The organism is Nocardia sp. 852002-20019_SCH5090214 (assembly GCF_001665865.1).
GTDB classification, from domain to species: Bacteria; Actinomycetota; Actinomycetes; order Mycobacteriales; family Mycobacteriaceae; genus Nocardia; species Nocardia nova.
The window spans coordinates 1-57,475 of record NZ_LZMK01000009.1; the positions used below are offsets into that span (position 1 = coordinate 1).

At 68.2% G+C, this 57,475-nt stretch carries 52 protein-coding genes and 1 tRNA gene (1 of these 53 cut by a window edge); 19 read left to right on the forward strand and 34 right to left on the reverse strand.

The features are described 5' to 3' along the window. Positions 1 to 92: 92 nt before the first annotated feature. The 6 genes from A5780_RS00725 to A5780_RS00750 all read right to left on the reverse strand — a co-directional run bounded on the left by A5780_RS00725 (position 93) and on the right by A5780_RS00750 (position 7,003). On the reverse strand, positions 93 to 875 hold the full coding sequence (locus A5780_RS00725; protein ID WP_063016081.1) for an alpha/beta hydrolase: 783 nt from the start codon (positions 873 to 875) through the stop codon (positions 93 to 95). Positions 876 to 925: 50 nt separating this feature from the next. Further along, on the reverse strand, positions 926 to 1,270 hold the full coding sequence (locus A5780_RS00730) for a type II toxin-antitoxin system PemK/MazF family toxin (RefSeq protein WP_063016080.1): 345 nt from the start codon (positions 1,268 to 1,270) through the stop codon (positions 926 to 928). Continuing rightward, positions 1,270 to 1,482, reverse strand: a complete 213-nt coding sequence (locus A5780_RS00735) for a ribbon-helix-helix protein, CopG family (protein ID WP_063016079.1) — start codon at positions 1,480 to 1,482, stop codon at positions 1,270 to 1,272. The genes A5780_RS00730 and A5780_RS00735 overlap by 1 nt, the downstream gene beginning before the upstream one ends. A gap of 36 nt (positions 1,483 to 1,518) precedes the next feature. Further along, on the reverse strand, positions 1,519 to 4,020 hold the full coding sequence (pheT, locus tag A5780_RS00740; RefSeq protein ID WP_064907474.1) for a phenylalanine--tRNA ligase subunit beta: 2,502 nt from the start codon (positions 4,018 to 4,020) through the stop codon (positions 1,519 to 1,521). Positions 4,021 to 4,075: 55 nt separating this feature from the next. Next, positions 4,076 to 5,149 (reverse strand): phenylalanine--tRNA ligase subunit alpha, encoded by a 1,074-nt coding sequence (pheS, locus tag A5780_RS00745; RefSeq protein WP_063013067.1) that lies wholly within the window; start codon positions 5,147 to 5,149, stop codon positions 4,076 to 4,078. A gap of 375 nt (positions 5,150 to 5,524) precedes the next feature. Beyond that, positions 5,525 to 7,003 (reverse strand): MFS transporter, encoded by a 1,479-nt coding sequence (locus A5780_RS00750; protein WP_064907475.1) that lies wholly within the window; start codon positions 7,001 to 7,003, stop codon positions 5,525 to 5,527. A gap of 144 nt (positions 7,004 to 7,147) precedes the next feature. Here A5780_RS00750 and A5780_RS00755 point away from each other — a divergent pair, with 144 nt between their 5' ends. Next, entirely contained in the window at positions 7,148 to 7,720 is a 573-nt protein-coding gene (locus tag A5780_RS00755; RefSeq protein ID WP_064907476.1) for a TetR/AcrR family transcriptional regulator, read from the forward strand. Positions 7,721 to 7,905: 185 nt separating this feature from the next. Next, complete coding sequence (locus A5780_RS00760) at positions 7,906 to 10,320, forward strand: MFS transporter (protein ID WP_197521637.1); 2,415 nt, start codon at positions 7,906 to 7,908, stop codon at positions 10,318 to 10,320. A 64-nt stretch (positions 10,321 to 10,384) separates the two neighbouring features. On the opposite strand, the gene A5780_RS00765 is transcribed toward A5780_RS00760, so the two are convergent. From A5780_RS00765 to infC, 4 genes are all read right to left on the reverse strand, one after another. Further along, entirely contained in the window at positions 10,385 to 11,236 is an 852-nt protein-coding gene (locus A5780_RS00765) for an RNA methyltransferase (protein ID WP_064907488.1), read from the reverse strand. 71 nt (positions 11,237 to 11,307) lie between these two features. After that, the gene (rplT, locus tag A5780_RS00770; protein ID WP_064904613.1) at positions 11,308 to 11,688 is read right to left on the reverse strand and encodes a 50S ribosomal protein L20; all 381 of its coding nucleotides are present in this window, start codon (positions 11,686 to 11,688) and stop codon (positions 11,308 to 11,310) included. A 73-nt stretch (positions 11,689 to 11,761) separates the two neighbouring features. Then, positions 11,762 to 11,956 (reverse strand): 50S ribosomal protein L35, encoded by a 195-nt coding sequence (rpmI, locus tag A5780_RS00775; RefSeq protein ID WP_030518931.1) that lies wholly within the window; start codon positions 11,954 to 11,956, stop codon positions 11,762 to 11,764. 66 nt (positions 11,957 to 12,022) lie between these two features. Further along, entirely contained in the window at positions 12,023 to 12,703 is a 681-nt protein-coding gene (gene infC, locus A5780_RS00780; RefSeq protein WP_030518932.1) for a translation initiation factor IF-3, read from the reverse strand. Between the two features lie 377 nt (positions 12,704 to 13,080). Between infC and A5780_RS00785 the strand changes: the two genes are divergently transcribed. Next, a complete protein-coding gene (locus A5780_RS00785) occupies positions 13,081 to 13,455 on the forward strand; it encodes a DUF1844 domain-containing protein (protein ID WP_030518933.1) in 375 nt (124 codons plus the stop codon). Between the two features lie 22 nt (positions 13,456 to 13,477). Here the strand turns inward: A5780_RS00785 and A5780_RS00790 are convergent, their stop codons facing one another. From A5780_RS00790 to A5780_RS00800, 3 genes are all read right to left on the reverse strand, one after another. Beyond that, positions 13,478 to 14,092, reverse strand: a complete 615-nt coding sequence (locus A5780_RS00790; RefSeq protein ID WP_064907478.1) for a TetR/AcrR family transcriptional regulator — start codon at positions 14,090 to 14,092, stop codon at positions 13,478 to 13,480. Positions 14,093 to 14,097: 5 nt separating this feature from the next. Further along, positions 14,098 to 14,925: a class I SAM-dependent methyltransferase gene (locus A5780_RS00795; protein WP_064907479.1), complete on the reverse strand. Its 828-nt coding sequence runs from the start codon at positions 14,923 to 14,925 to the stop codon at positions 14,098 to 14,100. A 133-nt stretch (positions 14,926 to 15,058) separates the two neighbouring features. After that, complete coding sequence (locus A5780_RS00800) at positions 15,059 to 16,027, reverse strand: nitronate monooxygenase family protein (RefSeq protein ID WP_064907489.1); 969 nt, start codon at positions 16,025 to 16,027, stop codon at positions 15,059 to 15,061. A 211-nt stretch (positions 16,028 to 16,238) separates the two neighbouring features. Here A5780_RS00800 and A5780_RS00805 point away from each other — a divergent pair, with 211 nt between their 5' ends. Next, positions 16,239 to 16,460: a hypothetical protein gene (locus A5780_RS00805; protein WP_030514590.1), complete on the forward strand. Its 222-nt coding sequence runs from the start codon at positions 16,239 to 16,241 to the stop codon at positions 16,458 to 16,460. Further along, on the forward strand, positions 16,460 to 17,758 hold the full coding sequence (locus tag A5780_RS00810; RefSeq protein ID WP_064907480.1) for a hypothetical protein: 1,299 nt from the start codon (positions 16,460 to 16,462) through the stop codon (positions 17,756 to 17,758). Before A5780_RS00805 ends, A5780_RS00810 begins: the two co-directional genes overlap by 1 nt. Before the next feature lie 88 nt (positions 17,759 to 17,846). Here A5780_RS00810 and uvrA read toward each other — a convergent pair whose 3' ends face one another. Together uvrA and A5780_RS00820 are read right to left on the reverse strand one after the other, a co-directional pair. Then, entirely contained in the window at positions 17,847 to 20,801 is a 2,955-nt protein-coding gene (uvrA, locus tag A5780_RS00815; RefSeq protein WP_063013057.1) for an excinuclease ABC subunit UvrA, read from the reverse strand. Between the two features lie 129 nt (positions 20,802 to 20,930). Continuing rightward, positions 20,931 to 22,073, reverse strand: coding sequence for a beta-ketoacyl synthase N-terminal-like domain-containing protein (locus A5780_RS00820; RefSeq protein ID WP_063013055.1), 1,143 nt, complete (start codon positions 22,071 to 22,073; stop codon positions 20,931 to 20,933). Positions 22,074 to 22,379: 306 nt separating this feature from the next. Here A5780_RS00820 and A5780_RS00825 point away from each other — a divergent pair, with 306 nt between their 5' ends. Together A5780_RS00825 and A5780_RS00830 are read left to right on the forward strand one after the other, a co-directional pair. Then, a complete protein-coding gene (locus A5780_RS00825; protein ID WP_308248195.1) occupies positions 22,380 to 23,720 on the forward strand; it encodes a diguanylate cyclase domain-containing protein in 1,341 nt (446 codons plus the stop codon). A 225-nt stretch (positions 23,721 to 23,945) separates the two neighbouring features. Continuing rightward, entirely contained in the window at positions 23,946 to 26,324 is a 2,379-nt protein-coding gene (locus A5780_RS00830; RefSeq protein WP_064907481.1) for an ATP-binding domain-containing protein, read from the forward strand. 27 nt (positions 26,325 to 26,351) lie between these two features. Here the strand turns inward: A5780_RS00830 and A5780_RS00835 are convergent, their stop codons facing one another. The 3 genes from A5780_RS00835 to A5780_RS00845 all read right to left on the reverse strand — a co-directional run bounded on the left by A5780_RS00835 (position 26,352) and on the right by A5780_RS00845 (position 28,601). After that, positions 26,352 to 26,804, reverse strand: coding sequence for a universal stress protein (locus tag A5780_RS00835; RefSeq protein WP_030514596.1), 453 nt, complete (start codon positions 26,802 to 26,804; stop codon positions 26,352 to 26,354). A gap of 436 nt (positions 26,805 to 27,240) precedes the next feature. Beyond that, positions 27,241 to 27,657, reverse strand: a complete 417-nt coding sequence (locus tag A5780_RS00840) for a DoxX family protein (RefSeq protein WP_063013048.1) — start codon at positions 27,655 to 27,657, stop codon at positions 27,241 to 27,243. A gap of 104 nt (positions 27,658 to 27,761) precedes the next feature. Beyond that, positions 27,762 to 28,601, reverse strand: a complete 840-nt coding sequence (locus tag A5780_RS00845; RefSeq protein WP_231982774.1) for a helix-turn-helix domain-containing protein — start codon at positions 28,599 to 28,601, stop codon at positions 27,762 to 27,764. Positions 28,602 to 28,743: 142 nt separating this feature from the next. Here A5780_RS00845 and A5780_RS00850 point away from each other — a divergent pair, with 142 nt between their 5' ends. Next, positions 28,744 to 29,214 (forward strand): VOC family protein, encoded by a 471-nt coding sequence (locus A5780_RS00850; RefSeq protein ID WP_030514599.1) that lies wholly within the window; start codon positions 28,744 to 28,746, stop codon positions 29,212 to 29,214. 71 nt (positions 29,215 to 29,285) lie between these two features. Here the strand turns inward: A5780_RS00850 and uvrB are convergent, their stop codons facing one another. Then, positions 29,286 to 31,469 carry an excinuclease ABC subunit UvrB gene (uvrB, locus tag A5780_RS00855; RefSeq protein WP_063013091.1) on the reverse strand — a complete coding sequence of 728 codons (2,184 nt, stop codon included), beginning with the start codon at positions 31,467 to 31,469 and terminating at the stop codon, positions 29,286 to 29,288. A gap of 865 nt (positions 31,470 to 32,334) precedes the next feature. Here uvrB and A5780_RS00860 point away from each other — a divergent pair. The 3 genes from A5780_RS00860 to A5780_RS00870 all read left to right on the forward strand — a co-directional run bounded on the left by A5780_RS00860 (position 32,335) and on the right by A5780_RS00870 (position 34,514). Continuing rightward, positions 32,335 to 32,898, forward strand: a complete 564-nt coding sequence (locus A5780_RS00860) for a hypothetical protein (RefSeq protein ID WP_082856930.1) — start codon at positions 32,335 to 32,337, stop codon at positions 32,896 to 32,898. 86 nt (positions 32,899 to 32,984) lie between these two features. Further along, on the forward strand, positions 32,985 to 33,509 hold the full coding sequence (locus tag A5780_RS00865; RefSeq protein WP_063013043.1) for a DUF402 domain-containing protein: 525 nt from the start codon (positions 32,985 to 32,987) through the stop codon (positions 33,507 to 33,509). Between the two features lie 42 nt (positions 33,510 to 33,551). Further along, positions 33,552 to 34,514, forward strand: a complete 963-nt coding sequence (locus A5780_RS00870; RefSeq protein ID WP_064907482.1) for an aldo/keto reductase — start codon at positions 33,552 to 33,554, stop codon at positions 34,512 to 34,514. Positions 34,515 to 34,537: 23 nt separating this feature from the next. Here the strand turns inward: A5780_RS00870 and coaE are convergent, their stop codons facing one another. Then, positions 34,538 to 35,734, reverse strand: a complete 1,197-nt coding sequence (coaE, locus tag A5780_RS00875) for a dephospho-CoA kinase (RefSeq protein ID WP_064907490.1) — start codon at positions 35,732 to 35,734, stop codon at positions 34,538 to 34,540. 291 nt (positions 35,735 to 36,025) lie between these two features. On the opposite strand from coaE, the gene A5780_RS39700 reads away from it, so the two are divergent. Beyond that, positions 36,026 to 36,232 (forward strand): hypothetical protein, encoded by a 207-nt coding sequence (locus tag A5780_RS39700; protein WP_146098606.1) that lies wholly within the window; start codon positions 36,026 to 36,028, stop codon positions 36,230 to 36,232. Positions 36,233 to 36,286: 54 nt separating this feature from the next. Here the strand turns inward: A5780_RS39700 and A5780_RS00880 are convergent, their stop codons facing one another. Next, a complete protein-coding gene (locus tag A5780_RS00880) occupies positions 36,287 to 37,816 on the reverse strand; it encodes a phospholipase C (protein ID WP_064904694.1) in 1,530 nt (509 codons plus the stop codon). Between the two features lie 221 nt (positions 37,817 to 38,037). After that, positions 38,038 to 39,510: a 30S ribosomal protein S1 gene (gene rpsA, locus A5780_RS00885; RefSeq protein ID WP_063013039.1), complete on the reverse strand. Its 1,473-nt coding sequence runs from the start codon at positions 39,508 to 39,510 to the stop codon at positions 38,038 to 38,040. A gap of 473 nt (positions 39,511 to 39,983) precedes the next feature. Here rpsA and A5780_RS00890 point away from each other — a divergent pair, with 473 nt between their 5' ends. Continuing rightward, positions 39,984 to 40,865, forward strand: a complete 882-nt coding sequence (locus tag A5780_RS00890; protein WP_064907483.1) for a class I SAM-dependent methyltransferase — start codon at positions 39,984 to 39,986, stop codon at positions 40,863 to 40,865. Here the strand turns inward: A5780_RS00890 and A5780_RS00895 are convergent. From A5780_RS00895 to A5780_RS00910, 4 genes are all read right to left on the reverse strand, one after another. Further along, positions 40,840 to 41,670, reverse strand: a complete 831-nt coding sequence (locus A5780_RS00895; protein WP_064907484.1) for a hypothetical protein — start codon at positions 41,668 to 41,670, stop codon at positions 40,840 to 40,842. The two genes, A5780_RS00890 and A5780_RS00895, sit on opposite strands and share 26 nt — an antisense overlap. Positions 41,671 to 41,779: 109 nt before the next feature. Continuing rightward, a complete protein-coding gene (locus A5780_RS00900; RefSeq protein ID WP_030514608.1) occupies positions 41,780 to 41,959 on the reverse strand; it encodes a hypothetical protein in 180 nt (59 codons plus the stop codon). Beyond that, on the reverse strand, positions 41,959 to 42,897 hold the full coding sequence (locus tag A5780_RS00905; protein ID WP_064904635.1) for an SPFH domain-containing protein: 939 nt from the start codon (positions 42,895 to 42,897) through the stop codon (positions 41,959 to 41,961). The genes A5780_RS00900 and A5780_RS00905 overlap by 1 nt, the downstream gene beginning before the upstream one ends. Positions 42,898 to 42,980: 83 nt before the next feature. After that, entirely contained in the window at positions 42,981 to 44,345 is a 1,365-nt protein-coding gene (locus A5780_RS00910; RefSeq protein WP_064907485.1) for an FAD-binding oxidoreductase, read from the reverse strand. A 71-nt stretch (positions 44,346 to 44,416) separates the two neighbouring features. Here A5780_RS00910 and A5780_RS00915 point away from each other — a divergent pair, with 71 nt between their 5' ends. Further along, positions 44,417 to 45,328, forward strand: coding sequence for a LysR family transcriptional regulator (locus A5780_RS00915; protein WP_064904639.1), 912 nt, complete (start codon positions 44,417 to 44,419; stop codon positions 45,326 to 45,328). A gap of 179 nt (positions 45,329 to 45,507) precedes the next feature. Continuing rightward, entirely contained in the window at positions 45,508 to 46,350 is an 843-nt protein-coding gene (locus A5780_RS00920; protein ID WP_064904641.1) for an oxidoreductase, read from the forward strand. A 14-nt stretch (positions 46,351 to 46,364) separates the two neighbouring features. Here A5780_RS00920 and A5780_RS00925 read toward each other — a convergent pair whose 3' ends face one another. From A5780_RS00925 to A5780_RS00940, 4 genes are all read right to left on the reverse strand, one after another. Beyond that, complete coding sequence (locus A5780_RS00925; RefSeq protein ID WP_063013023.1) at positions 46,365 to 47,153, reverse strand: amino acid ABC transporter ATP-binding protein; 789 nt, start codon at positions 47,151 to 47,153, stop codon at positions 46,365 to 46,367. Next, positions 47,150 to 48,100 (reverse strand): amino acid ABC transporter permease, encoded by a 951-nt coding sequence (locus A5780_RS00930; RefSeq protein ID WP_063013085.1) that lies wholly within the window; start codon positions 48,098 to 48,100, stop codon positions 47,150 to 47,152. Before A5780_RS00930 ends, A5780_RS00925 begins: the two co-directional genes overlap by 4 nt. A gap of 6 nt (positions 48,101 to 48,106) precedes the next feature. Further along, the gene (locus A5780_RS00935) at positions 48,107 to 49,015 is read right to left on the reverse strand and encodes an ABC transporter substrate-binding protein (RefSeq protein WP_227463180.1); all 909 of its coding nucleotides are present in this window, start codon (positions 49,013 to 49,015) and stop codon (positions 48,107 to 48,109) included. A gap of 152 nt (positions 49,016 to 49,167) precedes the next feature. After that, positions 49,168 to 50,250, reverse strand: a complete 1,083-nt coding sequence (locus A5780_RS00940; protein ID WP_064904700.1) for an isocitrate/isopropylmalate dehydrogenase family protein — start codon at positions 50,248 to 50,250, stop codon at positions 49,168 to 49,170. 182 nt (positions 50,251 to 50,432) lie between these two features. Between A5780_RS00940 and A5780_RS00945 the strand changes: the two genes are divergently transcribed. Both A5780_RS00945 and trxA read left to right on the forward strand, forming a co-directional pair. Continuing rightward, positions 50,433 to 50,942: a 2'-5' RNA ligase family protein gene (locus tag A5780_RS00945; RefSeq protein WP_227463179.1), complete on the forward strand. Its 510-nt coding sequence runs from the start codon at positions 50,433 to 50,435 to the stop codon at positions 50,940 to 50,942. Positions 50,943 to 51,018: 76 nt separating this feature from the next. Further along, positions 51,019 to 51,384 (forward strand): thioredoxin, encoded by a 366-nt coding sequence (gene trxA / locus A5780_RS00950; RefSeq protein WP_030514619.1) that lies wholly within the window; start codon positions 51,019 to 51,021, stop codon positions 51,382 to 51,384. A gap of 89 nt (positions 51,385 to 51,473) precedes the next feature. Here the strand turns inward: trxA and A5780_RS00955 are convergent, their stop codons facing one another. From A5780_RS00955 to A5780_RS00970, 4 genes are all read right to left on the reverse strand, one after another. After that, positions 51,474 to 51,902: an alpha-isopropylmalate synthase regulatory domain-containing protein gene (locus tag A5780_RS00955; protein ID WP_063013019.1), complete on the reverse strand. Its 429-nt coding sequence runs from the start codon at positions 51,900 to 51,902 to the stop codon at positions 51,474 to 51,476. 405 nt (positions 51,903 to 52,307) lie between these two features. Continuing rightward, positions 52,308 to 52,952 (reverse strand): bifunctional 2-polyprenyl-6-hydroxyphenol methylase/3-demethylubiquinol 3-O-methyltransferase UbiG, encoded by a 645-nt coding sequence (locus A5780_RS00960; protein WP_064907486.1) that lies wholly within the window; start codon positions 52,950 to 52,952, stop codon positions 52,308 to 52,310. Positions 52,953 to 53,090: 138 nt separating this feature from the next. After that, entirely contained in the window at positions 53,091 to 55,871 is a 2,781-nt protein-coding gene (gene polA / locus A5780_RS00965) for a DNA polymerase I (RefSeq protein ID WP_369829500.1), read from the reverse strand. Positions 55,872 to 56,173: 302 nt separating this feature from the next. After that, positions 56,174 to 56,800: an ANTAR domain-containing response regulator gene (locus A5780_RS00970; RefSeq protein WP_030514623.1), complete on the reverse strand. Its 627-nt coding sequence runs from the start codon at positions 56,798 to 56,800 to the stop codon at positions 56,174 to 56,176. A gap of 196 nt (positions 56,801 to 56,996) precedes the next feature. Here A5780_RS00970 and A5780_RS00975 point away from each other — a divergent pair. Further along, positions 56,997 to 57,083, forward strand: a tRNA-Leu gene (locus A5780_RS00975). Between the two features lie 113 nt (positions 57,084 to 57,196). Further along, positions 57,197 to 57,475, forward strand: partial view of a phenylacetaldoxime dehydratase family protein gene (locus A5780_RS00980; RefSeq protein WP_063013012.1) — the beginning only. 303 nt of this gene lie beyond the right edge of the window; the window shows 279 of its 582 coding nt (coding positions 1-279); it begins with the start codon at positions 57,197 to 57,199; its stop codon lies beyond the right edge, outside the window.

Below are 57,475 nucleotides of genomic sequence, written 5' to 3' on the forward strand. Positions count from 1 at the left end.
CCGAAACCGGTGATATGGCGGCCCTGCTCGCCGCGATGCAGGATGAGGATCTGCTCGAGGTCGTGGTCACCGCGACCGCGGTCCGACCGATTTCACTCGCCGGTCACCGACTCCACGCCCGCGAGAACGTCGCGAACCCACGCCGATACGGTTCCCGACCACCCGGGAATCGAGACCAGGGTGTTGTGACCGGCGTTGGGGTAGATCAGCAGCCGCTTGGGGTCGGCCGCCGCCGCGTGCAGCGTCCGGCCCATCTCGACCGGGAGCAGTTCGTCGGCGTCGCCGTGCATGACGAACGTCGGCACGCGCAGGGTGCGGAGTCGCTGCAGCGTCGGAAACGCGTTCGGCACCAAGGCTTTCGGAATGAAGGGGTAGACCGCGCGGGCCGCGTCGCGCAGGCCGGTGAAGGTGGACATCAGAATCATCGCGGCGGGCGGATATTCGGTCGCCAGTTCGGTGACCACCGCGCCGCCGAGCGATTTACCGAGATAGACAACGCGTTTCGGTTCCACGCCGGACTGTTCCAGCAGCGCCCGGCGGGCGGCGCGGGCGTCCAGATACAGCCCGCGTTCGCTCGGCCGGCCCGGACTGCGACCGTAACCGCGATAGTCGAAGGTCAGCACGTTCAAGCCGGCCGCGGCCAGCAATGCCAGGATCGGCGAGCGATCACCGATATTGCCGCCGTTGCCGTGGGCGTACAGCACGTGGGCGATCGGCTTCTCGGCGCGCACGAACCAGGCATTGATCCGGGCTCCGTCGCCCGCGGTGAGCCAGAGCTCCTCGTGGTCGAAGCCGAACTGCTCGGGCGTCATCGTGATCCGACGTTCGGGATGGAACGTCAGCGCGTTGAGCACGCCCTCGGCCGGATGTCGCATAGCCCCTTCTTAGCGCCGACTACCACCAAGTCTCCACTCGGCCGCTGAATTCACAGGTTCAGATGCAGGCGTAGCGCCCGGTCCAGGTCCTTGACCAGCGCGGGTGGCAAGGTGCCGAGCACCCGCCCTATCCGTTCCACAGATACCGAACGAACCTGTTCGGCCTGCGCTTTCGACGCCACTCGCAACCCTGGGACATCCTCCAACAGCACCTGGAACGGAAAGATTCTATCCGTGTTGCTCGTCACCGGCACCACGGTGACAACACCGCGTCCGAGCTGTACAGCACGCCGGTTGGCGCCGTCGTTGCTGACGACGACGGCGGGACGAGTCTTCGCCACCTCGTTTCCTCGAACCGGGTCGAGGTCGACCAGCACGACGTCCCCGCGCCGCACTACAGGTCACCGGTCGCGACCGACCAGGCAGCTTCCTCGCCCGCTTCTTCCCACTCTTCCCACGCCTGTTCATAGGCATCTTCCAGTGCGCGGGCACGCAGCAGCTCGATGGCTTTGTGCACAGCGGCGGACCGACCAGGCAAATCCGACCGACGCACTTCCTCGTCGATCGTCGCCAGGTCGTCGTCCGACAGACTCACACTCAGCTTCATACCCATGATGCTACCAGGGTAGGAATATGGTTCGCACTATCCACGCAGAACCGCGCCTACGGCGTCGGCCGCCGCCGCGACCGCGGAATCACGGGCCGCGCTCGCCTCGTCCTCGGTGAGGGTGCGGTCACTCGCGCGGAAGCGCAGGGCGTAGGTGAGGGATTTGCGGCCCTCGCCCGCCTGGGCGCCCTCGTAGACGTCGAACAGCGCGATGTCCTCGAGCAACTCGCCCGCACCGGTGCGCAGCGCCGATTCGACCTGGGCCGCGCCCACGGTCTTCTCGACACTCACCGACACGTCCTGCAGAACCGCCGGGAAGGCGGAAACCACGGGGGCGGGACGGGATTCGCGCAGCGGCAGCGCGTCCAGATCCAGTTCCAGCGCACAGGTGCGCGGCGGCAGACCGCTGCGCTCCAGCACGGCCGGATGCAGTTCACCGGCGTGGCCCACGACCGTGCCGTCGACGAGCAGTTCCGCGCAGCGGCCCGGATGGAACGGCAAGTAGGCGGCGGCGCGGCGCTCGATGGTGACGCCGGCGGCATCGGCCACGGCGTCGGCGAGCGCGAAGGCGTCGGCCGCCTCGGCGACCCGGCCGGGCCCCCACGGGCCGCGCGGCTCGCGCCGGCCGGTCAGGACCGCGGCGACGTGCACCGGCTGGGCGGGCAGCGACTCGATCAGCTCGCGAATCTGCTCGTCGGTGGGCCGGCGGTCGACCGGCAGTTCGGCCACCCCGCGGGTGTTCGGACCGGGCAGGACGACCTGGGCGATGCCGTAGATCGACAGATCGCGCTCACCCCGGGAGATGTTGCGGGCGGCCACCTCGAGCAGGGCGGGCAGCAGCGTGGTCGCCAGTTCCGCCTTCTCCACGTCGAGCGGGTTCAGCACGCGCATCGTGTCGCGGCGCGGATCGTCGGCGTCCAGACCCCAGGTGTCGAAGACCCCGGCGGTCATGAAGATCGGCGCGGGCACCTCCACACATCCGGAGAAGGCGAGCGCACGGCTCACGGCGCGGCGACGGCGCTGCACGGCGGTGAGGCCGCGCCCGGCCGGAGCGGTCGGCAGCACCGACGGAATCTGCTCCAGGCCCTCGAGCCGCAGCACCTCCTCCACCAGATCGGCGGGCCGGACGAGGTCGGGCCGCCAGCTCGGCGGGGTCACCACCAGCTGACCGTGGCCGGTCTCGCTGACGCTCACCTCGACCGCGCAGCCGATCTGCGCGAGCCGGCGCGCCGAGGTGCCGGTGGGATAGACCACGCCCGCGGTGCGGTCGGCCAGATCGATATCCATCCGGATCGGTTCGACGGCAGGCACCGGGAGCCGCACGTCGGTCAGCACGGGTTCCACTGTGCCACCGGCGATTTCGGCCAACAGCGTGGCGGCGCGGTCGAGCGCGGCGATGTTGATCTCGGGATCGACGACGCGCTCGTAGCGTTTACCCGCCTCCGACACCAGCTTGTGCCGGCGCGCGGTGCGATAGACCGCCAGCGGATTCCAAGTCGCCGCCTCCAGCAGGATGTCGGTGGTGGCGTCGCCGACCTCGGTGCTCGCGCCACCCATGATGCCGGCCAGCGAGATCACGCCCGAATCGTCGGTGATGACGACATCTTCGGCGTCCAGCACCCGCTCGACCTCGTCGAGCGTGCGCAACGTCTCACCGGTGTGCGCGCGCCGGATCACCAGCGGCCCGGTCACTTTCGCCGCATCGAAGGCGTGCAGCGGCTGGCCCAGTTCGAGCATGACGTAGTTGGTGACATCCACCGCGGGCGAGATCGGCCGCACACCCGCCAGCAGCAGCCGGCGCTGCAACCACCACGGGCTCACCGCGTTCGGGTCGACGCCGGTGACCTTGCGCACCGCGAAGCGGGTGCAGCCGGATTCCGGTTCGACGGTCACCGAATACGCGTCGGCCTCGTCGTCGGGCAGCGTGCGCACCGCGGGATCGGCGTAATCGAGATCGAAGCCGCAGGCGAGTTCGCGCGCCAGGCCACGCACCGAGAAGCAGTAGCCACGGTCCGGGGTGATGTTGAGTTCGATCACCGTGTCGTCGAGGCCCAGCAGTTCGTTGGCGTCGGCGCCCGGTTCGGCGGTGCCCGGCTCCAGCACCAGAATGCCCGAATGGTCCTTGCCGATACCGAGTTCGGCGACCGAGCAGATCATGCCGTTGGAGACGTGGCCGTAGGTCTTGCGCGAGCTGATCGCGAATCCGCCCGGCAGCACGCCGCCCGGCAGCACCACCACGACGAGGTCACCGACCGCGAAATTGCGCGCGCCGCAGACGATCTCCTGCAGTTCCGGCTTGCCGATATCGACCTTGCAGAAGCGGATCGGCTTCTTGAACTCGGTCAGCTCGGTGATCTCGGCGACCCGGCCGACCACCAGCGGGTGCTCGATATCGCCGGTGACCGGCGCGAGGGTGTCGAGTTCCTCGACCTCGAGGCCCACGCGGACGAAACCGGCGTCGAGCTCCTCGGGGGTCAGCGACCAGCCGGGGGTGGTCCGCTGCAGGGTTTCCGTCAGCCAGGACTGCGCTACTCGCACGTGACGTTTCGCTTCCTCGTATGAAGGTTCTCGGGTGGTGGATTGAGGGCCGGACTCAGGCGCGGATGCCGAACGGCAGCGTGAAGCGCACATCGCCCTCGACGATGTCGCGCATATCCGGAATGCCGTTGCGGAACTGCAGGGTGCGTTCGAGTCCCATACCGAAGGCGAATCCGCTGTAGACCTCGGGATCGATACCGCTGGCGATCAGCACCTTCGGGTTGACCATGCCGCAGCCGCCCCATTCGACCCAGCCGGCGCCGCCCTTCTTGTCCGGGAACCACACATCGACCTCGGCGGAGGGCTCGGTGAACGGGAAGTAGTTGGGCCGCATGCGAGTTCGCGTGTCGGGACCGAACAGCGCCCGCGCGAACGCGTCCAGGGTGCCGCGCAGATGCGCCATGGTCAGTCCCTTGTCCACCGCCAGACCCTCGACCTGGGAGAAGACCGGGGTGTGGGTGGCGTCGAGTTCGTCGGTGCGGAAGGTGCGGCCCGGGCAGACCACGTAGATCGGCAGCTCGCGCGACAGCATCGAGCGCACCTGGACCGGGGAGGTGTGGGTGCGCAGGACCTGGCGGGAGCCTTCCGGCGCTACGTGGAAGGTGTCCTGCATGGTGCGGGCCGGGTGGTCGGGCAGGAAGTTCAGCGCGTCGAAGTTGAAGTGCTCGGTCTCGACCTCGGGGCCCTCGGCGACCTCCCAGCCCATGCCGACGAAGACGTCCTCGATCTGCTCGGAGATCACCGTGATGGGATGACGTGCGCCGATCGCACCGCGCCGGGCCGGCAGCGTCACGTCGATCGCCTCGGCGACCAGGACGGCGGCGTCGCGTTCGGCGAGTAGCTCGGCGCGGCGGGCCTCGAAGGCGTCCGAGACCCGGCCGCGGGCCACGTTCACGCGCTTACCGGCGTCGGCCTTGTCCTGCTTGGGCAGCCCGCCCATCGCCCGCTGAGCCAGGGCGATCGGCGATTTGCCGCCCATATGCTCCGTCTTGGCGGTGGCGAGCGCATCCAGGTCGGCCGCGGCCGCGAACGCCTTCTCCGCGGCGGCGGCAGCAGCGGAGAGAGCCTCTTCGCTGAGCGCCTCCGCCGGCGTCGCTGACTGCTCGGCTGCATCCTTCTCGTCGGCCACGATGGTTCGTCTCTCCCCTGGGCTGGTCGGGTCCGTGCGGTTGCCTGCATCCGCACATCGGGCATCGGCACATGCGATACACGACTATGCGATGCCAACTATTGTCGCTGGTCGAATCGTAGGCGATGTCGGCAGGCCGCCTCACACGGATATTTCCGGCGTTCGGACGTTCCGCGGCATCGGCCCGAACACCGGCAATCGGTCCATCGGAGGCGGCGACAGGGAAAGGCGCGCCGCCCGAGATCCGGGCGACGCGCCTGAGCAGGCTGTCCTGCGAGCCGATATATGGGGTACGCATTCCCCGGCGTCCGGCCCGGCCTCGCCGATCAATGCGGACCGGGCCTACTGCTCACCGACGGCGCGCCGGGCCCGATGTCATGCGTCGGCCGATACGGTCACAGCGTCGCGGTCCGATTCCCGCGCGCCGGCCGGCGCCTCGATCGTGACGAGGTGCCGGGGCAACCGCAGCAGGACGATCACCGCCCCGGCCGCCACGATCACCGCGCCGGTCCACACGGCCGGGACCAGCCCGTCGACGAATCCCTGCGGACTCGCATACGACCCGTGCGAGGCGAAGATCGAGGCCAGAATCGCCACACCGATCGCGACGCCCACTTCGCGCACGGTGTTGTTCGTTCCCGAGGCCATGGCCCGATCCTCGGCGGCGGCACTCGCCATCACGACGGTCGCGCTGGGCGCGAAGGTCAAGCCCATGCCGACCCCGCCGAGCACCATGGCGCCGATGAACGAGCCGTAGCCGGCGTCGACCGTGCTCACCGTCGCCATCCAGGCCAGGGCCCCGGCGAGCATCGCCTGCCCGGCCACCAGCAGGGTGCGGGCGCCGATCCGGCCGACGACGAGGCCCGCCAGGGGCGCCACGACCATCGGCGCGGCGGTCCAGGGAAGCGTGCGCAGACCGGATTCGAAGGGGCTGTAGCCGCGCACGACCTGGAAGTACTGCGAGATCAGGAAGATCGCGCCGAAAACGCCGACCGCGAAGGTGAAGCTGGTGATGTTGCTGACCCGGAAGGCACGCGACCGGAACAGTCGCAGCGGCAGCATCGGGGCCGGGGTTCGCATTTCCCAGGCGATAAAGGCGGCCAGCAGCGCGGCCCCGCCGAGCAGTCCGCTCAGCACCGGCGCGGAGGTCCAGCCGTCGTCGGCGCCGTGCACGACCGCCCACACGATCGCCAGCACCCCGCCCGCCGACAGGACCAGCCCGAGCGGATCGAAACGTCTTGCGCCGCCGAAGGATTCACCGAGCACCCGGGCCGCGAAGGGCAGTACCGCGATGCCGATCGGCACGTTCAGCCAGAAGATCCACTGCCAGCTCAGGCCGCCGACGACAGCGCCGCCGACCACCGGTCCCACCGCGATGCCCAGTCCGGAGATGCCGCCCCAGATGCCGATGGCGGCACTACGCATCTTCTCCGGCACCGCGTCGGACAGCAGCGTCAGCGACAGCGGCATGACCGCCGCGCCGCCGAATCCCTGGATTGCGCGGGCGGCCACCAGCATCCACGGCTCGGTGGCCAGGGCGCAGGCCGCCGACGCGGCGGTGAACAGCGCGATGCCGGCGAGGAATATCCGGCGCCGGCCGAAGCGGTCGCCGAGCGCGGAGGCCGTGAGCAGCAGCGACGCGAAGGACAAGGTGTAGGCGTTGACGAACCATTGCAGGTCGCTCAGCGAGGCGTTCAGTTCGGTGCGAATCACCGGCAGCGCGTTGGTGACGACCAGGTTGTCCAGGGCGACCATGAACATCGGGATGCCGACGGCGGCCAGGACCGCGCCCAGCGGTCGGCGGAGGGAGCCGGCCGTGCCGGCACGGGGGGTGGTTTCGAGGGTGGAGGTCATCGCAGATCCTTTGTTGTTATCGACTGATAACTTGATGTCGAAAGAGTATGCATCCACTGATAACATGTCAACAGGTAGCGATGCCGGGCTCGATTCCCGCCCGCACCGCGCTACCGTGACCGTCGGACGATCGCGAGGAGGACCATGGCGGACTCGACCCGCACGCGGCTGACCGCAGCCGAGCGCAGCGAGCAGGTACTGGCCGCTGCGGTCACCGCATTCGCCGAAACCGGTTACGCCGCAACGAAAACCGACGAGATCGCCCGCCTCGCCGGTGTGTCGCAGCCCTATGTGATCCGGCTGTTCGGCACCAAGGAACGCTTGTTCGTCGCCGCGGTCAATCGGTCCTGCGCGCGGATCGAAGAGGTTTTCCGCGCCGCGCGCGCCGACGCACCGGCGAACGCGACCCCACAGGAAGCACTGAAGGCGCTCGGCAAGGGCTACGAGACCTTCCTCGCCGAACGGGAACTGCCGCTCCTGCTGCTGCACGGCTTCTCCGCCAGCGCCGATCCCGCGATCGGCGACCACGTGCGCGAGCGGTTCGGGCGCATCTACGACCTGGTCCGCGAACTCACCGGCGCCGACGCCGACGATGCCCGCCAGTTCATGGCCACCGGCATGCTCATCACCGTGATGACCGCCATGCAGGTAATCGGACCCGATGCGGTGCCGACCCGCTGGGCCGAGGAAATCAACGCCTGCTTCGAGGACGACTGACCAGCCGTTTCACCCGCCGCGTCCGGATGTGATCGAACACACCGGGCGTTCGGCCTTTGCGCAGCGTTCTCCCAGGATTATAGTTACTTTCGTTAATCAACTTGTTTGATATCCCCCGAACACTTGTGATGCGGCGACATCGGCGACCGGCCGACCGCCGCATCAACGCTTCCGGAAAGAGAACGATGGCAATCACCTCTGCGAACGACGCCGCGCGCAGATCCCCAGAATCGGGTGAGACGGCGGCGATGACGCACCGGCAGATCATGGAGGCCCTCTCCGGTCTGCTGCTGGGCATGTTCGTCGCGATCATCTCCTCCACGATCGTGACCAATGCGCTGCCGAAGATCATCGGCACGCTGGGCGGCGGACAGTCCGCCTACACCTGGGTCGTCACCGCCTCCCTGCTCGCGATGACGGCCACCACCCCGCTGTGGGGCAAACTCGCCGACCTGTTCAGCAAGAAGGCACTCGTCCAGATCGCTCTGCTGATCTACGTGGCCGGCTCGGTGGTCGCGGGTCTGTCGCAGAACCCGGGCATGCTGATCGCCTGCCGCGCAGTCCAGGGCATCGGCGCCGGCGGTCTGTCCGCGCTGGCCCAGATCGTGATGGCCGCGATGATCTCCCCGCGCGAACGCGGCCGCTACAGCGGCTATCTGGGCGCGGTGTTCGCGGTGGCGACCGTCGGCGGCCCGTTGCTCGGCGGTGTCATCACCGACACCAGCTGGCTGGGCTGGCGCTGGTGCTTCTACGTCGGTGTGCCGTTCGCGGTGGTCGCGCTGATCGTGCTGCAGCGCACGCTGCGCCTGCCCGTCACCCGGCGCGAGGTGAAGGTCGACTGGCTGGGCGCCTTCCTGGTCACCGCGGCGGTGTGCCTGCTGCTGGTGTGGGTCACCTTCGCCGGCGACAAGTACGCATGGGCTTCCTGGCAGACCCTGACGATGGTGCTCGGCGCCGTCGCGCTGGCTCTGCTGTTCGTCTTCGCCGAACTGCGGGCCGCCGAGCCGATCGTGCCGATGCACCTGTTCGCCAACCGCACCATCAGCCTCGCCTCGGCCGCCTCGCTGTTCATCGGTGTCGCGATGTTCGCGGGCACCGTGTTCTTCAGCCAGTACTTCCAGCTGGCGCGCGGCGAATCGCCCACGATGTCGGGCATCATGACCATCCCGATGATCGGCGGCCTGTTCATCTCCTCGACGGTGTCGGGCCAGATCATCACCCGCACCGGCCGGTGGAAGGCATGGCTGGTCACCGGCGGCTTGCTGGTGACCGCCGGTCTGGGCCTGCTCGGCACCATCCGCTACGACACCAACTACTGGCTGGTCGCGATCTACATGGCGATGATGGGCCTGGGCATCGGTATGACGATGCAGAACCTGGTGCTGTGCACCCAGAACCAGGTGGCGCCGCACGAACTCGGCGCGGCCAGCTCGCTGGTGACGTTCTTCCGCAGCCTCGGCGGTGCGATCGGCGTCTCGGCGCTCGGCGCGGTGATGGCCGAGCGGGTGAAGGACTACATCAGCGACGGTCTGAGCCACCTGAACCCGGCCGCGGCGCAGGCCATGGGCGGCGGCAGCCGGATTCCGGACATCGCCGCGCTGCCCGGTCCGGTCCGCACGGTCGTCGAGGACGGCTACGGTCACGGCATCGCCGACGTGTTCCTCATCGCGGCGCCCATCGCGCTCGTCGCCTTCCTGCTGACGCTGTTCATCAAGGAGGTCGCGCTGCGGACCACCGGCGCGCTGGCACAGGCCGCCGAGTCGGGGCCGGAACCGGTGCTCTCGGCCCAGGTCATGGCCGAGGACGCCTCGGGCCTGGTCCCGGAGGAGTTCGTGAGCACCGGGATCATGGTCCACGGCCGCGTCCTCGCCGGTGACGGCACGCCGGTGACGCGCACCGCGCTCACCCTGATCTCCCCCACCGGCCGCCAGATCGGCCGTGCGATCGCCCGCGGCGACGGGCACTACGCGCTCGACGCCCCGGATCCCGGTTCCTATGTGCTGATCGCCTCGGCCGACGGATTCCAGCCGCAGGCCACGCCGATCACGGTGGGTACGCGGCAGATGGAACACGATGTGCGGCTGAGCGGTATGAGCGGATTGGCCGGCACCGTGCGGGCGGCCGACGACGGCACGCCGGTGGCCGATGCGCTGGTGATCGTCACCGACAGCCGCGGCGATGTGCTGGCGGCGGGCGCGTCCGGGCCCGCGGGCGACTACGCGCTGACCGAACTGGTTCCCGGACCGGTGACCGTCGCGGTGAACGCCGCCACGTTCCAGCCGGTGGCGTTGCCGGCGGAGGTCGCGGGCCAGGGCATCACCCAGCTCGACGTGGTGCTGTCGCGCGGCGCGCAGCTGCGCGGTGTCGTGCACGGTGCGCACGGTCCGCTGCGCGATGCCCGGGTGACCCTCGTCGACACGGCGGGCGCGGTGATCGACAGCACCACCACCGACGCCGACGGCAGTTATCTGTTCGCCAACCTCGCGGTCGGCGACTACACGGTGGTGGCGTCCGGCTACCCGGAAACCACCTCCACGCTGACCCTGGCCGCGGGCACCGGCGACAACCACGTGATCGAGCTGGCGCACCCGCGCGACTGATCGACGTGAGTGTGGGCGCCGGATTCGGAAATCCGGCGCCCACAGCCATATTCGGGGCACGAGGTCAGCGGTGGCGGACCCGCGCGTCGGCGTAGAGGCAGATCGCCGCGGCGGCGGCCAGATTCAGGCTTTCCGCGCGGCCGTGGATGGGGATGCGGATGCGGTGGTCGGCGCGGGCCGCGACCGCTGGGTCCAAGCCGTGCGCCTCGTTGCCGAAAAGCCATGCGGTGCCGCCGGATTCGCCCGCGGTACGCAGCAGGTCGTCGGCATCGTCGAGATCGACCTCACCGCGCGCGGTGGTCGCGAGCACGGTGATGTCGTTGTCGCGCAGCGCGTTCAGCACGGCGTCGATATCGCGGTCGCGCGCGATCGGCACATGGAACAGGCTGCCCGCGCAGGCGCGCACACATTTGCCGTTGTGCGGATCCACCGAATCACCGGCCAGCACCACACCATCGGCGCCGACCGCGTCGGCCACGCGAATCAGGGTGCCGGCATTGCCGGGGTCGGCGATCTCGACCGGGACGGCGAGCAGGCGGCCGCCCGAGGCGAGTCCCGGCACGCCATCTGCTGCCGCCGGTGCATCCTCGTGCCGCGGCGAAACGACTTGCGACAGTGGCACATCCACGAGGCGGCAGACCGCGACCAAACCGGGCGGGGTGACCGTCTCACCCAGATGCTCGGCGGCCCGCTCGCTCACCAGCGTGGTGCGGACACCGAGCGCGGCGGCCGTCGCCACCAGTTCGTGCTCGCGTTCGGCGGCGCGATTCGAGTAGAACAACTCCTCGACCCGCTCGGTATCCAGCGCCGCGGCCACGGAATTGGCGCCCTCGGCCAGGAAGAGGCCGGTCTTGCGGCGGGATGCCGAGCGGTGCAGCTTGACAGCGGAAACGACCCGCGGATTGCGTTCCGACAGTTCCGGATTCGTCCGGTCGTCGGAGCCGCGCTCCGCGGGTCGTTTCGACGTGTTGGTCAACTGGTCGCAGCTCAGGCGGCCGGGGCGTTGACATCCTCCGGCAGGGCGGCCTTGGCCACCGCCACCAGGCCGGCGAACGCGTCGGCGTCGGAGACGGCGAGCTCGGCGAGGATCTTGCGGTCGACCTCGACACCCGCGGCCTTCAGGCCCTGGATGAAGCGGTTGTAGGTGATGTCGTTGAGCCGAGCCGCGGCGTTGATGCGCGCGATCCACAGCTTGCGGAAGTCACCCTTGCGAGCCCGGCGGTCCCGGTAGGCGTAGGTGAGCGAGTGCAGCTGCTGTTCCTTGGCCTTGCGGTACAGCCGCGAGCGCTGCCCACGGTAGCCCTTGGAGGCCTCGAGCACGGAACGGCGCTTCTTCTGAGCGTTGACGGCCCTTTTGACGCGTGCCACTGGTCAGTCCTTGTTCGATCGAGGGGCGCGGCGGCGCCCACAGGTTGGGAGAGGGAACGGTGCGCGAGTGCGCTCAGATACCGAGCAGCTTCTTCACGCGACGGACGTCAGCGGGCGCGACGACCTCCGTGCCGTCCAGACGACGAGTCCGGCGGCTGGACTTGTGCTCGAGCAGGTGGCGACGGTTCGCCTGCTGGCGCAGCAGCTTGCCGCGACCGGACACCTTGAATCGCTTCGAGGTGCCGCTGTGGCTCTTCATCTTCGGCATGGATTCCTCAATCTTGTCTCGTTCCGGCGGCATCGCATCGTGCGATACCGCCGGTGCTGTATCGGTTTACTGCGGGCTGGCCGCTTCGGCTTCCGGCGCGGGCGCCGAACCGGCCGCAGCGTCGCCCCCAGCGGGCGCGGAACTGCCGGGCGCCGCACCACGCTGCGCGGTCTGCTGCGCGGCGGTCTGCGCCTTGACCCGGGTCTTCGCACCCTTGTGAGGCGCGAGGACCATCGTCATGTTCCGGCCGTCCTGCTTGGCGGAGGTCTCCACGAAGCCGAGGTCGGCGACGTCGGAGGCCAGCCGCTGCAGCAGCCGGAAACCGAGTTCGGGACGCGACTGCTCGCGACCACGGAACATGATGGTGACCTTGACCTTCGACCCGGCCTCGAGGAACCGCATCACGTGTCCCCGTTTGGTCGCGTAGTCGTGGTCATCGATCTTCGGGCGGAGCTTCTGCTCCTTGATCACGGTCTGCTGCTGGTTCTTGCGGGACTCGCGCGCCTTCTGCGCGGTCTCGTACTTGAACTTGCCGTAGTCCATGATCTTGCAGACCGGTGGACGCGCGTCCGGTGCGACCTCGACGAGGTCGAGGTCAGCCTCTTGGGCGACGCGTAGTGCATCTTCAACACGCACGATCCCCACCTGCTCACCACCCGGTCCGATGAGTCGGACCTCGGGCACGCGGATGCGATCGTTGATGCGGGTCTCAGTGCTGATGGGGCCTCCTAGGTCAAGCGGTGTCATCCAACGACCGCGAGCAACAACTGCAACCCCATACCCAACACGAAAGCCCCGTTGCGGTATTTCACCGCCACGGGGCCCGAATGTCGACCGGTCGCCGCGGGCGTCCACCAACAGGACTGCCACCTCGACCTCGCCACGGACGGATCCGAGCGAGAAACCCGCCGCATACGGCGGGTGACCGGACCATCGAACCTGGCACGCAGGCCGGCCGATGGTGGGAGTCGGGCTCCACTTACAGCCCCGAGCCGGTGCGCTGGATCGGTTCCAGCACGGGACCGGGGCGGTCGTCGCCGACCACTTTAACACCGGAGGCGCCCCTACTCCCAATCGGCCGCCCCCGCAACCCGGCGACGCGAACCCGATGACATGCTACGGATATGAGCGAGCATGCCGGCGACCCGTCGGCCCTGAGTGAGTCCGCGGATCCGGAAACGGTGCGGGAGCTGGCCGATATCCCCGCCGTCGAGGTGATCAGCCGGGCCGCGGTGATGCTGATGAGCTCGGCCGCCGAGAAGCTGGGCCTCGCCGACGAGGACCCCGATTCCAGCCCGCGTCGCGATCTGGACGAGGCCCGGCGCGTGATCACGGCCCTCGCCGGACTGGTGACGGCGTCGGTCGAATATCTGGGCCCGCACGCCGGACCCATCCGCGAGGGTCTGCAGTCGCTGCAGCGCGCGTTCCGGGAGTCGTCGGCACATCCGGACGCGCCGGGCGCGGGACCGGGCGAGAAGTACACCGGGCCGGTGTACTGAGCTCGGGCATCCGCCGCGCGGATCACCGCACGGCGATCCCCGACAGCAGAGTGGCGACGACGGCGGCGACCGGGGGCGGCGCGAACGGACGCGGCGTTCCCGAGAGCAACGACGAGAGCACCGCGTCGTGGCAGATGCCGACCAGGACCGCGGCGGCCGCATCGACATCCGCGTCGGCCGCCAGTCGGCCCAGATCGCGTTCGGCGCGCAGATAGACCACCAATTCCTCGCGCCAGATTCGCTGCCGGCCTTCGGTTTCGGTGAATCTGGCGAGGACCGCGGGCTGGGTGATCAGGCCCGCGAACACCGGCAATACCGCCTGATGCAGCGCCAGCCCCTGGCGCAGGCACACCGCCAGATTCTCCGCGAGATCGCCGCTACCGGCGGCGGGCAGCGGCGGGAAGCTCCGATCCACCGATTCCACGTGGGCCCGCAGCGCCGCGGCGAGCAGTTCCTCCTTGTCGGCGAAATGGTTGTAGAGCACCCCGTCGGACACCCCGGCCGCCCGCGCGATGGCACGCACGGTGAGCCCGGCGCTGCCCTGTTCGGCGAACAGTTTCTCGGCCGTGGCGATCAGATGGGCGCGCAGATCGCGATCGTCGCGGTCGTGCAGCGCCGCCGCCCGTCGGGGTGACATGGGACCTACGGTAGTGCGACGGTGGCGGTGACGAGCCGGGAGGCCGAGCGCAACCGGATCGGACCGTCGCCCGCGAACGGCGCGAGAGCGGCGGCGACGGCGGTACGCACCTCGGCATCGGTGGCGAAGTCGTTGCGCATCCGGTGGTACCGCACCGGCCCCCAGCCCACGACGAATTCGGTGGCATCGTCGACATCCGCGCCCCAGACGCTGTCGGTGACGACGAGTTCGTTCGCGACATCGGCGAACCCCGCCGCGCCGAGCAGATCGGCGGTGGCCGCGGGATCGGCGAAGGCGTTGAAGCCGTGCCCCACCTCGAATCCGGGCAGATGTGTTGCCGCCGCGGCGAATACGGCACTGACGTCGGAATCCGACATCGCCGGTACGGCGATCGCGAGCCGCCCGCCCGGCCCCAGCGCGCGGGCGATATTGGTGAACGCCGCCACCGGGTCGGCGAAGAACATGATGCCGAACCGGCTCACCGCCACATCGAAGGAGCCGGGCGCGAACTCGAACACCTGCGCATCGCCCTGATGAAACGAAACATTGTGCACGCCTTCGGCTTCGGCGAGCGAGCGCGCCCGCGCGAGCATCGGCCCGGAGAGGTCGACTCCGGTCGCCGAGGCCGCCCGCCGGGCCGCCTCGCGCGTCAATTGACCGTTACCGCAGCCGATATCGAGGACCCGATCTCCCGCCGCGATACCGGCCGCGGCCAGCAACGGCTCGTTGATCCCCGAGTTCACCGCGTCGTAGCGGTCGGCGTTCCCGGCCCAGTGTTCACCCTCGTACCCGTTCCACGCCTCCGATTGGGCGGTATTGACGATCGCGGTCATGGGAGTCTCCTTCGAGTCATTATGAACGTCTGTTCATGAACGTGTGTTCATAATGATGGACGCGTCGCCCTGTGGTCAAGATTTAGGCGGATTTCGGACCGATAGTGAACGTCGCTACGACAGCGGCACGAACTCAGTCCTCGCGCACCGTGATTCGGCGCAGCGCCGCTTCGGTTTCGGCGGCGAGCACACCCACCAGTTCGGTGGCCGAAGCGATCGAGGTGATCCGGTCGACGGCCTGGCCCGCCCACACCGGAACGGCGGTGACGTCGTTGCGGGCGGCGGCTTCGCGGTAGTCGCGCAGGGCCGCCTCGTCGGTGCGCAGTTCGTCGTCGCGGCCGCGCCAGTGGTCGAGGAAGGTGTTGCGCAGGGTGCGGGCCGGATATTTCTCCGGCCACGGTGCGCCGCGAGCGATGTCGAGCGTCCAGTTCACCTCGGTATCGGCGCCGGCGGCGCCCACCAGAGCCTTGCCCAGTTCGGCGGGCACGAGAGCCTCGTGGGTCGCCTGGAAGCGGGTGCCCACCATCGCCCCGGCCGCGCCGAGCGCCAGCGCGGCCGCGATCGCACGACCGTCGGCGATGCCACCGGCCGCGAGCACCGGCACGGCACCCGCCAGATCGACGATCGTCGGCACGAACGACAGTGTCCCGATGCCCTGGGCCGCACAGTGACCACCGGCGTCGCTGCCCTGCGCCACCAGCACGTCCGCGCCCGCGTCCAGCGCCCGCCGCGCCTCGTCGGCATCGGTGACCTGCACGATCAACACCGCACCCGCGTCCCGGACGGCGGCCGCGAGCGGCATCGGGTCCCCGAAGGACAGCACCACCGCGGCTGGATCGAACGACAGCGCGTGGTCGAGTACGGCTCGGTCGATCGCCCAGCTCAGGAAGCCGACTCCCCATGGCGCGGTGGTGTTCTCGCGCACCAGTCGCAGTTCGCGCTCGACCCATTCCCGGTCGCCGCGACCACCACCGACGAGCCCCAGACCGCCCCCCTCGGAGACCGCGGCGGCCAGGGCCCCGCCCGCTTCGCCACCCATGGGCGCGGACACGATCGGGTGGCGGACGGAGAGGATTTCGGTGAATGCGGTCGGAATCGCCATGCCCCGATCGTCGCAGGTGTGCGCGGCGGACACGACGGCGGCGTGCGGACCGGCCGGTCGTTGTCGTGCTCGAGCACTCGCCGCTTTTCGCGGTGACTTACCCCAATGCGGGCATTTCCGCCCTCGCCGCGCGGTAGCCGGCTTCTATGATTCGCCGGATGTCTTCATGGGTACGTTCCAGCGGAAGACGTGACGAATACCGGGGTGCAGCATGACCGCCAGAAGAGATCTGGACCACGAACTCGGCGGGCCGATCGCCGCCACGGATCTACTGACCGATCACGAGTGCGCGGACCTGTTGTCGCTGTTCACGCAGGCACGTCGTGAGGAGGCGCAGGCGCTGTCGCAGTCGGTGGACTCGATGATCAGCGCCCTGCCGCGGCCGCTGCGGGCGCCGGCGAAGAAGATCATGTTCGGGAACCTGCTGGACTGATGACGGATCCGGTAACCCGCGCCCAGCTCATCCTGCTCGCCCGCACGTTGCACGTTCCACCGGAACGGCTCGCTCATCTGGAGCGCCTCGGCGCCCGGAATCTGCACGAACTGCAGCAGCGGATGGCCGCGATCGTCTTCGATCAGCATGCCGAAACCTTCAAGCGGATCAGCAGATTGGTGCCGATCATTCCGCTCGGCATCTCGATGCCGCTGGTACAGAAGCTGGTGCCGCCGGCGCTGACCGGGCGCGCGGCCGGCGCGGTGGGCGTCGATCACCCGAAGAAGGCCGCCGAAACCGTCGCACTGCTCGGCATCGGCTACGCGGCCGACTGTGCGCCGTATCTGGACCCGCGCACGGTCGGTGAACTGGCCGATATCGCGCCGCCGGAACCGATCGTGCAGATCGTCAACGAGGTGCTGCGCCGGCGCGACTACATCACCGCGGGGCCGTTTCTCGGCTACGCGTCACCCCGGCTGATCGAAGCCGTGGAGCGCGGCGTTCCCGACGACGAAGGCCTGATCTTCTCGGCGTCGTTCGCCTTCTCCACCAGCGCCCTGACCTCCGTGCTGCGCCAGTTGCTCAACGGCCCGGCGCGCCGGATGCCGCGCATGATCCAGACCGTCCTGCACGGGTCACCGGAGTTGCGGCTGGCGGCGTTGTCGATCTTCGCGCGCTGCGATACCGATGTCGTCGCCGACGTGGGAGATATCGTGCTGGGCGTCGGGACGCCCGCCCTCCTGGGCAATCTGGTGACGACCGCGATCCACGGCCGGGCGGTGCGCGATATGGCTGTCTTCTTCGACACCTTGCGCCCGCCCGCCCTGGCGGCGATGGCGGCACTGCCGATTTTCACCGATACCGCGGTGGCCGCCGCCCTGCTGCAGGGCCTGGAGGGCTGCTCCGATCCGGCGCCCTGGCGCGGGTTGTTCGCCCTGCTGGCACTGCTCGATCCCGCGATGCGGCCGGCGCTGGCCGATATGCTCGCCCAGCAGTCCGACGCCACCATCGCGGCGCTGCCCTCGCACGCCACCGAGGCCGATCTGTGGCCCGTCCTGCTGGAAATCATTGCGGCGGGCGATCATTCGGTCCAGGCGCGGATCGGCAGCCGCTGGGCGATGCTGCCGCCGGAACGCCGCGCGGGCGTGCAATGGCATCTGGACGAACGCAGTGAGGACCCGCGGCTGACCACGGTGGCCGGCGCGGTGGCTGCCAGTTCGGTGTCGGTGGAAGAGGTCTTCTTCCGGCGCCGGCAGCTCGGCCGCCGCCGCGGCGCCGACAGCTGGGACGCGGTCTGATCGAGCGCGGCCTACCGGGGCCGCTGACACCGATCGACATCGTTGAGAGACGGACCCGCCGGAAACCAGCGGGTCCGCCGCGCGCTGCTCAGCCGACGGCAGCCGTCTTGCGACGCCCGGCCGGCTTCGCAGCCGCCGACTTGGCGGCCGTCGCCTTCTTGGTCTTCGTCGCCTTCGCCGGTGCGGCGGGCTTGTCGAGGACCTCGCGCAGGAACTGGCCGGTGTAGCTGTCGGCAACGGCCGCAACGTCTTCCGGGGTGCCCTGTGCGATCACGGTGCCACCGCCGGAGCCGCCCTCGGGACCCATGTCGATCACCCAGTCGGAGGTCTTGATGACGTCGAGGTTGTGTTCGATGACGATGACGGTGTTGCCCTTGTCGACCAATCCGTTGATCACCGCGAGCAGTTTGCGAATGTCCTCGAAGTGCAGGCCGGTGGTCGGCTCGTCGAGGATGTAGACCGTGCGCCCGGTCGAGCGTTTCTGCAGTTCTGCGGCCAGCTTCACGCGCTGCGCCTCACCACCGGACAGCGTCGGGGCGCTCTGCCCCAGCCGCACATACCCCAGGCCGACATCGACCAGGGTCTTGAGGTATCGGTGGATCGAGGTGACCGGCTCGAAGAAGTCGGCCGCCTCCTCGATCGACATGTCGAGCACCTCGGCGATGGTCTTGCCCTTGTAGTGCACCTCGAGGGTTTCCCGGTTGTACCGGGCGCCGTGGCACACCTCGCAGGGCACGTACACATCCGGCAGGAAGTTCATCTCGATCTTCAATGTGCCGTCGCCGGAACAGGCCTCGCACCGGCCGCCCTTGACGTTGAAGGAGAACCGGCCCGGCTGATAGCCGCGCACCTTGGCCTCGGTGGTGGCTGCGAACAGGGTGCGGATCTTGTCGAAGACGCCGGTGTAGGTGGCCGGGTTCGAGCGCGGGGTGCGCCCGATCGGGGACTGGTCGACCTGCACCAGCTTGTCGAGGTGGTCGAGACCATTGATCCGGGTGTGCCGGCCGGGCACCTGCCGCGCACCGTTCAGCTTGTTCGCCAGCACGGTCGCCAGGATGTCGTTGACCAGCGTCGACTTGCCGGAACCGGAGACGCCCGTGACCGAGGTCAGCACGCCGAGCGGGAAGGCCACATCGATGCCGCGCAGATTGTGCTCGTTCGCGCCGACCACGGTGAGCTGCTTCTTCTTCGACACCGGCCGGCGTACCAGCGGCACCTCGATCACTTCGCGGCCCGAAAGATAGGCGCCGGTCAGCGAATTCGGATCCTCGAGCAGCCCCGGGTAGGGGCCGCTGTAGACGACCTGGCCGCCGTGCTCACCGGCCAGCGGGCCGATGTCGACCACCCAATCCGAGGAGTGGATGGTGTCCTCGTCGTGTTCGACCACGATCAGCGTATTGCCGAGATTCCGCAGCCGCGTGAGGGTTTCGATCAGGCGCCGGTTGTCGCGCTGATGCAGGCCGATGGACGGCTCGTCGAGCACGTACAGCACGCCGACCAGTCCCGAACCGATCTGGGTGGCCAGCCGGATGCGCTGCGCCTCACCGCCGGACAGCGTCGCCGCCGCCCGCGACAGCGTCAGATATTCCAAGCCCACGTCGAGCAGGAAGCCCAGCCGGGCCTGAATCTCCTTGAGTACCTGACCGGCGATCGCGGCCTCCCGCTCCCCCAGCTCGAGCGAGTTCAGGAAGCGCGAGCAGTCGCGGATCGAGAGATCGCACACCTCGGCGATGGAACGGCGTCCGGCTTCGGCGTTGAGGGTGACGGCCAGGATCTCCGGGCGCAGCCGCGCACCGCTACAGACCGGGCACGGCACATCGCGCATGTACCCGTCGTAGTGCTCCTTCATCTGCTCGGACTCGGTGCTCTCCAACCGCCGCTGCAGGAACGGCATCACGCCCTCGAAGTCGGCGTAGTAGGACCGCTTGCGGCCGTAGCGGTTGGTGTAGGACACGTGCACCTGATCGGAGCTGCCCTCGAGCACCGCCTTACGGGCCTTGAGCGGCAACGTATTCCACGGCGCGTCCATCGAGAAGCCGATCGCCTCGGACAGCCCGGACAGCAGCCGGTTGAAGTATTCGGCGGTCTGCCCGCGCGACCACGGGGCGATCGCGCCGTCGTTGAGGCTCAGTTCCGGGTCGGGCACCACCAGATCCGGATCGACCTCCTTGCGAATGCCGAGACCGGTGCAGTCCGGGCAGGCGCCGTACGGCGAGTTGAAGGAGAACGACCGCGGTTCCAGATCCTCGATATCCAGCGGATGACCGTTCGGGCAGGCCAGTTTCTCCGAGAACCGCCGCTCGCGGTCGTGGGCGTGTTCGTCGCGGTCGACGAAGTCCAGCACCACGATGCCGTCGGCCAGCCGCAGCGCCGTCTCGATCGAATCCGTCAGCCGCTGTTTGGAAGTCGGCTTGACGGCCAGCCGGTCGATCACGACCTCGATGTCGTGCTTCTCCTGCTTCTTCAGCTTCGGCGGCTCGGTGAGCGGATACACCACACCGTCGACCCGCACCCGGGAGTAGCCCTGGGTGTTCAGCTGGTCGAACAGGTCCACGAATTCGCCCTTGCGGGTCCGCACCACCGGGGCCAGCACCTGGAAGCGGGTGCCGGGCTCCATCTCCAGCACCTGATCCACGATCTGCTGCGGGGTCTGCTTGGCGATCAGCTCACCGCAGACCGGGCAGTGCGGGGTTCCGGCGCGGGCGTACAGCAGGCGCAGGTAGTCGTAGACCTCGGTGATGGTGCCGACGGTCGAGCGCGGATTGCGGTTGGTCGACTTCTGGTCGATCGACACCGCCGGGGAGAGTCCCTCGATGAAATCCACATCGGGCTTGTCCATCTGCCCCAGGAACTGGCGGGCGTACGCCGACAGCGATTCGACGTAGCGACGCTGGCCCTCGGCGAAGATGGTGTCGAAGGCGAGGCTGGATTTACCGGACCCGGACAGTCCGGTGAACACGATCAGGCTGTCGCGTGGCAGGTCGAGGTCCACTCCCTTCAGGTTGTGCTCCCGAGCTCCGCGCACGGTCAACAGATCCGCCACCGGCTGTCCCTTCTCGATCGAAATTCGGCATCCAGAATCTCCCCAGACGCCATGCTAAGCACACCCACCGACAAGTTCGGTGACACGACCGCGAGCGGCCCCGTTCCGCGACCCGAGCGGTCCCGGCGCTCACGCCGGGCCGAGCACCACCACGGAGTTGTGCCCGCCCATTCCGAGCGAGGTCTTCACCGTGAATCCGCCGTCGAACGGGGTGGGTCCGTCCAGCAGGCGAGGATGCGCCTCGGCCACGATGGGCGGCGCCACCACGACGCCGCGTTCGTACCCCAGCGCCGTCGCCGCGATCTCGACGCCGGCCGCCGCACCCATGCAATGTCCGGTCAGCGGCTTGATCGAATAGACCTGCGGGCGGTCGTCGAAGATCCGCGCCAGCACGGCCCGTTCGGCCACATCGCACTGCCGGGTCCCCGGTCCGTGGGCGTTGTAGTAGCTCACGTCCCCGGAGCGCACCCCGGCCCGGTCCAGGGCCTGGCGCGTACAGTCCAGTATCCGCTCCAGACCGGGGTCGACGGACACGACGTGATAAGCGTCATTGGTCATCGCCCCGCCCAGCATCGCGCAGTACGGCCGCTCCACCTGCCGGGAGACCACGAACGCCACCGACGCCTCACCGAAGCTGAATCCGCGGCTGCCCTCCTGGAACGGCCGGCACGCCTCCAGCGGATCGGCGTCGATCACGGCCGCGCCCATCTGCACGAAGTGGTGGACCATGTCGGGGCTCGCCGACAGGTCGGTGGTCACGCAGATCACGTCGTCGGCGAAACCCTGATCCAGCCACATCTGCGCGGTGATCAGCGCGACGTTGGCCGAACTGCAAGCCGCCGAGACGTTCATCGAGGGGCCGTGGAAGGCGAATTCCTGCATCAGCAGCGAGATCGGAGTCGACGGCAGCAGGCGCAGATAGTCGCGGGAGCGGCGGCGGCTGTCGTCGGCGAGGTAGAAGTCCTCCCAATCCCGGACGTCGCCGAGCACGATCGCGTGGATCACCCCGACGGTGCGGCCCGGCCGCCAGCCTCGTTCGGTCGCGTCGGCGATCGCCTCGCGCGCGGCCTCCTGAACCGCCCGGGCGTAGCGGCTCGGGCTCAGCGACTCGTCGCCGCCGTCGGGCACCAGGGCGATCCACGCGTATTCGTCGCGGTCGGCGCCGTAGCCGGGATAGAGCCCGGCGGCCGCCTTACCGGTGTGCAGACCGCGCCACAGCGTCTCCCTGCCCCAGCCGTAACCGCTGACGACGCCGATACCTGCGATCGGCATACGATCTTGATATTCTCGAGTTGACATCGGGGTTGTGTTCGGCATTCGCGCTCCTACACCCGGCCTGGGCAGCTGCCTCCGGCGTAACACCCGGTCCGGCCCCCCGACCGGACCGAACCCGAACCCGACAGCGTACCGTCCGCCGATACCGCGGGAACGGGCACCTGTCATGATCACTCACAGGCCCGATAAGAACCTGAACTGTGACCGAACCAATACCGTCCGCGCTGTGATCCGCGGTACGTCACCATCAGAATGATCCCGTGCGCCAATTGACCTGAACAGACCATGATCAGGGGGTTACATGTGGTTGAGGCAGGTGAGAACCGGCCCGAGGCCGTGATGGACGCCGAACTGCTCGCCCAGCGGTACCGCACCCTGGTCGAGCACAGTCCCGATGGCGTCGTCGTGCACGAGGACGGCATGGTCGTCTACGCCAATCCGGCGATCGTGCGGCTGCTGGCCGTCCCCGGAGTGGACGAGGTGGTCGGGCATCCGGTCACCCAGTTCGTGGCGCATCACGACGTGCCCGCGATGCTCGAGCGCATCGACCGGCTGCACCAGACCGGCGACGCGTCCGAGACAGCGGAAATGACCCTGATCCGCAGCGACGGCCAGGCGGTCGACGTCGAGACGGTCTCGGTGCTCACCGTCTGGCAGAACCGGCTGGCCTATCAGGTGGTGATCCACGACCTCACCGCTCAGCGCCGCGCCGAGGCCGCCCAGCGCCGGGCCGAACACCATTTCACGGCCGTGGTGTCGCAACTCGAGGAGGGTGTGGTCGTCATCGACCGCGAGGGCCGGATCGAATCGATCAACCCGGCAGCGCTGCGCATCTTCGGTCAGGAAGGCGACAATCTGGTCGGCCGCCGCATCGATTCGCTGCCGTTGGCGCTGCTCGACGCGAACGCCCAGCCGCTGGCCCCGAGCCATCACCCGGTGGCACGAACCCTCGCCACGGGAGAAACCATCTCCCGCTACGTGTTCGGCGTGGACCGCCCGGACGGGCAGCGGCGCTGGCTGTCGGGTTCGAGCCGGTTGCTCAACCCGGGCGCAGCCGACTCGCCGGCCGTCTCCTCGTTCAACGACGTCACCGAATTCCGTGCCAGCCGAAGGCAATTGGAATATCAGGCGACCCACGATCCGCTCACCGGGCTGGCCAACCGATCGCTGGTGCTCTCGCGGCTGGCGACCGCGCTGGGCGTCGACGAACAGTCGCCGGTATCGAACGTTTTGTTCATCGACCTCGACGGATTCAAGGCCATCAACGACACCCTGGGCCACGCGATCGGCGATACCGTGCTGCAGATCGTGGCCCAGCGACTGCAGCGCGGCCTGCGCACCGACGATGTGGTCGGCCGCATCGGCGGCGACGAATTCCTGGTACTGCTGTCCGGCCGCACCCAGCCGGACGACCTGGACGGCCTGATCGCCCGGTTGCGCCAGACCATGGCCGAGCCGATCATCGCCCGCGGCCACCGCATCCACATCGAGGCGTCGATCGGCGTCACCGCGCTGCGCCCGGGTGATCCGCGCACCCCCGAAGCGGTGCTGCACGACGCCGATCTGGCGATGTACCGTGCCAAACCGGCCACCTCCGAGAGCAACGCCCTGGGACGGCGGCCGAACAACACTCACGCCTCCTGAAAGATCCGCGATGATCCTCGAACACGCGCTGCTGCCCGTCCGGCCCGATCGCACGGCCAAGTTCGAGGCGACGTTCGACGACCCGGTAGTGCAACATTTCACTACCCAGGTCGCGACGCGTTCACCTGCGACTACGGCGAGTCCCGCGAACCCGAACTAGACTCGACGATTCCGTTCTCTTCGCGCGCGGCCCGCTCGGCCCCTGTGGTGACAAGGAGTTCCGTTTTGCCCGACCGCCTCACCGAGGATCGCCCCGCCACCGATCGCGCTGCCGAACTGGAGCGGGAGCAGAGCTATCTCACCCTGCTGTATCAGCGGCTCGACGGCATGCGGGAGTACGCGCAGCGCCGGTTGAAGACGGTGCTGCTCGAGACCGGCGGCACGCCGCAGGCCCGCAGCGAACGCGAATCGTTCACCCAGCTCTACTCCGAGGACCTCGCCAAATACGACGCCGCCGAGAACGGGCTCTGCTTCGGCCGGATCGATCTGGCCGCGAACGACACCGGCGACGACGGCGCCGAGGGCGAGTACCGCTACATCGGCCGCCTCGGCATCCTCGACGAGGACGACGACTACAACACCCTGCTGCTGGACTGGCGGGCCCCGCTGGCCCGCCCGTTCTACCTCGCCACCACCGCCGCCCCCGACGGCGTGACCCGGCGCCGCCACATCCGCTCACGCAACCGCAACGTGACCGGTATCAGCGACGAATATCTCGATCTGGAGATGGCACGGCGGGCCGGCGCGATCGACTCCGACGACGGCGGCGTCGGCAGTGAGAGCGCCCTGCTCACCGCGTTGAACGCGGCGCGCACCGGCCACATGACCGATATCGTCGAGACGATTCAGAGCGAGCAGGACGCCATCATCCGCTCCGAACACCGCAGCGTGCTGGTGGTCCAGGGCGGTCCGGGTACCGGGAAGACCGCGGTCGCGCTGCATCGTGCGGCGTATCTGCTCTACACCTACCGCCAGCAGCTCGACAAGGCCGGCGTACTGATCATCGGGCCCAATTCCACCTTCCTCGACTACATCGGCCAAGTGCTGCCGTCGCTGGGCGAGACCGGCGTGCTGCTGTCCACGATCGGCAATCTGTATCCGGGAGTCGAAGCGACACTGGAGGATTCGCTGCGCGCGGGCGAACTCAAGGGTTCGCTCGACATGATCGATGTGCTGAAGAAGGCGGTGCGCGACCGGCAGGAGGTACCACGCGACCCGGTCCGCCTCGACTTCGACGGGTACGAGCTGACGCTGGATCGCAAGATCGCCACCCGTGCGCGCGGCCGGGCGCGCTCCTCGCGCCGCCCGCACAACCTCGCCCGCCCGATCTTCGCCGCCTCGGTGGTCGACGCGCTGACCGACCAGCTGGCACAGATCATCGGCAAGGACCAGTTCGCCGACACCGTCGACGAGGCGGATGTCGCCGCGGGCCGGCGGCCGTCGAGTTCCGGGCGCAATCTGCTGAGCCAGGCCGACCTCACCGAGATTCGCGACGAGATGCGTGCCGACGCCGGCATTCAGCGCGCGATCGCGCAGTTGTGGCCGATCCTGACCCCGCAGCAGGTGCTCGCCGACCTGTGGGCCGAGCCGGAGCGGCTCGCGCACGCCGCGGACCGGCTCAGCGCCGAGGACCGCAAGGAGCTGTTCCGCGCGCTCGACGCGGCGAGTGGGCCCGCTTTCGCGGCGGCGGACGCGCCGCTGCTCGACGAGCTGGCGGAATTGCTGGGCATCGACGACGCGGAGGAGCGGGAACGCTCGCGGCGGCGGTGGCGCGCGCAGCTGGCCGAGGCGCAGGAGGCGCTCGACATCCTGACCGGTTCGGCGCCGCAGGATCTCGAAGACGACCTGGATCCGGAAATCCTCATGGCCTACGACCTGATCGATGCCGGACAGCTCGCCGAACGCCAGCATGTGCGCAACCGCCAGACGACCGCCGAGCGGGCTGCCGGCGATCGCAGCTGGACCTACGGACACGTGATCATCGACGAGGCTCAGGAACTGTCGGAGATGGCGTGGCGAATGGTGATGCGGCGCATTCCGAATCGCTGGGTGACGGTGGTCGGCGATGTCGCGCAGACCGGAGATCCGGCGGGCGCCTCGTCCTGGCAGCGCATGCTGGAACCCTATGTCGCACAGCGCTGGAAGCTCACCGAGCTGACGGTCAACTATCGCACGCCCGCCGAGATCATGGCGGTCGCTGCCGATGTGCTGGCCGCGATCGACCCGGAGGCGACCATTCCCCGCTCCGTCCGGGAATCCGGCTTTGCGCCGCGGGCCGTGCAGGTCGCGGCCGGCGGCTCGCTGGCCGCGGTCACCGAACTCGTCGACGGCGAGGCCGGCGAGCCGGGAATCACCGCCGTGCTCGCCCCACATGCGACGGTGAGCGAATTCGCCTCGCTGGCGGGCGAATCCGTGCAGGTGCTGACGGTGGCGGAGGTGAAGGGCCTGGAGTTCGACGCGGTCGTGCTGGTGGAGCCGCAGGCCATCCTGGACGAGTCGCCGCGCGGACTCAACGACCTCTACGTGGCGCTCACCCGTGCCACACAGCGATTATCGGTGGTCCACACCGGCACACTGCCCGAGGTCCTCGGCGCATTGCGCTGAGGCCCCGGGCGGCAGGTCGGGCGAACGTCAGCGCACGGTGTGCACGATCAGGACGTCGCTGCGCGACTTGCGCGCGACGTCGGAGGGCACCGAGCCGAGCAAGCGCCCCGTCAGGGTGTTGAGGCCGCGGTTACCGACGACCAGCAGATCGGCCTCCACCTCCTTGACCAGGTTCAGCAGCGACTCGACGGGTTCGCCCACGACGGCCCGCTCCACGATGTTGGTCGCACCGGCGGCGACGGCCTTGTCCCGCGCGACGCGCAGGATCTCGTTGGTGGGCGCCGAGCCGCGCACCTGGTAGGCCTCGTCCTTGAGGACATCGGCCGCAGCGGCCACATCGCGGTCGTCGGTCGGGTAGTACGCGCATGCGACGTACAGGGTGGCGCCCGCGTCGCCGGCCAGCGCGGCAGCCTTCTCGACAGCGACATACGACGAATCCGAGCCATCGGTACCGACGACAATGGACCGGTAGGCGGTCATCTTTCCTCCAAACATACAAGTGGGCGGATGCCTGCGCGCAATTCCGGAGCAGAAACCCGCGCGGGCAACTGCGCTAGACCATAACCGTTATCGCGCCGGAATCATCGACAATCGCAATACATCACATCGGTGCGCCTCGCGATCCCCACGCCACATTAGCCGGCCGGATGGCCGCACGAGCCGTCTCACCAGCGCGGATCCCGACCGCAGACCTATCTCGCTGCGATCGTTGTCGCAGTTGCGAACCCGCTTGTGGCCCTGGGATTTTCGTCACAGAAGGGGGTATTCCCCAATTGCGCCGACCTCGATTGCCCGGGTGCACAACGACACCCGGGCGCGATGGTGAGAACTCACAATTCCGGGCAGCGGGAACCGATTCGGGCGCTTACCGGATATGCGAGGTGATAAACGGAATGCCGAATGCGGCCGTTCGTGATCATCCGAGGTGGAATAGCGGTCCGGTGATTGTGGCGCCGAGATCGTCGACATGAGCGAAGAAGGCGAACAGCATGAGCGCCGCACCGGCCAATGCCAGATCCTTGTTGAAATGAATCATCTCCCCCTGTTTGGCCTGAGCATCGGATTCCTTCCAGAAGGGATGCATGAGGAATGCGGTCGGCAGCAGGAATACGAACAGCAGCAGTGAACCCAGATCGGCCCACACCCCGAGCAGCACGCTCGAGGCCCCGAGCAACAGCACCACCCCCGAGCCCAGCACCGCCTCCTTCGCCATCGGAACACCCTTGCTGCGGGCGTAACCGGTCATCGCATCGGCCTGCGTCAGATGCCCGATCGCCGAACTCGCGAACAATATGACGAACAGAATGCGCCCGATCAGCACCAGAACACTCATCGCCAACTCCTCTGTCGGCCGGCAGCACCGCCGCCGGGCTGGTAGTACAGCATTCAACTACTTATGTGTTCGGTTATTCCCGGAACCGGTTCGGCCGAAACGAATCAGCGATCCGGCGCCGAGTCCCGCGGTGAGGCGTGGTGCGACAGTAGCGATGCGCGCGCGTATTCCAGCGGCGCCATTCCGATCTCGTTCGCGAATTCGCGACTGAAATGGGCTTGATCGAAATAGCCGAGTTCCAGTGCCAGAGTGGCCAGATCGTCGGTGCGGCCCTGCGCCAGCAGTTGTGCGCCGTCCTGAAGCCGGTAGCGACGCAGCACCCACTTCGGGCCCGCTCCGACGTAGCGGCGGAACAGGCGTTGCAGGGTGCGGATCGGGATGTCGAAACGGGCGGTGACCTGGTCGACGCGGGTCAGGTCCGGATCGGCTTCCATCGCGGCGATGATGCGCAGCACCAGGAGATAGTTGTCGTCGGGCGTGCGGCGGCGCGCGGCGCGGGCGAAGTATGCGTCGACGATGTCGCGGCGGTCGCCGGCGCTGTCGGCCGCCAGCACGCGTTCGGTCAGGCCTGCAGCCTCCGGCAGCACCTCGGCCAGTTCGATCGCGGTATCGCGCAGGGCGCCCACATCGATTCCGGTGAAGGCGCCGAAGCCACCGGGACGGAACTTCGCGGCGAAGGTTTCACCCTCCCCCGCCAGTTCGCGGACGAATTTGCCGGTGGTCACGCCGTTGACGAACCCGCCGGTGCGGGTGACGGACCGCTCGAAGCTGACATTGACCGAGGGAAACGGCAGCACCTGCGCCTGGTAAGGCGGCCTGCCGCGCAGATCCCAGGAGACCGACCAATACCATTCGACGAATTCGGCGGTGCCCGGACCGGCCGGCAAGCGGATCAGCCGACGGTGTCGCTCCTGCTCGCGGGGATGCAGGATGCCCTTGGTCACTTCCGGTGGTGGTACCGGAACCGGTTGCAGTGCAGCGCCTTTCGCGCGCCCGTCACCGGCCGGCACGGACCGTCTCCCGCCGCGGACGAGATTGTCGCCTTCTTCCAAGATCTTCTCCGCGCAACGGCCGAGAGTTGTCCCTATGAGCAACGACGTCAATCCCATTCCCGAGGGTTATCACTCCATCAACTGTTTCCTGGCCGTACCCGACGGCAACAAGGCCATCGAGTTCTACTCCGCGGTCTTCGGCGCGAAGGTGCTCAGCCGCAACGACCTCCCCGACGGGCAACCGGCGCACGCCGAACTGGCGATCGGCGATTCCACCATCCAGATGGGTATGCCCATCCCCGATCACGGGGTGCGCGCACCCGAATCGGGCTGGGTACACACCAGCATCGTGCACTACTGCCCCGATGTCGACGCGGTCGTCGCCCGCGCCGCCGAACACGGCGCAGCCCGGGTCGAGGAGCCGCAGACGTTCGTCACCGGCGACCGCTACGGGCTGGTGATGGATCCGTTCGGACATCGCTGGGTGGTCATGACCCGGGTCGAGGACGTCTCGCGCGAGGAGGGCGAGCGCCGGGTCAACGAGTGGATGGCCACGCAGAGCTGAAGCGGGCCGCGCGGGCGCCCCGGCCCGGCCGGGGCACCGCCGTATCCGCGGGAAAGATGCTGTGCGGGAACTCATTTCAGCCCGGCAGCGTCCATACCCCGCAACTCCTTCTTCAGGTCGGCGATCTCGTCGCGCAATCGCCCGGCCAGCTCGAACTGCAACTCGCGGGCGGCGTTCATCATCTGATCGGTCAGCTGGGCCACCAGATCCGCCAGTTCCGCGCGCGGCATATTCGCGATGTCGCGGCCCTCGTACACGCCGGCGCTCACCGCGCGGCCGGGTTCGCCCTGGGCACGGCGTCCGCGGCTGGCATTGCGTCCGGATCCGCCGACCTCGACCTCGGTCTCGTCGGCCTCACGGTAGACCTGATCGAGGATGTCGGCGATCTTCTTGCGCAGCGGTTTCGGGTCGATACCGTTGGCTTCGTTGTAGGCGACCTGTTTGGCCCGCCGGCGTTCGGTCTCGTCGATGGCCTGGCGCATCGAATCGGTCACCTTGTCGGCGTACATGTGCACTTCGCCGGAGACGTTGCGCGCGGCGCGCCCGATCGTCTGGATGAGGCTGGTGGCACTGCGCAGGAAGCCTTCCTTGTCGGCGTCCAGAATCGCGACCAGCGACACCTCCGGCAGATCGAGGCCCTCACGCAGCAGGTTGATGCCGACCAGCACGTCGTACTCACCCAGCCGCAGCTGCCGCAGCAGTTCGACGCGGCGCAACGTGTCGATCTCCGAATGCAGGTAGCGCACCCGAACCCCCATGCCCAGCAGATAGTCGGTGAGGTCCTCGGCCATCTTCTTGGTCAGGGTGGTCACCAGTACGCGTTCGTCGCGTTCGGTGCGGGCGCGGATCTCGTGCACCAGATCGTCGATCTGGCCCTTGGTCGGCTTGACCACCACCTGCGGGTCGACCAGACCGGTCGGGCGAATCACCTGCTCGACGAATTCACCACCGGTACTGCCCAGCTCGTACGGGCCGGGCGTGGCCGACATGTACACGGTCTGGCCGATCCGGTCGGCGAACTCCTCCCAGGTGAGCGGGCGGTTGTCGACCGCCGAGGGCAGCCGGAAGCCGTATTCGACGAGGTTGCGCTTGCGCGACATATCGCCTTCGTACATGCCGCCGATCTGCGGGACGGTCACGTGCGACTCGTCGATGATCAGCAGGAAGTCCTCGGGGAAGTAGTCCAGCAGCGTCGCCGGCGCCGACCCCGCCGGGCGGCCGTCGATATGCCGCGAGTAGTTCTCGATACCGGAGCAGAACCCGACCTGCCGGATCATCTCCAGGTCGTATTGGGTGCGCATGCGCAGCCGCTGTGCCTCGAGCAGTTTGCCCTGCCGCTCCAGATCCGCCAGCCGCTGTTCGAGTTCGGTCTCGATATCGACGACCGCGCGCTCCATCCGGTCCGGCCCGGCCACGTAGTGGGTGGCCGGGAAGATGCGCAGGGTGTCGACCTGACGCACCACATCGCCGGTGAGCGGATGCAGGTAGTACAGCGCCTCGATTTCGTCGCCGAAGAATTCGATCCGGACCGCGAGCTCCTCGTAGGAGGGAATGATCTCGACGGTGTCGCCGCGCACCCGGAACGACCCGCGGGTGAAGGCCATGTCGTTGCGCGTGTACTGGACATCGACCAGCAGGCGCAGCAGCCGGTCGCGCTCGACCTCGGTACCGACCTCGAGCTGCACCGAGCGGTCCAGATAGGACTGCGGAGTACCCAGACCGTAGATACACGAGACCGAGGCGACCACCACGACATCGCGCCGCGAGAGCAGGCTCGAGGTCGCCGAATGGCGCAGCCGCTCCACGTCGTCGTTGATCGAGGAGTCCTTCTCGATGTAGGTATCGGTCTGCGCGATATAGGCCTCGGGTTGGTAGTAGTCGTAGTAGGAGACGAAGTACTCCACCGCGTTGTGCGGCAGCATCTCGCGCAGTTCGTTGGCCAGCTGGGCCGCCAGGGTCTTGTTCGGCGCCATGACCAGGGTCGGGCGCTGCACCCGCTCGATCAGCCAGGCCGCGGTGGCCGACTTGCCGGTGCCGGTGGCGCCGAGCAGCACCACGTCCTTCTCGCCGCCACGCAACCGCCGCTCCAGCTCGGCGATCGCTGCGGGCTGGTCACCGGCGGGCTGATGCTCGCTGACGACCTCGAACCGCCCGTCGGAGCGCTCGATCGCCCCGATCGGCCGGAATTCCGAATGCGCCAGCGGCTGCCCGCCGGGTGCGTCCGAATCCGCGGGGATCTCCGTTGCGAAAGCCATGGTCACCAGGGTAAGCCGCGGCACCGACAAGTTCCGGCGCCGTGACCGCGGGCACAGCCAGATACCCGGTGATCATTTTTCGGCCACGACTGTGTATCGGCGGCAGCGGCCTGCCGCCGCACGACCCTGACACCGCCTCGGCCGGTGCGGCCGCCCGGCGTGCGCAACGGCCACGCGGGGCAACCGCACGGCAAAACCGGCGGCCCTCCGGCCTTCGATGAGACGGCTGCCCCGTGTGACCCCGCCGGCGCGCCCGAACCCGCACATGCCCGGGACCGTCCACCGTGAGCCGGACCCTCCGGATCGAGCGTCGACACACCCGGCGGGCCCGCCGAGGCCGTCCCCTCCTCCGGAACATGCCGTATGCCAATCATTTCGGCCCGGCCCGCGCTACCGGTGGCGCAATTCTCCGCCGCCCCTTTCGGACATTCCGAACAATTCGAAATACGCCACCGCGTTTCGGCCACTGCGGGCCGAAAATATTATCCCGCAGAGTAATTCGACAATTCCCCCAACGCGCGGCCACACTCCCGCCCACCGGCGCCTCCGGAACCCCGCCGCCGACCATTGCGACAGGCCTGGCCGGAGGTTTGCCGGGGCTGCGGGAGCATTGCTCCGGCAACCGCGCGCGCAGCATTGGATCAACCGACCAGATGCCCGAAATGTCCGGTAGCGCAAGCCGCCTCGATGATCACGGCACGGCCGAATCAGCCGAATTCCGTGTCGTTTTCACCCCGCCGGAGGGGGTTGCCCGGGTGTACGCTGATCCGGTCGGAAGTCGAGAAGGGCAAGTGTTATGGCCGGTTTCCTCGCTGAACGTGTCACCCGGACTCTGCGCACTGCCGCGCCCAATGGAGTCAGCCCAATGCCGTCGAATCGCAACATTCCGGGCCGAAAAGCACCGATTCCGGTGCCACCATCGGGTACGGCACACAGACCGCACGTCGAATATTTCGATATCGCCGATCTCACCAGAACCGATTCCCGCGGTTTCGTCCATTCGGTCGACAGTTATCACGCCGAGCCGTGGGGGCTGTATCTGGTCCGGGCCGCCGATACCCCGCCCTACCGCTACACCGAGACCTGGCTGCTGCCCAGGCAGTCGATCCGCGTCACCATGCATCACATCAACGCGGCACACGATCGCGATCCGATCTATCACATCTATATCGGCAACTTCGCCAAGATCGAGCCGAAGCGCTGGCGGGCCGAGTACCACTACATCGACATCGTCGCCCGCAACGGCCACGTCTGCGAACTGCACGGGGTCGACGAACTGTTCGCCGCGCACGCGGCCGGCCACGTATCGGCCGAGACCGCTCAGCGCGCGTTCGAGCAGGCCACCGCGGTCGTCGACGGTATCGCCTCGCACGATCACAACTTCGAACGCTGGCTCACCACCCAGGGCATCGCCCTGCACTGGCTGTAACCGCGTCACCGCCCGCTCGCGTCGATGATCATCCGGATCGCGGCGCGAGCGGGCGTTTTGCGGGCCCGCGGCGGTAGATTCGGGGCATGACGCAGGGGCATGTGGTCGATCTGCATCGGCCGAAGATCGAATACTTCGACCTCGCCGGGTCCACCAACACCGATCCGAAGGGCTTCGTGCGGCCGGTGGAGACGTATCGGACCGAACCGTGGGGGCTCTACATGGCCCGCACCGCCGATCATCCGGAATTCCACTACCTCGAATCCTGGCTGCTGCCGGAGCTGTCGCTGCGCGCCACCATCTTCCACTTCCGCCCCACCCACCGGCGCGACCAGGACTTCTACCTCGATATCGGCGATTTCGAGGCGGCGGGACCGCAGATGTGGAAGTCGGTCGACCACTACCTCGACATCGTGGTCCGCACCGGTCGCGAGGCGATTCTGCTCGACGTCGACGAGCTCCTGGCCGCTCACGCCGCCGGATATCTGAGCGCGTCGCAGGCGCAGCAGGCGATCGAGGCCGCCACCCGGGCGATCGACGGAATCGCCTCGCACGGTTACGATTTCGAGTCCTGGCTGCGCTCGCGAGGTATCGAGATCGGCTGGCGGTAACGGGCCGGGCCGAGCTACGCAACCTCGAGAACAAGGAGAGCCATGGGTGAGTCGGCTTCGCTGCGCCGGGTCGGGAACTCGGGGCTCGCGGTGTCGGTCGTCGGACTGGGCACCAACAATTTCGGGATGAAGCTCGATCTCGAGCAGAGCAGGGCGGTGCTGCACGCCGCGCTCGACCACGGCATCAACCTGATCGATACCGCCGACTCCTACGGGGAATCGGAGCGGCGAATCGGCGAGATCCTGCAGGGCACACGCGACGATGTCGTCATCGCGACCAAGTTCGGCAGCGACGTGCGCCGCCTCGGCGGGGACAACGGCGAGGACTGGGGCGCGCGTGGCTCACGCCGCTATATTCGCCGGGCGGTCGAGCAGTCACTACGCCGGCTGCGCACGGACTGGATCGATCTCTATCAACTCCATCGCCCCGATCCGGCGACACCGATCGAGGAGACGCTGTCGGCGCTGGACGATCTCGTCCACGAGGGCAAGATCCGATACCTGGGTCATTCCAACTTCACCGGCTGGCAGACCGCGGACGCCGAGTGGACCGCACGCACGCGCCGTCTCGAGCGATTCATCAGCGCGCAGAACGAGTACAGCCTGCTGCGGCGTGGGATCGAGGCCGATCTGGTGCCGGCGCTCGAGCACTACGGGATCGGACTGCTCCCCTACTTCCCCTTGGCGAGCGGTCTGCTCACCGGGAAGTACAAGCGCGGCGTGCCCGCGCCCGAAGGCAGCAGGATCCAGGCGTGGGGCCGGGAATCCGCACTCACGGACGCGGCTTTCGACATCGTGGAACAGCTGGAGGACTTCGCGGCGCAGCGTTCGATCACCGTGCTCGACGTCGCCATCGGCGGTCTCGCCGCGCAACCCGCGGTGAGTTCGGTGATCGCCGGCGCCACCTCGCCCGAACAGGTCGAGGCCAATGTCCGGGCCGGGCGGTGGCAGCCCACCGCCGAGGACCTCGCGGAGATCGACCGGATCACCTCCGTATCGCACTGACCGCGGTACCGGTGGTGCCTGTATCAGGCGCGAGGAACTCGCTCGTAGATCTTGTCGAACCAGGGTTCCTTCACCGACAGGTAGGCCTCGACGGCCTCGTCGCCCACCTTGCCCGCCGCCTCTGCCTCCCCGCGGCGCTTGATCTCCGAATACTCGGTACGGGCGTCGGCGTCGGCGCGCAGCCAGTCGCGGAAGTCCAACGCGAAGCGCTGCCCCGGCGAACCGTCCACGCGCACATGGATATTGGCGAGCCGCCCGGGGTCGGCATTGCCGTGCAGACGTTTCGCCCACAGTTCGGCATCGGTGCCCGCGGGATCCTGCGGCGTCGGTTTGGGGTTGTCGCCGGTGACCGAGTCGACCAGGGGAAAACCGGCGAGTGCCAATCGGTCTCGCAGTGCGTCGGCCGTCGCGAGGTCGGCGACCGTGATCTGGATGTCGATCACATCCTTGGCCGCCAGCCCCGGCACGGCGGTGGAACCGATGTGATCGATGCGGCGCGCATCGCCACCGCAGGCCAGCCACAGCCGGCCGATCAACCGCTGCGCCTGCGCCGGCCACTGCGGATCCGGCTCGACCAGCCGCACCGCCCCGGTCGAGCGCGCCGGGGTCCGGGTGCGCGCATTGTGTTCGAACGGCACCAGGCGCTGCTCCCACAGCGCCCGCACCTGCGGCGCCAGCGCCTCGGCGTCGGAGTTGTTGTCCAGCAGGACATCCGCGGCCGCCCGCCGCTGGTCGTCGCTGGCCTGTGCCTTGATCCGCGCCAGCGCGTCCGCGCGGCTCACGCCGCGGAACTGCTCGAGCCGGTGCACGCGCGTCTGTTCGTCGGCCATCACCACCACGACGAGATTCATCATCGCGCCGAGATTGTTCTCGACCAGGAGCGGAACGTCCTGCACCACAATCGCGTCCGCCGGCGCGGCGGCGATCAGCTCGGTCGTGCGCCGGCCGACCAGCGGATGGGTGATCGAGTTCAGCGTCGTGCGCGACTGCTCGTCGGCGAAGGCGACCGCCGCGAGCGCGGGGCGGTTCAAACTGCCGTCCTCGGCCAGGATTTCCGGGCCGAACGCCGCGACGAGCGCGGCGAGGCCCTCGGTGCCGGGTTCGACGACCTCGCGGGCGATGGCGTCGCTGTCGACCAGAACAGCCCCGTATTCCACCAGCAGCCGCGAGGTCGTCGACTTACCCGCTCCCATGCCTCCGGTGAGACCGATACGCAACATTTCCCCAGTCTCGCATCCCACCACCGCGGTCCGCGCCCGCACCCCGGCCGCGGGGCGATAGGGCTGATTACCCACCGCGTGAATACTTTTCACCTCGACCACGCGGTATTACCCATTCCGTGACGCCGGTGATATCAATTCGCAACTTTTTCCGCCCGATACCGACCTGGGGTCGGCAACTTTCCGACACGCCGGGCTCGAAGTCACGCAAAATCCGCAACCCCACACTTTTGTTCCGCTACTGTTTCGCCGCGGGCGATCCAGGCCATCCGAGCTAGCGAAGGAAGATCATTGGGCACCACAAACATCCAGTCGGGTCGCCACCGGCTGGGTATGGCAGGCACCGTGCACTGCATTCGGATTCCCGCCGTTGCGGCAGCACTGGCCGAACATCGCCGTTCGTGGTTGACCGCCCTGCTCAGCCCGGCGCGGCACAGCTTCGCGGCCATGCGCAGCCGGGGCGGGGTCACCCGCTGGATTCCCGCCACGGCGAGCTGACCAGTACATCGAACGTTCGGCGGCCCACCGCGGATTCGGTGGGCCGCCCGTTTTTCACACCAAGCCGCTCGGGGTCCGGCGCGAGCCCGGTTCCTGGCTCGGCATCGCATTCGGCGGCACCGGATAGGGAATTCCCTTGCCCTCGGTACCGAGCGCGATATTCGGCCCACATTGCGCGAGTGCGGCATCCGATTTCGGTTTCGGATCGCTAATTCGCGGCGGCACGGAATCGGGGGTCGAACCGAAATCGAATGCCGAGGTCATATCGCCGGTGACGCTGCGCCGCCAGGCGGTCACATTCGGCACCTCCACGCCGAAACGACGTTCCAGCAAACGCAATTGCGAGGTGTGGTCGAAGGTCTGCGAGGCGACCAGCCCGCCGCGTGAATACGGGGAGATGACGAAGCACGGGACGCGGTAACCCAACCCGATCGGACCGGCGACCCCCTTGGCCGCCGGCACCCTGCCGAGGTCCACCGTCAGGTACTCCCCCGGTGTGCCGGGCGGCGGGGTCGGCGGGGTGACGTGATCGAAGAAGCCGCCGTTCTCGTCGTAGCTCACGATGAGCGCGGTCTTCTCCCACACCTTCGGATTGGAGGTGAGGATGTCGAGCACCTGCATGATGCCCACCGCGCCCAACGCGGGTGGCAGCGCGGGATGTTCGCAGTTGAACAGCGGCGGGATCACCCACGACACCGAGGGAAGCCGGTCGGCGGCCACGTCCGCGGCGAAGTCCTGCGGATACACCGGGGCCTTGCCGCGCTTGGCGAGTTCGGAATTCGGGTCCGCGGCCTGTGTGAAGCAACCCATCATGCCGTCGAGGATCACCGACGAGATCGGTCCGACATCGCGATTGTTGTAGATCTTCCAGTCGACACCGGCCTCCGAGAGGTTCTCCGGATAGGTGCGCCAGCTGTAGACGTTCTGCGGGATCAGCGTCGGCGTCTCCACCATCGGCCCGCCGGCCAGACCGTCGGGGTCGATGGTGGCGGAGATCCAGTACAGCCGGTTCGGGTCGGTCGGGCCGAGCACCGAGCAGTGGTAGTGGTCGCAGAGGGTGAACGCATCGGCCAGCTCGTGGTGAACCGGAATATCGGCGCGGGTGTAGTACCCCATGGCCGCCGGACCGTTGGCAGCGCCGACGCCGGCCACCGACATCGGCATCCAGCGGTCGTTGCGGCCGCCGTTCCACGCCTCGTGCATTCCGGCCCAGGAATGATCGGGATCGTTGATGCACTCACCGTCGAGGGTCGCGCCACGGGTGGTGTCGAGCCGGAACGGGACGATGAACCCGTCGGCGGTGGGCCCGACGCCGGGCGCGTAGCCGTACTGCTTCCACGCCGGCGAGGGGTCGTCGAAACCCCTTACACCGGACAGGGTTCCGAAGTAGTGGTCGAACGAGCGGTTCTCCTGCATGAGCAGGACGAAATGCTCGATATCGCCGAGCCCGCCCATCCCCGCCGGGTCGGCCGCGTGTGCGCGCTCGATGATCGGATTCGCCCAGGCGGCCAGGGCCCCCGCTCCACCGGCCGCCATGGCCTTCGCCAGAAAATCACGCCTGTTGATGCCGTCGAACAGACCCATGCCGGTGCCGAGACCTTCCGCGTCGGTGAAATGAACAGTGCCGGTTGACAGGACAGTGCCGGCCGACAAGACCGTGCCGGCTGACAGAGGACAGTGGCAGATCCTCGCCGAGAATAATGGACCGGCGGCATCGACGCGGTGACGAGGGGCTGAACGAGTAGCCCGGAGATGGGCGAAGGCCCCGGTCCATCGGACCGGGGCCTTCGTTTCAGCTCAGCGAATTACGCGTTGCCGGACAGCTTCTCACGCAGCGCGGCGAGCTGCGCGTCGCTGGCCAGCGAACCGCCGGCCGGCTCCGACGAGGAGCTGGAGGACGAGCTCTGCGCGCCGCTCTCGGAGGAGTAGTTACCGGAGGCACCACCGTTGGCGGCCTCGGCGGCGGCGTCGGCCGCCATCTTCTCCATCTGAGCGGTGTGCATCTTGTGGCGACGCTCGGCCTCGGCGTAGCGGCCTTCCCACTCTTCCCGCTGCTTGTCGAAGCCCTCGAGCCATTCGTTGGTCTCGGGGTCGAAGCCCTCGGGGAAGATGTAGTTGCCCTGCTCGTCGTAGCTGTCGGCCATGCCGTACTTCGACGGGTCGAACTCGGCGTGGTAGTCCTCGTTCGCCTGCTTCAGCGACAGCGAGATCCGGCGACGCTCCAGGTCGATGTCGATGACCTTGACCATCGCATCGTCGCCCACGGCGACAACCTGGTCCGGCACCTCGACGTGGCGCTCGGCCAGCTCGGAGATGTGCACCAGGCCCTCGATGCCCTCTTCGACGCGCACGAACGCACCGAACGGAACCAGCTTGGTGACCTTGCCGGGCACGATCTGGCCGATGGCGTGGGTGCGGGCGAACTGACGCCACGGGTCTTCCTGGGTGGCCTTGAGCGACAGCGAAACGCGCTCGCGGTCCAGGTCGACGTCGAGAACCTCGACGGTGACCTCCATGCCGACCTCGACAACCTCGGACGGGTGGTCGATGTGCTTCCAGGACAGCTCGGAGACGTGCACCAGACCGTCGACGCCGCCGAGATCGACGAACGCACCGAAGTTGACGATCGAGGACACGACGCCCTTGCGGACCTGGCCCTTCTGCAGCTGGTGCAGGAACTCGCTGCGAACCTCCGACTGGGTCTGCTCCAGCCAGGCGCGGCGGGACAGGACCACGTTGTTGCGGTTCTTGTCCAGCTCGATGATCTTGGCCTCGATCTCCTTGCCGACGTACGGCTGCAGATCGCGGACGCGGCGCATCTCGACCAGGGAGGCCGGGAGGAATCCACGCAGGCCGATGTCCAGGATCAGACCACCCTTGACGACCTCGATGACGGTGCCCTTGACGGCCTCGTCCTTCTCCTTGAGCTCCTCGATGGTGCCCCACGCCCGCTCGTACTGAGCCCGCTTCTTCGACAGGATCAGGCGGCCTTCCTTGTCCTCCTTGGTGAGAACGAGGGCCTCGACCTCATCGCCCACGGAAACGACCTCGGCCGGGTCGACATCGTGCTTGATGGACAGTTCGCGGGAAGGGATGACGCCTTCGGTCTTGTAACCGATGTCGAGCAGAACCTCGTCGCGGTCGACCTTGACGATCGTGCCTTCGACGATATCTCCGTCGTTGAAGTACTTGATCGTCTTGTCGATGGCGGCGAGGAAGTCCTCGGCGGAGCCGATGTCGTTGACGGCTACCTGCGGCGAGGTGACGGTGGTGGGCATATGTTGGGTTGCTCCGGACGGATTGTGGTCGGTAGTGGACATTGGAACTCTCGGTTTTGCTGTGAAGTCACAGCGGTGGAACTACGTTGACGGCCATGCACAGCACATCGCTGCGACACAGCACAACGCTGTACTCACTGCAGAAACTCACAGCACCGGCTGCGAAATCACAGCCCGCGGGCGACTTCCGAAATCCGTAACCCCTGCGCCCGGTACCGAGCGCTACAGTACCGACAGCGGCTACGCAAATGCCGAAGACACTCGCGGGAAACAGCGTACGCGACGTGAGTTACGCCAAGCAAACACGGGCCCCCGCCCGCACCATGATCATACGGCCGGCACCGAACACCGTTCCCGCACAGTGTGGTACCCGTCACGGCGGAGACGTAAGCACCCCGGTCGCGCCCGGGCCGGCCGGATCGGAGACGGCGTCCGCAGGGGCGCGGACCGGGCCGTGCCATACGCTGCGAACCATGTCCGACGACCCGCATCCGGCCCTCCTCGACGACGAGCGCCACGCCCAGGCCAATGCCCTGCTCGGCACCGCGCGGGTGACCCGCGCGACCGTCGGGTCGGCGGTCAGCGAACGCGCCAACCGGCGCTGGTGGGATGCCGATGCCGCGCAGTACCACGAGACGCACGCCGATTTCCTGGGCGTCGACTCCGAGGCCGGAGAATTCGTCTGGTGCCCGGAGGGGTTGCACGAGGGCGACTGGCATCTGCTGGGCGAGGTCGCCGGGCGGCGCGTCCTGGAGATCGGCTGCGGATCGGCGCCGTGCTCGCGCTGGCTGGCCGCCCAGGGCGCGCATCCGGTCGGACTGGATCTGTCGCGGGCGATGCTCGACCGCGGACTCGCGGCCATGGCGCGCGGCGGACCGCGGGTGCCGCTGGTGCAGGCCGGTGCCGAGGCGCTGCCGTTCGCGGACGAATCGTTCGATCTGGCCTGTTCGGCGTTCGGCGCGGTCCCGTTCGTCGCCGATGCCGGCCGGGTGATGCGGGAGGTGGCCCGGGTGCTGCGGCCGGGCGGGCGCTGGGTGTTCTCGGTCAATCACCCGATGCGGTGGATCTTCCCCGACGATCCGGGCCCGGACGGACTGCGCGCCACGATCCCCTACTTCGACCGCACGCCCTACGTCGAGGTCGACGCCGACGACGAACCGATCTACGTCGAACATCACCGCACGATCGGCGATCGGGTCCGCGACATCGTCGGCGCGGGCCTGATCCTGCTCGACATCGTCGAACCCGAATGGCCGGAGTGGCTCGAGCGCGAATGGGGTCAGTGGAGCCCGTTGCGCGGTGAGATCTTCCCCGGCACAGCCATTTTCGTTACCGAGAAGCCGTCGCGGCATTAGCCCGCGCGGCCCGCGGCAGCGGCGGCGGCGCCACCGTCGCCTTGCCGTCGGACACCGAGTTCTGCGCGGGAATGGGCGTGGTCTTGCCCGGATCGGGTTTGGCCACCGGCGCGGCGGGCGCGGCGGCGGACTCCGCCTTACCGGTCGGCGGTGTCTTACCGGTCGGCGGTGTCTTACCGGTCGGCGCCGCCTTACCGCTCGACGCCTCCGCGCCGGCCGGACCCGCGAACGGCGGCAGGGCCGCGAACCGCGGGTCGATACGTGCGGTCCGGCTGACGTGGGTGATCCAGCGCCGCGCGCGGGTCAGCGGATGGTCCGGGAACTGCGGATCCCAGCGCGCGTCATCGGCGATGTTGTAGGGCAGCTTGCCCTTGACCTCGGGCGCGTACGGATGCGGCGGGAACATGTTCGCGAAGCCGACCTTCGGCACGACCGCGGCCTCCCGGACGCCGGAGCGGCCGGTTTCGGGACACATGATCTTCACGATCGCGCTGCATCCGGCCTTAGGCACGACGATTCCGGCGGTGAAGCCCAGTCCGGACGCCGGATCGGCCAGCGGGAACTTCTCCAGGCGCAGCAGGGCCGGCTGGGAATCCACGGTGATGGCATGTGCCTCGATCAGGCAGCCGAACTCGGCCTGCAGTTCGGTGAGGCGGCGGCGCAATGTGTCGATGTCGGCCAGCGGGGCGGGTAAGTCCGGTACCAGATCGATATAGCTCAGCGTGATGATGTCACGGGTGGCCGGATTCCCCCACGTGGTCTGGTCAAGCTGCTGCAGTCCCCCGGTTTCGAACACGATTGGCACGCAACCAAGCTACCCATCTGTGACCTTTTCGCACTTCCTGGGGCGTTTTGTGTTCAAGGCGTGACCACCTGGTAATAAATATCGGACGAAACGGGTGTCAGGTTTGTTTTCATTCGGGGGTCTCCCCGGACCGCCGCGGGGAGCGCCCCACCTGATCGAGCGCCATCCGCAGAGCGAACTCGATCTGAGCGTTGATGCTGCGCAGGTCGTCGGCCGCCCACTTGGCTATCGCCTCGTGGACGGCCGGATCGAGCCGGACGAGCACCTTCTTGGGCTCGCGCTTGGCCATCAGGAGTAGAGCGTTCCGGTGTTGACGACGGGCTGGGCGGATCGATCACCGCACAGCACCACCAGCAGATTCGACACCATCGAGGCCCGCCGTTCCTCGTCCAGGTCGACCATTCCCTCCTCGGTCAGCCGCTGCAGCGCCATGCCCACCATGCCGACCGCACCCTCGACGATGCGGCTGCGCGCGGCCACCACCTGTGCGGCCTGCTGGCGGACCAGCATCGACTGGGCGATCTCCGGCGCGTACGCCAGGTGCGTGATCCGCGCTTCGAGAATCTCGATACCCGCGAGCGCGGTACGTTCGCGCAGTTCGGTGGTCAGTTCCTCGGCGACCTCGGCGCCGTTGCGCAGACTGGTCGGGGCCGGGTCGTCGGCGCCCGCGAGAGCGGGCGTCATCGCCACGGCCGCGGGCACCACGTCGGGGGCGGCGTCGTAGGGGTGCACCGTGGCCAGGTGCCGGACCGCGGCCTCGGACTGGGTCTGCACGTACTCCTCGTAGTCGTCGACGGCGAAGGCGGACTTGAAGCTGTCCACGACCCGGTAGACCACCACGGCCGCGATCTCCACCGGATTGCCGTCGAAATCGTTGACCTTCAACTTCTGCGTCTCGAAATTACGGACCCGCAGCGAGATTCGCCGTTTGGTGGTCAGCGGGAGGGCCCAGAAGAAGCCGGCGTCGGCGACCGATCCGACGTAGCGGCCGAAGAACTGCAGCACCTTGGCCTCGTTCGGGCCGACCGTGGTGAGCCCGGTCAGCAGGATCACCGCGACCGCGAAGATCACGTATCCCGCGGCCGCGCCGATCGCCGCACCGGCGCCCCCGCCCGAACCGGCGGCGCTGGAGGCGGCGACCCCGCCGATCAGTCCGGCGGTGCCGACCACCAGCAGCACCAACAGCATCAAGAACCCGTTCAGCCGGAAGGCCGGACGCAGCGACATGACATCCTCCCAATATTGAAGTGATATCACGACGATAGCGCAGAGATATCCCGGACGCCAGGGGCCCAATCGGCGGACTCCGCTCAGGCGGGCCGGATGTTGCGGTTGAAACGGAACAGGTTGGCCGGGTCGTACTCGGACTTCAGCGCCCGCAACCGCGCATAGGTCCGCGCCGAGTAGCCGGCCCGGGTCTGGTTCTCATCGGCCCACTCTCCGGCACCGTAGAGGAAGTTCAGGTTGTGGCCGATCGTCCACGGCGCCAACGTCTTCGCGACCAGATCGTGGTAGGCGCGCGGATCCGGGCCGTCCGAGTTCGGCATCGTGATGACGCGCGCGTTGTATTCGGCCTCCCGGTGATCCATCGCGATCCCCGCCGGACCCGGGCGGCGCAGCGCTCCCCCGAGATGCCGGAAGCCCGCCACCGCCGCGACCGGCGCCTCGGGGCCGGTGACATCGAGGAAGGCCGAGGCCGCGTCCGCAGTCAGATCCGCCAGCAGCGCGTTGGTCGCGGTATAGGCGTGCGGGAAATTCGGGTCGCGGTAGATGCCGTGGGTGTCGATGTAGGGCATCGTTCGCAGGTCGTCGGCGATCCGGGCGCCCACCGCGCGCAGTGGCCGGACCAGCCGCTCACCATCGGCGGCCGACCCGGTGAAGGCGATGTTGACGGTGGCCAGATAGCGCCCGCGCAGCGGTTCCGGTATCGCCGCGACATCGGGCATCGTCATCATGGTGATCGCAGAGGTCATCTCCTCGGGGATCTCGGCGGTCCACTGCCGCCACGCCTCGAGGGCGGGTTCCACCAGCGGGGTGTCGAAGGTGAGCTGTCCGCCGTAGACCTCGGTGATCGGGAACAGTTCGATTTCCATGCCGGTGACCACACCGAAGTTGCCGCCCGAACCCAGTGCGGCGCCGAACAATTCGTCGCCCGGGGTGAGGCGGCGCAACCGGCCGTCGGCCGTCACCAGTTCCAGGACGCGGACCCGGTCGGCGGCGTAGCCGAAGGTGCGCGCCAGAATGCCGAGCCCGCCGCCCAGGTGATAACCGATCACGCCGACCGAGGGCGAGGAACCGTTCAGCGGCGCCAGACCGTGCGCGACCGCCGCGGCGATCAGCGCCTCGGCCTGCACGCCGGCGGCCACCCAGGCGGTGCGGGCGCCCGGATCGACGCGCACCTGGGTCATCCGGCGCGTACTGATCAGCACACCGCCGTCGGCCGGCACCGAGAGCCCGTGCCCGGTCGCCTGCACCGCGACGGGCAGCCGGTGCCGGGCGGCGAATTCCACGGCCGCGCGCACATCCTCGGCGTGGAGCGCACCGACGACCAGATCGGGCCGGTGCGTATACGCGGTCTGGAAGCCGGAGACCTCGGCGTCGTAGCCGTCGTCACCCGGACGGAATACCGGGCCGGTGACGGTGGGCAGTTCGGCGGGGAAGTTCGAGTTCGTCATGTCCTGAACTCTGCCGCCGGGCAGATGAGAAGTAAAACAGATAGTTCTTCTCGACACTAGAATCGGTAGTTATGGAACTGCGGCAGCTGCGCTACTTCGTCACCGTCGCCGAGGAGGCCAATTTCACCCGGGCGGCCCAGCGGCTGCACCTGGCCCAGCCCGGTCTCTCGGCGCAGATCCGGCAGCTGGAACGGGAATTGGGTCAGCCGCTGCTCGACCGGTCGGGACGCACCGTGACACTGACCGCCGCCGGCGCCGCCGTGCTGCCGCACGCGCGGGCGGCATTGGCAGCGGCACAACAGGTTTCCTTCACCGTCGACGAGTTCACCGGATTGTTGCGAGGGCAGGTACGAATCGGCCTGATCTCCGGGGCGGCGACCGAGGAGTTCGACGTCGCAACGGTCCTGTCGGACTTCCACCGCGATCATCCGCAGGTCGGCATCACCCTCACCGAGGACACCACCGACCGCATGCTCGCCGCGCTGACGCACGGCGAACTCGATATCGCCCTGGTCGGGCTGACCGGCGAGAAACTCGACGAACGCCTCGCCGCCGACGTCGTCTTCGAGACGCGCCTGGCCGCTGCCGTGGCGCGCGACGACCACGCGTTCGGCTCCCGGATAGCACTGGACGAGTTGCGCGAGCGCTCCCTGATCTGCCTGCCACGAGGCACCGGAATCCGCGGCGTGCTCGAACGTTGCTGTGCCGCTGCGGGATTCACTCCGATGATCGAGTTCGAGGCCGCCGCGCCGCCGCTGCTCGTTCAGCTGGCCGCCGGAGGACTGGGAATCGCCGTGGTACCGGCCCTCGGTGCCGCCCACGCCGAGGCCGCAGGAGTCCGGATGATCGAGATCACCGACCCCGAGATGTACGGACAGCTCGCCCTGGTCTGGCGGTCGGATCGGCCGGCGGCACCGGCCGCGAAGGTACTGCTCGGGCAGTTGCGGATCGCGCTGGGCCCCCGGAGGACAGCGCACCGATGAAGAGGCGGGGGCCACCATGCGCGGCTCCCGTCGCCCAGTCCGGCGGACGGATCGGACCATCCCGATCGGCGCAGGACGGGTTTGGCGAGCGGGAACGCGGTGGGCGAAAGGCCTTGGACTTCACCACTGGGGACAGACAAAGATTTCTCTCGTACCCCGAACTACCGAGGAGAGTTTCCGTGAGCACAGGCAAGGTCTGGCTGATCACCGGCGCCAGTAGCGGTTTCGGCCGCGCGATCGCCCAGAACGCGATCGATGCCGGCGATATCGTCGTCGCGGTCGCCCGCCGCACCGCCGCGCTGGACGATCTGGTCGCCGCCCACCCCGATCGCATCGAGGCCGTCGCCCTCGATGTCACCGACACCGCCCGCGTCGACGCGGTCGTCACCGATGTGATCGCCCGGTACGGCCGCATCGACGTGCTGGTCAACAATGCCGGACGCACCCAGGTCGGCGCGGTGGAGGAAACCACCGACCGGGAGTTGCGGGACCTGTTCGACCTGCACGTCTTCGGTCCCGCCGCGCTCACCCGCGCCGTCCTGCCGCAGATGCGCGCCCAGGGCAGCGGGGCGATCGTCATGATGAGCAGTGTGGGCGGCCAGATGTCGTTCGCCGGCTTCTCCGCCTACAGCGCAACCAAATTCGCGCTGGAAGGGTTGTCGGAGGCGCTGGCCGACGAGGTGGCGCCGTTCGGCATCCGGGTGCTCGTCGTGGAGCCGGGCGCCTTCCGCACCGGCCTGTTCGGTTCCGGCGCAGCCTATTTCAGCGCCGAATCCGATGTCTACGCCGACACCGCGGGCAAGACCCGCCGCATGATCGAGGGCGGCGACGGCACCCAGCCCGGCGACCCGGTCAAGGCCGCAGCCGCCATCCGCGCCGCACTCGAGGCCGAGCGCACCCCGTTGCGGCTGCCGCTGGGCAGCGATTCGGTCGACACGCTGCTCGGACACCTCGACTCCGTGCGCGCCGAGATCAGCGAATGGGAAAAGGTCTCGCGCGCAACGGCGTTCGACGAGAACTGAGCCTCGATAGCGTTCTACAGGATGCGGGACAGGAAGGCCTGGGTTCGCTCGTGTTGCGGATTCGCCAGCACCTCGCGCGGATCTCCGGCCTCCACCACCACGCCCCCGTCCATGAACACCAGCTGGTCGGCGACCTCGCGGGCGAAACCCATTTCGTGCGTGACGACCACCATCGTCATGCCCGATTGCGCCAATTCGCGCATGACCGTGAGGACTTCGCCGACCAGCTCGGGATCCAGGGCCGAGGTGGGCTCGTCGAACAGCATCAGCTTCGGATCCATCGCCAGGGCGCGGGCGATCGCGACCCGCTGCTGCTGGCCGCCCGACAGCTGCGCCGGATAGGCATCGGCCTTGTCCGCCAAGCCGACTCGATCGAGCAGTTCCCGCGCCCGGGCGACCGCCTTGGCGCGGGAGAGCTTCTTCACATGGATCGGCGCCTCGATGACATTCGCCAGCGCGGTGCGATGGGGGAACAGATTGAAGTGCTGGAACACCATGCCGACGTCGCGGCGCTGGCGAGCCGACTCCCGCGGACGCAGTTCGTAGAGTTTGCCCCCGCGCTCGCGATAGCCGACCAGATCGCCGTCGACGTAGAGGCGCCCGGCGTTCACCCGTTCCAAATGGTTGATGCAACGCAGAAAGGTCGATTTGCCGGATCCTGACGGGCCGATCAGGCACATCACCTGCCCGCGCGCGACCTCGAGCGACACTCCCTGCAACACCTGCAACGCACCGAAGTTCTTGCATACCCGCTCGGCCCGGATCATCGGAACATCGGCCGAGGCCGCCACGGCGCTGCTCATTTGCCGACCTCCGTCGTCTGCTGGGTGGTGGCCAGTGCGCGCAGCTGCCGGCCGGTCAACTGCCGCGTTACCCCGCGCGAGTAGTACCGCTCGAGATAGAACTGGCCGACCATCAGCACACTGGTGATCGCCAGATACCAGGTCGCGCTGACCAGCAGCAGCGGAATCGGCTGGAAGTTGATGCCGTAGATATCGCGGGCGCGGCCGTACAGATCGGTGGTCAGCGGGATCGCGGTGACCAGTGAGGTGGTCTTCAACATGGAGATCAGCTCGTTGCCGGTGGGCGGGATGATCACCCGCATCGCCTGCGGCAGCACCGTGCGCCGCATGGTCTGTCCCCACGACATGCCGAGCGCCACCGACGCCTCGCGCTGCCCCTCACCCACCGAATTGACTCCGGCACGCACGATCTCGGCCATGTAGGCGGCCTCGTTCAGGCCCAGGCCGATCATGGCGAAGATGAACGGCTGCGACCAGTCCTGCACATCCCACTGCACGAAACTGGGCCCGCCGAACGGGATTCCGAGCTGAATCGATTTGTACAGCGCCGGGAAGAGGCCCCAGAAGACGAGTTGGATGTATACCGGGGTGCCGCGGAAGATCCACAGATACACCCACGACACCGACCGCAGCACCGGATTCGGCGACAGCCGCATCACCGCGAGGATCACGCCGAGAATCACGCCGATCGCCATCGCCAGCACGGTCAGTTCGAGGGTGACCACCGCCCCCTCGGAAATCCGCCGATCGAACAGATACTTCCAGTAGGTGTCCCAGCGATAGGCCGGGTTGGTGGCGGCGCCGTAGACGAACAGCCCGAGCAGGATCAGCAGGATCGCTGCGGCGATCCAGCGCCCGGGCCGCCGCAGCGGTACGGCCTCGATCGGCTCCGGCATGGACGCCTCGGGCGGCCCGGCCTGCGAGACGGCGGGGGGTTGCGCGGACATGTGCACTCAGCCTTTCGCACCGTTGATGACCGAGGTGGTGATCGCACCGGCCTCCACGCCCCAGTTCTCGGCGATGGTGCGGTAGACGCCGGAATCGATCAGATGCTGCAGCGCCGCTTGCAGTACCGGGGCCAGCGGCGAACCCTTCGGTACCGGCCAGCCGTAGGGTTCGGCCTCGAAGACCGGGCCCGCGGCCTCGATGGTGTCGGGATTGCGCTTGATCGCATACGCGGTGACCGGGGAATCGGCGGACATGGCGTCGACCTGGCCGAGGACCAGGGCGGTCGCCGCCGCACTCTGTTCGTCGTAGGACATCTTGTGGATCTCGGGCTTGCCAACATCGGTGCAGGCCTTCGATTTCGCGGGGATCTCGTCGATGTCCTCGGTCGTGGTGCGCTGCACCGCGACCTTCTTGCCGCAGGCGTTGTTCGGATCGATCGGACGGCCCTTGCGCTGTGCCCACTGAATGCCGGCGGAGAAGTAGTCGACGAAGTCGACGGTCTTCTCCCGCGTCAGGTTGTCGGTGAACGACGACATTCCCACGTCGACGGTGCCGGCCTCGATCGCGGGGATGATCTTCTCGAAGTCGGCTTCCTGGTAGTCGGCGCGCACACCGAGCACAGCGGCGACCGCATCCATCAGATCGACGTCGAATCCGATGATCTGTCCGGTGTGCGGATCCCGGTACTCGTTGGGCTGGTACGGAACGTTCACACCGACCACGAGCCGTCCCGCCCGCGCGATCTTCGGCGGCAGCTGCGCGGCGATCGATTCGACCTTCGTCACCGGCACCTTGGGCACCTTGGGCGATTCGTCCTCGGTGTTGTCCGCGCATCCCGCTGCCAGCACCGCCGCACCGACGATCACGCACGCGGCTCGCAGGATGTACCCGCGGGCGCCGAGTCGAACTGACACGCGGCCCTCCGTATTCGCGCGACCCGCCACCGTGAGCGGGTCGCCGTGTAGCAATGCAGCCATTCGAAAATGTAGGCGATCGGCACGAGATGCGCCGGTCGGTTACCGAAGGTTAATGCGCGCCACGACCGGCGGCAGGGGTACACGCCGATTCACCGGCGATGCACGCGAGCCCGGACCTGCTCGGTGAATTCACTGGTCGAGGCCAGTCCGCCGAGGTCGGCGGTGGCGATTCCGGCCGCCAGGGTCGCCGCCACCGCGCGCTCGATCCGGTCGGCGGCGCCCAGCAGCGCCGGATCGCCGTCGCGGGTGCCCAGCCAGCGCAACAGCATCGCGGCCGACAGTTGCAGTGCGCCCGGATTCGCCCGGTTGCGCCCCGCCAGCGTCGGAGCCGCGCCGTGCACCGCCTGAGCCATCGCCTTGTCGTCCGAGCAGTTCAGCGAGGCCGCCAAGCCCAGTGACCCGGCGAGTTCCCCCGCGAGGTCGGAGAGGATGTCGCCGAACAGGTTCTCGGTCACCAGCACGTCGTAGTCACCGGGCGCGCGAACCAGGTGGGCCGCGGCGGCGTCGACGTGTTCGTCGTCGACCTCGATTCCGGAATATCCCGCGGCCACCTCCGCGCAGACCTCGCGGAACAGTCCCATCGTCATCGGCAGCACATTCGCCTTGTGCACGATCGTCAACCGGCCGCGTCGCGCTGCCGCGAGCGTGCAGGCCTGATGCGCGATGCGTTCGCAGGCGGCCCGGGTGATCACGGCCACGGCCATCGCCACATCGGCGGTGGGCCGGAATTCGCCCGAACCGGCGAACATGTTGCGGTCGGCGTAGAAGCCCTCACTGTTCTCGCGCACGATCACCAGATCGATGTCCTTCGCCGCCGCCCGCACGCCCGGAAAGGCCCGGGCCGGGCGGATATTCGCGTACAGGCCGAAGCGTTTGCGGATCGCCCCGCCCGGCGGGGCCCCGATGCGGTGATGCGGCGCGTAGGAGGCGTTGTCGTGCGGACCGAGGATCCAGGCATCGAGATCGGCGAGGGCCGACAGCGTGGTCTCCGGCAGCGGTTCCCCGCATTCGGCGATGGCCGCATGCCCGATCGGCAGCTCGACCCATTCCGGCGTCGCCGCACCGGCCGCGGTGAGAGCCTCGTCCACCACGGCCCGGGTCGCCCGCACCACCTCCGGTCCGATGCCGTCGCCCTCGATCAGCCCGAGCCGCACCGCCCGCCGCGCATCCACCGCGCTCACTCCTCTACTCGCACCACCCCGTCCCGGCCGGTCCGTGGCCCGGCACACCGGGTCACCCTATTGGGTGCCGGATCGTCGAGCCGACCGCGGGCCCGGCATGCCCTCCAACTCGCGTGATCGGCGCACCGGGCCCGGCCCGCGCGCGTAAGTTGGCCTGAACCATGGTGCAGTCGGTGGAACTGGTACTCGACGAGGCGGCGGAGGCCGAGGTCCGCCGGCAGTGGGGTGCGCTGGCCACGGCCGGAATGCACAGTCCCACACCGGAACACCGGCCGCACATCACCGTCGCGGTCGCCCGCGAGATCTGGCCCCGGATGGACAAGACGCTGGCCGCCCTGCCGTTCCGGCCGCTCCCGATCCGACTGGGCGGGCTGCTGATATTCGGCGCCCGCCATCCGATTCTGGTACGGCTGGTGGTGCCCACCGAGGACCTGCTGACGATGCAACGGCGCATCGCGGCGGTCGTCGACGCGTGCCCCGGCGTTCCGGCGAACATGTGCCCGGACGCGTGGACCCCGCACGTCACGCTGGCACGGCGGCTGAAACCGGAGCACTGGCCCGCGGCGATCGACGCGGTGGCCGCCGAGCGGGATTTTGCGGCTACCGTGGTGGGTATTCGGCGGTGGGACGGTGATCGGCGGATCGAGTGGCCGATCGCCCCAGGGGGTGGGGTCCACGGTTGAGCCGCGGACGCCGGCCGCGCGGAAGATATGCACAACGTCCCGCGTTGCACCGCATACAACGACACGAGAGGAAGTCATGGCCACCCAGACCCTGACCGCGCAGAACTTCGACGAGATTGTGACCGGAAACGACGTCGTCCTCGTCGATTTCTGGGCCGATTGGTGCGGGCCCTGCAAGGCGTTCGCGCCCACCTTCGAGGCATCCTCGGAACAGCATCCCGATGTCGTCCACGGCAAGGTCGACACCGAGGCCGAGCAGAGCCTCGCCGCCGCTGCCAACATCCGCTCCATCCCCACGATCATGGCCTTCCGCGAGGGTGTCCTGGTCTTCGCGCAACCCGGCGCACTGCCGCCGGCCGCGCTGGAAGATCTGGTCTCCCAGGTGAAGGCGCTCGATATGGAAGAGGTGCGCAAGCAGCTCGCCGAACAGCAGCAGGGCTGACCCGCACGAACCGGTGCCGCATCCCGATTCTTCACGAAAGGGGATGCGGCACTGTGGTTTTCGTGTGTCGGCTCGGTTGCCGAACCGGCTCAGTTCCCGAGTTTGTTGATGCCGGCGATCATGGCCCGAACGGTCGACTCCGGCCCGTCCCCGGCGAGCGCGGCGCCCCAGCCTCGGCGGCCGTTGCATTCGCACTGCACGAAGGTGGCGGTGCCGGCGCCGGTACGCCGCTGGTGGAACTGCAGAATCTCCACCGGGTAGCCCTCGTCGTAGAGCGCCGAGGTCAGCGCGGCGACCGGGCTGCCCGCGGACACCACGGTCCGCGCATGTCCGGCCAGTTCGATGGTCGCGGTGTAGGTCGCCCGCTGTTCGGCCCGCGCCCAGTCGCTGAGCTTGACCGGGCCGGTGTGCGCGCAGTAGCGGTCGTAGAACTCCGCGGGCGTCAGGTCGGCGGATTCGGCGCGCAGCCCCTTGGGCGCGGCCGCGATGAAGGCATGTGTATCGATAGTGATCGTCATTGGACTAGGTCTTCCCGAAGCTTTGTCGTTGGTCGGATGACAGAGGGGACCAGCGCAAACACTTGTAACGGCCGCAGCGAGGGGGCCGGTCCGAATCAGCTCCCGCTACGGCGAGGTACTACGAGAAGTCGCGCCGCAGCCACCATCGCGGTAAGCGGAAGGAGCACCACGCGGTCGCGGTCGGCGACGTTGCGCGCGGCGCTGTGGCTTGCGGCGGGATTCGGCACGGCTTCGAGAATATGGACTCACCGCGTCGATGGCAACAATATTGCGGCGGAACCAACGAGTAACTTCGTCACATTTTCGAGTGAACGGCATCCCAACGGACAGTGCCGTGGTGAACGCCGCATTCATGCAGGCCACAGCGGGTGCACAGGATGCGCCCCGGACATGGTCGGCGTGTCGTCACCGAGTTTGCCCGGGTTTGTCCCACCGCAACAGATAGCGCCAGAACACCAGCCGCCGCACGCGCGCGCCCGGCAGGATGCCGCCCGCCCGGCGCGCGACCTCGCGCGTGGTCAGTGGCGGATCGAGCACGACCGGCATCACCGCATGCGTGGGTTCGTGCGCGTACCAGGCGCCGCGGCCCGTGGCACGCAGCATCGCGAACGTCGCACCGAAGAGGCGATGGCCGAGTACGCCCGCGATCTCCGCGGGCAGTTCACGCAGCGGATCGGCCCGCGGCAGCGCGATCACCGCGAGCACCCCGCCCGGCCGCAGCGTGTGCGCGAGCCGCGGCAGCACCCGTTCCAGGGGCAGGTGATGGAGCGTGGTGAGCGACAGGACGGCGTCGTAGGCGGCTTCCGGCAGCGGGTACTCGAGAATGTCGGCTCGGGTGCATTCGACGTTGCCCGGGACGACATCGCGGGCCGCCTCGATCATCTCCGGCGAGCGGTCCACCGCGTCGACCCGGTCGGCACGCCGCGCCAGCTCGACCGCCAAAGCGCCTGCCCCGCAACCGACTTCGAGGATCCGCTCACAGCGCCGCGGCAGCTGCCGCAGCAGCGTCCGGTGGTAGAAGGCGTTGTGATCCCAATCCACTGCACCCATCGCGCCACCCTACGATGCGGCCGGTCGACCGCGCGCCGACCGCCCGGGAGCGATTTCGGGCACCGTGCGCGGCACATCCCCGTCTGTGGCGCCATACGCCGCGCGAGACCGGGCCGGCCGGAGCCTTCGGCGCCCCGGTCAGTGGGCGGCCGAGTCCCAGCTGCGGCCGACGCCGACGGAGACCTCGAGCGGTACCGACAGGTCGATGGCGCTCGACATCTGTTCGCGGGCAAGCGATTCCAGCGCCTCCCGCTCACCGGACGCGACCTCGAAGACGAGTTCGTCGTGGATCTGCAGCAGCATGCGCGAACGTAGCCCGGCCTCGGCGATGGCGGCCTGGGTGTTGATCATCGCGACCTTGATGATGTCGGCGGCGGTGCCCTGGATGGGCGCGTTGAGCGCCATCCGCTCGGCGGCCTCGCGGCGCTGGCGATTGCTGGAATCCAGATCGGGCAGGTAGCGGCGGCGGCCGAACAGCGTCTCGGTGTAGCCCACCTTGCGCGCCTGATCCACGGCGTCGCGCAGGTAGTCGCGAATCGCGCCGAAGCGGGAGAAGTAGACCTCCATCTGCGCCTTCGCCTCTTCGGCACTGATCCGCAGCTGCTGCGAGAGTCCGTAGGCGGACAGGCCGTAGGCCAAACCGTAGGACATCGCCTTGATGCGGCGGCGCATCTCCGGGTGCACGTCGGCGATCGGGATGTCGAACGCCTTGGACGCGACGAAGCTGTGCAGGTCCTCGCCGGAGTTGAACGCCTCGATCAGCCCCGCGTCCTTGGACAGGTGCGCCATGATCCGCATCTCGATCTGGCTGTAGTCCGCCGTCATCAGCGACTCGTAGCCGGGGCCGACGACGAAGGTGTCGCGGATGCGCCGGCCGGTGTCGGTGCGGATCGGGATGTTCTGGAGATTGGGCTCGGTCGAGGACAACCGGCCGGTGGCGGCGATGGTCTGGTTGAACGTGGTGTGGATGCGGCCGTCGTCGGCCACCGACTTCAGCAGCCCGTCCACGGTGACCTTGAGGCGGGTGGCGTCGCGGTGCGCGAGCAGATGTTCGAGGAAGGGATGCTGGGTCTTCTCGAACAGCGACTCGAGCGCGTCGGCATCGGTGGTGTAACCGGTCTTGGTCCGCTTCGTCTTGGGCATATCCAGTTTGTCGAACAGCACCACCTGCAGCTGCTTCGGCGAACCGAGGTTGATCTGCTCACCGATCACCTCGTAGGCCGCCTCCGCGGCCGAGGCCACCCGGTCGGCGAATTCGCGCTGCAACTCGTCCAGTTTGTCGCAGTCGACAGCGATGCCGGCGTGCTCGAGTTCGGCCAGCACGCCCAGTAGCGGCAGTTCCATCTCGGTGAGCAGCGGCACGGACTCGATGCGGTCGAGTTCGGCATCGAACGCCTCGGCCAGATCGGCCACCGCGCGGGCGCGCAGGATCTCGGCCTGGGCCAGTTCGGTGTCGACCTGGTCTTCGTCGTCGAGCAGCGACAGCTGGGCGTCCTCGGCGGCTTCGACCCGCAACTCCCGCGACAGGTACCGCAGCGACAGATCGTCGAGGTTGAAGGTGCGCTGCCCGGGACGGACCAGATAGGCCGCGAGCGCGGTATCGCTGGTGAGCCCCGCCAGCCGCCAGCCGCGCCCGCGCAGAGCGTGGATGGCGGCCTTGGCCTCGTGCACCGCCTTCGGGGTGCCGGCGTCGGCGAGCCAGCGGCCGAGGGCGAGCTCGTCCTCCGGGGTCAGCGCGACCACGTCGAAGTAGCCACCCTCCCCGTCGGCGGCGGCGATCGCGATCGCCTTCACATCCCCCTGTACGGGCGTGGTCGTGCCCACGATCGACACACCGTGGCGCACACCGGCTTTCGCGTGTTCGGTGAGCCAGTCGGCGACGGCGCCGGGCGCGACCGGACCGCCGCTGATCTCGAAACCGCTCTCGGCCTCCGGCTCCGGCGGCGCCAGCGTCTCGAACAGCCGGTCCCGCAGCACCCGGAATTCGAGATCGTCGAACAGGCGGTGGATCTTGTCGCGGTCCCACGGCTGCTGCGCCAGCTGCTCCGGGGTGTACGGCAGCGGAACATCCTTGACCATCTCGGTGAGCTGCCGGTTGAGCACCACACTGGACAGGTTCGCGCGCAGGGCGTCGCCGACCTTGCCGCGCACCTCGTCGACCCGCTCGACCAGGGTGGGCAGATCGCCGAATTCGCGAATCCACTTGGTGGCGGTCTTCTCCCCCACACCCGGGATGCCGGGCAGGTTGTCGCTCGGGTCGCCGCGCAGGGCCGCGAAATCCGGGTACTGGGCGGGGGTCAGGCCGTACTTCTCCTCGACCGCCTCCGGCGTGAAACGGGTGAGTTCGGAGACGCCCTTCTTCGGGTACAGCACAGTGACGTCGGGGTTGACCAGCTGCAGCGAATCCCGGTCGCCGCTGACGATGAGCACCCGGAAGCCTTGCGGCACAGCCTGAGTCGCGAGGGTGGCGATGATGTCGTCGGCCTCGTAGCCTTCGATGGCCATCACCGGGATGCCGAGCGCTCCCAGCACCTCCTGGGTGATCTCCACCTGCCCGCGGAATTCGTCGGGGGTGGTGATGCGGTTGGCCTTGTATTCCGGATAGGCCTCGACCCGGAAGGTCTTCCGGCTGACGTCGAACGCGGCCGCCACATGGGTGGGCCGTTCGTCGCGCAGCAGGTTGATCAGCATGGCGGTGAAGCCGTAGACGGCATTGGTGGTCTGCCCGGTGACGGTTTTGAAGTTCTCCGCCGGTAGCGCGTAGAAGGCGCGGTAGGCCAGGGAATGGCCGTCCAGCAACAACAGCGTGGGCCGCTCGCCGGGAGCACCCGGCGCCGTACTGCCGGCTTTCGGCGCGGCCGCTGCGGCGGTGGTGGACGACACACTGCCCTGACGCTGATCGGTGGAGGCTGGAGTCACGGCACAGAGTCTAGGGATATCCACCGACATCCCCGGCCACCGGGCACGGACCGACATGTGTCGCGTTCGAATTCGCACACGCGGATACGGTGCCCGCTTTCACGCCGGCCACATCCGCCCCACCGGACCGACAGCGAGGCGTGCACAAGCTCGCCGATGTCCGCGGTTTTCCCGCGTCGGTGCCGGAGTTCGCCCGGGGAGCTCACCCGAAGCCCACGAGCGAGCCCGCCGACGGCGCGGGCCGCGACCCGACCACTCCCGCGCTCGACCGGCACGCGAGCCGCGGCCGACCACAGGGGCGATCAGGACTTCGGCGCGAGATTCTCCAGGACGACCTCCGCGACCGCCTTCATGGTGGTGCGACGATCCATCGCGGTGCGCTGGATCCATTTGAACGCCTGCGGTTCCGACAGCCCCTGCGTCTGCATCAGCACGCCCTTGGCACGCTCGACCAGTTTGCGGGTCTCCAGGCGGTCGGACAGATTCGCGACCTCCTGTTCCAGCGCCGAGATCTCGTGAAAACGGCTGGCCGCCAACTCGATCGCGGGCACCAGATCCGATTTCGTGAACGGCTTCACCAGATAGGCCATCGCACCCGCGTCGCGCGCCCGCTCGACCAGGTCACGCTGGCTGAACGCGGTCAGGATCACTACGGGCGCAACACGTTTGGAGGCGATCTCACCGGCGGCATCGATACCGTCGCGCCGCGGCATCTTCACATCCATGATGACCAGATCGGGGCGCAGTTCCACGGCCAGGTCGACCGCCTGCTGGCCGTCGCCGGCCTCACCCACCACTTGGTAGCCCTCCTCGGAGAGCATCTCCACAAGGTCCATCCGGATGAGCGCCTCGTCCTCGGCCACCACGACACGCTTCGCGGCAGCCGGCGCGTCCTGCTTCGCGCCCGCGCCCCCTGCATTCGTTCCCATAGACAGACCCCTCGATATTCCGATGCCGACACCCGATGTGCGCCTCCGGTCCCACCCTGTCACCGGTCACGCACGCCGAGTGTCCTAAAGCGTACCGTTCAACTTCGCTCACAACCCATCTACCCAGCGGGAACCCGCCCGCGCGGCACCGATTCGGTAACCTGGGCACCCACCGGCTATCATTTCCTCCCGGTGCGCCGAGTTGGCGGAACTGGCAGACGCGACGGTCTCAAAAACCGTTGTCCTCACGGACGTGTGGGTTCGAGTCCCACACTCGGCACCATCGTCGGCGGTCCGATCGGGCCGCTTTTGTCGTATTCGAACCGAATCGGCAGGATGACCCGTGACTACGCGTAGGGTGGTGCACACGACCCCGGGCAGGAGGAGGTCGCGCGTATGCGGGTGAACCGGCTCACCGCGGATCTTTCGGGATATCCCGATCTGGTGGTGATCTATCTGGGGATGCGGGTGCGGACCCCGCGGGGGGTGTTGCGTCTGCTCGGCTTGGGGCCGAAACTGTATCGCTCCCATCGTGATCGGCCGGATGGCCTCTTGCGGCACGAGGACATCATCTGGTCGCTGTTTCCGCCGCACTGGGGCGCCCGCCAATACTGGCGCGACCTGGACAGCCTGGAGCGCTGGACCCGTTCCCAGCCGCATCGCGACTGGTGGCAG

What these genes read in the sequence shown, in the direction of transcription:
- A5780_RS00725 (WP_063016081.1), bottom strand. Translation starts at nt 875, where the DNA reads ATGCGACATCCGGCCGAGGGCGTGCTCAACGCGCTGACGTTCCATCCC.
- A5780_RS00735 (WP_063016079.1), bottom strand. Translation starts at nt 1,482, where the DNA reads ATGAAGCTGAGTGTGAGTCTGTCGGACGACGACCTGGCGACGATCGAC.
- A5780_RS00750 (WP_064907475.1), bottom strand. Translation starts at nt 7,003, where the DNA reads ATGACCTCCACCCTCGAAACCACCCCCCGTGCCGGCACGGCCGGCTCC.
- A5780_RS00755 (WP_064907476.1), top strand. Translation starts at nt 7,148, where the DNA reads ATGGCGGACTCGACCCGCACGCGGCTGACCGCAGCCGAGCGCAGCGAG.
- A5780_RS00760 (WP_197521637.1), top strand. Translation starts at nt 7,906, where the DNA reads ATGGCAATCACCTCTGCGAACGACGCCGCGCGCAGATCCCCAGAATCG.
- rpmI (WP_030518931.1), bottom strand. Translation starts at nt 11,956, where the DNA reads ATGCCGAAGATGAAGAGCCACAGCGGCACCTCGAAGCGATTCAAGGTG.
- infC (WP_030518932.1), bottom strand. Translation starts at nt 12,703, where the DNA reads ATGACACCGCTTGACCTAGGAGGCCCCATCAGCACTGAGACCCGCATC.
- A5780_RS00785 (WP_030518933.1), top strand. Translation starts at nt 13,081, where the DNA reads ATGAGCGAGCATGCCGGCGACCCGTCGGCCCTGAGTGAGTCCGCGGAT.
- A5780_RS00790 (WP_064907478.1), bottom strand. Translation starts at nt 14,092, where the DNA reads ATGTCACCCCGACGGGCGGCGGCGCTGCACGACCGCGACGATCGCGAT.
- A5780_RS00795 (WP_064907479.1), bottom strand. Translation starts at nt 14,925, where the DNA reads ATGACCGCGATCGTCAATACCGCCCAATCGGAGGCGTGGAACGGGTAC.
- A5780_RS00800 (WP_064907489.1), bottom strand. Translation starts at nt 16,027, where the DNA reads ATGGCGATTCCGACCGCATTCACCGAAATCCTCTCCGTCCGCCACCCG.
- A5780_RS00805 (WP_030514590.1), top strand. Translation starts at nt 16,239, where the DNA reads ATGACCGCCAGAAGAGATCTGGACCACGAACTCGGCGGGCCGATCGCC.
- A5780_RS00810 (WP_064907480.1), top strand. Translation starts at nt 16,460, where the DNA reads ATGACGGATCCGGTAACCCGCGCCCAGCTCATCCTGCTCGCCCGCACG.
- A5780_RS00820 (WP_063013055.1), bottom strand. Translation starts at nt 22,073, where the DNA reads ATGCCGATCGCAGGTATCGGCGTCGTCAGCGGTTACGGCTGGGGCAGG.
- A5780_RS00835 (WP_030514596.1), bottom strand. Translation starts at nt 26,804, where the DNA reads ATGACCGCCTACCGGTCCATTGTCGTCGGTACCGATGGCTCGGATTCG.
- A5780_RS00840 (WP_063013048.1), bottom strand. Translation starts at nt 27,657, where the DNA reads ATGAGTGTTCTGGTGCTGATCGGGCGCATTCTGTTCGTCATATTGTTC.
- A5780_RS00850 (WP_030514599.1), top strand. Translation starts at nt 28,744, where the DNA reads ATGAGCAACGACGTCAATCCCATTCCCGAGGGTTATCACTCCATCAAC.
- uvrB (WP_063013091.1), bottom strand. Translation starts at nt 31,469, where the DNA reads ATGGCTTTCGCAACGGAGATCCCCGCGGATTCGGACGCACCCGGCGGG.
- A5780_RS00860 (WP_082856930.1), top strand. Translation starts at nt 32,335, where the DNA reads ATGCCGTCGAATCGCAACATTCCGGGCCGAAAAGCACCGATTCCGGTG.
- A5780_RS00865 (WP_063013043.1), top strand. Translation starts at nt 32,985, where the DNA reads ATGACGCAGGGGCATGTGGTCGATCTGCATCGGCCGAAGATCGAATAC.
- A5780_RS00870 (WP_064907482.1), top strand. Translation starts at nt 33,552, where the DNA reads ATGGGTGAGTCGGCTTCGCTGCGCCGGGTCGGGAACTCGGGGCTCGCG.
- coaE (WP_064907490.1), bottom strand. Translation starts at nt 35,734, where the DNA reads ATGTTGCGTATCGGTCTCACCGGAGGCATGGGAGCGGGTAAGTCGACG.
- A5780_RS00880 (WP_064904694.1), bottom strand. Translation starts at nt 37,816, where the DNA reads ATGGGTCTGTTCGACGGCATCAACAGGCGTGATTTTCTGGCGAAGGCC.
- rpsA (WP_063013039.1), bottom strand. Translation starts at nt 39,510, where the DNA reads ATGCCCACCACCGTCACCTCGCCGCAGGTAGCCGTCAACGACATCGGC.
- A5780_RS00890 (WP_064907483.1), top strand. Translation starts at nt 39,984, where the DNA reads ATGTCCGACGACCCGCATCCGGCCCTCCTCGACGACGAGCGCCACGCC.
- A5780_RS00900 (WP_030514608.1), bottom strand. Translation starts at nt 41,959, where the DNA reads ATGGCCAAGCGCGAGCCCAAGAAGGTGCTCGTCCGGCTCGATCCGGCC.
- A5780_RS00905 (WP_064904635.1), bottom strand. Translation starts at nt 42,897, where the DNA reads ATGTCGCTGCGTCCGGCCTTCCGGCTGAACGGGTTCTTGATGCTGTTG.
- A5780_RS00910 (WP_064907485.1), bottom strand. Translation starts at nt 44,345, where the DNA reads ATGACGAACTCGAACTTCCCCGCCGAACTGCCCACCGTCACCGGCCCG.
- A5780_RS00915 (WP_064904639.1), top strand. Translation starts at nt 44,417, where the DNA reads ATGGAACTGCGGCAGCTGCGCTACTTCGTCACCGTCGCCGAGGAGGCC.
- A5780_RS00925 (WP_063013023.1), bottom strand. Translation starts at nt 47,153, where the DNA reads ATGAGCAGCGCCGTGGCGGCCTCGGCCGATGTTCCGATGATCCGGGCC.
- A5780_RS00930 (WP_063013085.1), bottom strand. Translation starts at nt 48,100, where the DNA reads ATGTCCGCGCAACCCCCCGCCGTCTCGCAGGCCGGGCCGCCCGAGGCG.
- trxA (WP_030514619.1), top strand. Translation starts at nt 51,019, where the DNA reads ATGGCCACCCAGACCCTGACCGCGCAGAACTTCGACGAGATTGTGACC.
- A5780_RS00955 (WP_063013019.1), bottom strand. Translation starts at nt 51,902, where the DNA reads ATGACGATCACTATCGATACACATGCCTTCATCGCGGCCGCGCCCAAG.
- A5780_RS00960 (WP_064907486.1), bottom strand. Translation starts at nt 52,952, where the DNA reads ATGGGTGCAGTGGATTGGGATCACAACGCCTTCTACCACCGGACGCTG.
- A5780_RS00970 (WP_030514623.1), bottom strand. Translation starts at nt 56,800, where the DNA reads ATGGGAACGAATGCAGGGGGCGCGGGCGCGAAGCAGGACGCGCCGGCT.